Raw genomic sequence first — 56,360 nt, 5'->3', positions numbered from 1 at the left:
TACCCCAAAACGACCCATTTGGTGGCTTTTCAGGGCGATTCCCCAGAGAGAAATCAAGGAAACAGGTATGGCTCCGCAGTTTATTTACGTCATGAAGGGGTTGCGCAAGGTGGTTCCACCTTCGCGCATCATCCTTGACGACATCTGGCTCTCGTTTTATCCCGGCGCGAAGATCGGCGTGCTTGGCCCCAACGGTGCCGGCAAGTCGTCGCTGCTGCGCATCATGGCCGGGGTGGATACCGAGTTTCAGGGTGAGGCGTGGGCCCACAAGGGGACGCGGGTGGGCTACCTGCCGCAGGAGCCCGAGCTGGACGCGTCGCTGGACGTACGCGGCAACGTGGAGCTGGCGGTGAAGGCGCAGCGTGACGCGCTGAACGAGTTCAACGAGATCTCGATGAAGTTCGCCGAGCCCGACGCCGACTTCGACGCGCTGATGGACCGGCAGGGGAAGTTGCAGGAGTACATCGACCAGCACGACCTCTGGAATCTCGACAACAAGATCGACGTGGCGATGGACGCGCTGCGGTTGCCACCGGGCGACTGGTCGGTGACGACCCTGTCCGGTGGCGAGAAGCGCCGGGTGGCGCTGTGCAAGATCCTGCTGGAAGAGCCGGACATGCTGCTGCTCGACGAGCCCACCAACCACCTTGACGCGGAGAGCGTGGCGTGGCTGGAGCACTATCTCGAGAAGTTTGCGGGCACGGTGGTGGCGATCACCCACGACCGCTACTTCCTGGACAACGTGGCCAAGTGGATTCTCGAGCTGGATCGTGGCAAGGGGGTGCCGTACGAGGGGAACTACAGCGGCTGGCTGGAGCAGAAGCAGGCGCGTCTCGCGCTCGAGGAGAAGCACGCGAGTGCCCGGCAGAAGACGCTGCAGAAGGAGCTCGAGTGGGTGCGTATGTCGCCGCGGGCGCGGCAGGCCAAGAACAAGGCGCGTCTGCAGGCGTACGAGGAGCTGGCGAGCGAGGCGCAGAACGATCGCGTGATGAGCAACGAGATCGTGATTCCGCCGGCGCCGCGCCTGGGCAATGACGTGGTGCGGGCAAAGGGGCTGCGCAAGGCGTACGGCGACAAGCTGCTCTTCGACAACCTCAACTTCGACCTGCCGCGCGCCGGCATCGTGGGGATCATCGGTCCCAACGGCGCGGGCAAGACGACGCTCTTCCGCATGATCAACGGCCTCGAGACGCCGGATGCGGGCGAACTGTTCGTGGGGCCCACGGTGCAGATCTCGTATCAGGACCAGCAGCGCACGCTGGAGGGGAAGCGCACGCTGTGGGAGGAGATCTCGGGGGGGCGGGAAACGATTCCCGCGGGGAAGCGCGAGCTGAATTCCCGCGCGTACGCGGCGAGCTTCAACTTCAAGGGTGCCGACCAGCAGAAGCTGGTGGCCAACCTGAGTGGTGGTGAGCGCAACCGGTTGCACCTGGCGAAGACGGTGATGCAGGGAGGCAACCTGCTGCTGCTTGACGAACCCACGAACGATCTCGACGTGGATACGCTGCGGGCGCTGGAAGACGCGGTGCTGGATTTCAGCGGGTGCGCGGTGATCATCTCCCACGATCGCTGGTTCCTGGACCGCGTGGCCACGCACATTCTCGCCTTCGAGGGGGACTCGGAGGTGGTGTGGTTCGAGGGCAACTATCAGGCGTACATCGAGGACCTGAAGAAGCGGAAGGGTCCCGATGCCGACCAGCCGCACCGCATCAAGTACAAGAAGCTGGTGCGGTGACCATGGCGCTTGACACGAGCCTGGAAGCGGAGGCGGTGCAGTTGGCCGCCATCCGCGCTCGCTCCCCCGAGGCGCGACTGCGTGACGCGTTGGAGTTGAGTGAGCTCGTGCACGCGGCGGCGCTGTCGCGCCTCAAGGCGCGCTATCCGGATCGGTCGATGGTGGAATTGGCGCTGATGTCATCGAGTGTGCCGGCGGGCGGAGATGGCGGCTGATGAGTGTCACGGGACTGCTCGACGAGATCGTGAACGCACTGACGGCGGCGGGCGTCCCATGCATGCTGACGGGATCGTTCGCCGCCGCGGTCCATGGTGCCGGGCGCGCCACGATGGACATCGATCTCGTGATTGAGCCAACCGCGGCCTCGCTGGAGCGGTTTGTCGCGGGCGTACTTGCGTCGGGACGGTATGTGTCGCCAGAGGCGGCGCGCGAGGCGCTCGCGCTCCGCACGATGTTCAACGTCGTGGATGTCGAATCGGGGTGGAAGATCGACCTGATCATCCGCAAGGACCGACCGTTCAGCGAAGCGGAGTTTGCGCGGCGCACCGAATGCGTGCTGGGGGCGACGCGACTGCCCGTGGCGACAGTCGAGGACCTTGTGCTGGCGAAACTCGAGTGGGCACGGATGGGCGCGTCGGCCAGGCAGCTTGAGGACGTTCGCGCGCTGATGCGCCTCGCGGGTCCGTCCTTTGATCGAGCGTACGCCGAGCAGTGGGTTTCGGCCCTCGGCGTCGGTGCACAGTGGCGCGCCGTCGGTTCACGAGACGCGGAGTAGTCCGAGGGGAACTACGGCGCGTACCTCGCGGACCTGAAGAAGCGGAAGGGGCCGGACGCGGACCAGCCGCATCGGATCAAGTACAAGAAGCTGGTGCGGTAGGACCGCGGACATCCGGCCAATCCGATTGATCAGAGGCGATCGGAGCGGTCGGACCATCGGACATCGGATTTCGGAGGTCGGATGGGTGTCCGAAATCGGAGTTCGGAAACGGCGTTCGGCGGTCGGCAGTCGGACTCGCGGTGCGGGTAACATCGGCCGCACACCCCTCCGACCTCCGAATTCGGGACGCGGTTTCCGATCTCGGACCTCCGGCATTGATCCGACTTCCGACCTCCGACCAATCTGATCGATCCGATCAATCCGCCCATCGGACATCGGAGGTCGGATGGGTGTCCGAAATCGGAGTTCGGAAACCGCGTTCGGCGGTCGGAGCCTTGCCGAGCACTTCAGGCACGGTTTCGGGGCGGCCGAGCGTCCCACACGAGGCCACGCGAGGCCGAACTCCCGGGGAGCGTACCGCTCAGTTGGGGAGCCCGAAATTGTCGTAGCCGAGCATCGCATCGGCCGGGCGCGGGTCAAGCACGGGGATCTCGCGCATGAAAGGCCTGAATCTCGGCACGCCGGGTCGCGACGGAGGGCAGGGGCGGTTCGGCGGCGGAGCCGCCGCAGGCCGTGGCTGGGGCCTGCGGCGCGCGGTCGTCCGCCTCGTCGATAGATGCGCCGGTGTTGGTCGTGGCCAGATCGTACGCCATAGGGCGCCGTCAGGACGCGCAAAGACCCCATTGCTCCACGTCCGCCCGTGACGAGGCGCGAAGGCCATTGCCAACGGACCGTCGACCGAGGCGTACAGCGAGCAGACGGCACGCGAGGCGGGGACTGACAGGCATTTCCGCTACGGCACCGCATGGTGCGCGCGACGTGGTCGGCTGTTTTCGACCAGCACGAGCCGCGATGCCGGCGTGGTGGCCCCGCTCAGGCTTGCGTTTGTTGGTGGTGCGGCCGACGAACGGCGACGCTCTTCGCGCGCTCGGGCGGGCGCGAACGCTACGACTCCGCTGTCGTGTGGGCGGGGCTCAAAGAGCCGGTCGTGGGACGCCGTCGCCTCCGGCGGCCACCCCCCCTAGACCCGTCCGGCGCTGATCAGCTCGTGTGCATCCTGTGTGGGCCCGGTGTCGCGGACCTCGACGTCATCGGAGCCGCCATGCTCGAAGCGCTGGTAGACCTCGAGCACCCGTGGCAGGGCTCGGCGGAAGGCGGCCACGACATGGGGATCAAACTGCGCTCCCGCCTCCGCCTCCACCTTCGCGAGCGCCTGCTCCACCGGCCAGGCCTCCTTGTAGGCCCGCTTCGAGGTCAGCGCATCGAACACGTCGGCGACGGAAACGATGCGGGCGGCGAGCGGGATGGCGTTCCCGGCGAGCCCCAGCGGATAGCCGGTGCCATCAAAGCGCTCGTGATGCCCTTCGGCGATCTCGATCGCCATGCGGAAGATGCTGTAGCCGAGGCCATTTACCTGTGCCTCGCACAGCCGCAGTACCTCGGCACCGATGCTCGGGTGGCGCTGCATCTCCAGCCGCTCGGCTACACTGAGCCGCCCGGCTTTGCGCAGAATGGCATCGCCCAAGCCCACCTTACCGATGTCGTGCATCGGGGCGAACTGGTGAATCGACCGGATAAAGGCGGCCGAAATCCGACCCTGGTACGGTCCGGCGCGCCCGAGCTCCTCGGCGATGAGGGCGGCGTACAGGGCCATCCGCGCCAGGTGATCACCGGTGTCCGGATCGCGACTCTCGGCAAGCTTGGCGAGCCCCTGAACGGCCGAGACGACAAGCCCTTCCATTAACGCGGTCTTGCCGAGGGCATGGTTGAGCTGCCCGGCCACGTTCCGGACGAGGTCGATATGTTCGGACGCGTACACCCCACGGACACGCGAGGCGAAGACCAGCAGTGCAACGCCGCCACTCCCCTTGGTGGGCAGCAGCATCGCCGACTCGAAGCCCGCGCGCCGGAGCATCCCGAGGCAGGCATCCGACGGGTTGTCTCGGTGATCGGCGCCGAGATCGTTGACGGTGCGCAGGGCACCGGCCTGCAATGGTACCCCGAAGTGCGGGAACGACATGCCCTCGCGCAAGGGCGTGGCGTCTCCGCCATACTGCCGTTCGAGGACGAGTCGCTCGCCGTCGGGCGTCACGAAGAAGAGCCCCACCCAATCCAGCGGCAGAAAGCACCGGAACTCCTCGGTCACGAAGCGCAGCGTCTCGTCGAGCGTATTGCCTTGGGCGATGCGATCGGTCAGCCGGAACAGGGCGTTGAGTCGGACCGACAGTTGGTTGAACGCCGTCGTCATCTGGCCGATCTCACTGCCACCCTGCACCGGGACCTGGTGGCCAAGGTCTCCCCGCGCCACGCGCGAGAAGCCGTCCATGGTCTGGCGCAACGGTCTGACCAACCGACGGTAGAGCAGCACGATGAGCGCCACCATGATCACGGCGGCAACTGCCATGACCAGCTGATTGAACAGCCGGATGGTGGCGAGCTTCTGCTCCATCATGTCCTGAAACGCGCGAGCCAGCAGCGCGGACGACGTGGACAGCTCGTCACCGAACTGGGCGACGTACTCCGCACCGTGGGTGACGTCGCGCGCTCCGTTCGCGGCGCCCAGCCGCCGATTCAGGGCATGACGGAAGGCCTGCCAATTCTCAGCGGTCCGCTGCAGTTGTGAGCGGGAGCGCGCGTCCCAGACGCAGACGATCGCGTCGTACCGGCCAGTCAGCTCGGGCTCGAATCGGCGCGCGACAAAGGCGGTGATGATCTTGTCGTACAACGCCATGTGTCGCCGCAACCCGTCGTAGTACACCTGATGCTCAGCACCGCGGTCCGCCGTGGAATCGGACGACACCTGCAGGAACGTGCGGGCGTCATTGACCATGGCCGCACTGGTCACGCGGAGCTGTCCGGACAGGTTCAGAATTTCGTAGTCATGTCGGCGCAGGTTCAGCGCATAGAAGCCGTACCCCGCACTCCCGGCAAGCGTCATGAACAGTACGCCGAGGGAGAGCGTCACCTGAAACCGGATGGTTCGTGCCCAGGGGGGGGCGATGACGCGACGACGGGTCACTGCATTTCGGGGAAGAGGCCTGCCGGCATGGCGCGGCTATCGCCGCGCGTACGTCGGGGCGCGTCACACCCGAGCGCGTGTGCGACACCGGTGAATGACGGTCGAGGGCAGGCGCGGGCAACATGCCGTGCGCCGCCGCGTCGTCGACCTCCCCGTGCTACAATTGTGCGGCTCCCACTCTCCTTCCCCCGTCCGGTGAGGTTTCCCGATGTCCCGCGTTCTTGCTGCTGCCGCCGGCCTGTTGTTGACGCCGTCGCTGGCTTCCGCCCAGGCCACCGCCGCCCAGGGGGCCGCCGATCCGCGCATCACCGCGCTGGTGGCCAGTGTGTCCCCGGAGCGGCTCCAGGCCACGGCCACCAAGCTGGCCAGCTTCGGGACGCGCTCCACCCTGTCCGATACCATCTCCACCACGCGCGGTATCGGTGCGGCCCGCCGGTGGATTTTCGACGAGTTCAAGCGGGCGAGCCCCAAGCTGCAGGTGGCCTTCGACCGGCACATGCTCACCCGGCAGGGGCGCATCACCCGTGAGGTCGAGCTGGTGAATGTGGTGGCCATTCTGCCCGGCAAGAGCGACCGCCGCATCTACATCTCGGGGCACTACGACTCGGTGAACCCGCGCGGGAACGCGCCCAACAACCCGGGCGCCGGCGCCGGGGCGCGCACCGGTGCCGCCGCGGGGGCGGCGGGCGGGGACGCGCAGATGCGGGCCGAGATGGATCACAACGCCGATGCCCCCGGCGCCAACGACGACGGCAGCGGTACGGCGCTCACCATGGAGCTGGCGCGTGCCTTCGCCACCAGCGGGCTCGAGTTCGATGCCACGCTGGTCTTCGTCACGTGGGCGGGCGAGGAGCAGGGGCTCATTGGCGCCATGGTGCACGCACAGAATCTCGCGGCCGCCAAGAGCACGGTCACCGCGAACTTCAACAACGATATCGTGGGGAGCAGCCTCGGGGGCAACGGCATCATCGACGCGGAGAGTGTGCGCATCTACTCACTGGGTCCGGAAGACTCGATGAACCGCTCGCTGGCGCGTTACATCGCGCGCGTGGCCGGCGTGTATGTGCCCTCGCACACCATCCGCCTCATGGCGCGGGAAGACCGCTTCGGGCGCGGCAGCGATCACTCGTCGTTCACGGCCTTCGATTTCCCCGCGGTGGTGTTCCGCGAAGCCAACGAGAACTACCAGCGGCAGCACAACACCGAGGACAAGCCCGAGGGGATGGACTTCCGGTACCTCGCGCAGAACACGCGCGTGAACGCGGCGGCGGCCGCGTCGCTCGCGCTCGCGCCGCCGGCGCCCAAGGTGACGACCGGTGGCGGTACGCCCACCATCAGCCGCGGCACCACCGGCTATGACGCCGCGCTGCAATGGGAAGCGTCGCCTGGGGCGGCGGGCTATCGCGTGTACTGGCGCAACACCTGGAGCAATGACTGGGAGCGCTCACAGTACGTGGGGAACGTCACGCGCTTCATGCTCCCCAACGTGTCGATCGACGACTGGGTGTTCGGCGTGGCGGCGGTGAACGCGGACGGTCACGAGAGCCTCGTGAGCGCCTACGTGTCGCCCAATCGCCGCATGCAGGAAGTGCAGGTGAAGAAGTAGGGGCCTACCCTCGCGCCGCCATCGTGCGTAACGCCGCGGCCAGCGTGTCCAGCTGCGCGGGCGTGTTGAAGAGCGTGGGGGTCACGCGCACGCAATCGCCGTTGGCGAGGCCGGTGCGCTGGAAGGTGAAGATGCCGAATTCGTCGAGCAGGGTCTTGGCCACGGCTTCGTTGGCGGCGCGGGTGCCGCGCCCGTGCAGGCGAAAGCCCGTGATGGCGCCCACGAGTGCGGGATCATCGGGGGTGAGAATGTGCACGCCCGGCACGTCGCGCACGGCTCGCACCCAGCGGTCGCGCAGATAGCGCAGACGGGCGGCCTTCTGCGGCATGCCCAGGGACTGCTGAAAGGCGATCGCATCGGGGATCGTCATGACCGTGGCGAAGCTGGTGGTGCCCGTGTGCAGCCGGCTCTCGATGCGCGTCATGGGAAACGCCTCGTCGGCGTGCATGCGGTCGATGGCGTCGAGGTGTCCCTCGCGGATGTACATGGCGCCCGCGCCCACCGGCGCGCCGATCCACTTGTGCAGGTTGAGCCCCACGAAGTCGGCGCCGAGCGCGTTCACGGTGAGTGGCACCTGCCCGAAGGAGTGCGCGGCATCCACCACCACGTCGGCGCCGCGCGCCTTGGCGAGCGTGGTGATCTCCTGCACGGGGATGATGAGCCCCGTCTTGTTGTTGCAGTGCGTGAGCAGCAGCAGCTTGGTGCGCGGGTGTGCGTCGAGCGCGCGGGTGTACGCGGCGAGGATGTTCTCACGCGTCGCGGGCTCCGGAATGGCGAGCCTGGCCACCGTGGCGCCGCGCGCGGCAGCCAGCGCGTTCATGGCCCACTGCATGGCGTTGTAGTCCAGATCGGCGTACATGACCGTGTCACCCGCCTTCACGCCCTTGTACTGCGTGATGAGCGCCTGCAGCGCTTCGGTGGCGCCGCGCGACAGGACGATCTCGGTGGGCTTGGCGCCCACGAACTGCGCCACGGCGTCGCGCGCCTGCTGCAGGAAGGGAATGAAGGCGCGGCGTGCGAAATACGAACTCTCGCGGTTCACCCGATCCACATGCCGGTGATGCGCGGCGAGCACCGGCGCGGCCATGATGCCGAAGTAGCCCGCCTCGAGGTTGATGACGGCGTCGGTAACGGGATACTGGGCGGCGACCTTGCCCCAATAGGCCTCGTCCTGCGCCACCTGGTCGAGCGGGCCGGGGTGCGGCGCGAGCGGCGGGGCGTCGGGCGTGTCAGGCGTCTCGCCGAGGGCCGCGGCCGATGCCGCCGCCGCCGACACGGGGGAGTGCACGACGACGGCCGCGGCACCGGCGGCGGCGGCCCGTTTCACGAACTCGCGACGAGGCTGAGTCATGCCGGACGCTACGGGCGTGGAGGGGCGGTGACAAGCGGCTGGCCGTTCAGGGTGATGCCTTGTCATCAGTATTGTGATGCGTTAGCATCACGCTATGCGCACAACCGTCGACATCGACGACTCGCTCCTTCAGCGACTCCGCGACGACGCCCATCGGCTGGGCATTCCGTTTCGGACCATGCTGCATCGGGTGCTGCATCGTGGCCTGGAGGCTGCGGCGGAGCCCGAGGAGGTGACCTATCGCACCCCGTCCGTGAAACTTGGGCAGGTTCGCGAGGGGGTGAATCTCGTCAAGGCGCTTCACCTGTCCGCTGCGCTCGAAGACGACGAACGGGCCCGCAAGCTGCTCGATGGGCGGTAACGCGTGATCGTCCCCGATGTGAACCTGCTGGTGTACGCGGTCCACGCGGAGAGTCCCGAGCACCGGCGCGCGCAACGGTTGCTCGATGACCTCATGACCGGGGACGAACCGGTCGGGCTGCCGTGGGTGGTCATCCTGGGGTTCCTGCGCATCACCACCCACGCGCGCATCATGCAATCGCCGTGGTCTATCGAGGCGGCGTCCGGTCTCGTCGAGCAGTGGCTCGCGCAACGTGTGGTGACCGTTATTCATCCCACCGACCGTCACTGGAGTGTGCTCCGTGGTATGCTCGATGCCGCTGGGCGTGGTGCCAACCTCACAACCGATGCCCACCTGGCCGCCATGTGTATCGAGCGGGGAGCGACCTTGCACTCGGCCGATAACGACTTCGCTCGCTTTCGCACGCTCGACTGGGTGAATCCACTGGCGCTTTGAGAAACGCGAAGGGCGCCCCGATCGAGGGCGCCCTTCGTCCTTCTCCTGAACCGTGCGGTCTGAGCCGTGGGCGACTACTTGGTCGCTGCCGCGAGTCGGCGGATTTCGCCAGCCATGGCCCGCACCCGGGCGCCGTCCTTGGCGCCGGCCACGTCCCGGTCCACCTGGGTGGCGAGCGTACGCAGCGCGGCCGCGCGCGCGGCGCCCGTCTGCTGCTCGGCGGCCGTGAGCGCCGCATCGATGGCCGTCGTGCGCGCGGCCGCGAGCCCCTGGCCACGCACCAGCTGGTCGAGATACGAGCGTACCACCACGAAGGCAGCCGGCCACACCATCTTCGGCTGGCTCTGCGGGTTGTACTCCTTGAAGGTCACCAACTTGGCGGCCGCGATCTCGTTGGCGGTGAGCTCGGCGCTGGGCGTGAGCTCGAGGATGTCGAGGCCACGATCCATCTCCGACGAGAAGACGAGACCGTTCCAGTAGTACGCGCCCCACGAGCCGCCAATGACGTTGCCGTTGCCGCGCACATTGCGGTTCATGCCGGCCGAGGCGGCCGAGGGCACGTCTACCGGGCGCGGCGGATCGATGGAGCCACGGTCGAAGTAGCCCACTTCGAACGCCTTGTCGGGATCGGTGAAGTCCATGATGCTCACGCCGCCCTGATACCACCCCTGGATGTACAGGTCACGCCCCGGCACGGGAATGATGCCGCCATTGTGGGACACGCAGTTCTCCTCGGCCGACTGCGCCGCGGGCAGCTTGAAGTAGGCGCGCTGCGACTGCTTCTTCTTGGCATCGAGCGTGATGACGGTATTGCCGCCCAACTCGATCATGCTGGACGCCTGGCACATGGGGCTCGTGCCGCCGCCCCACTCGTCGGTCTGAATGATCTTCTTGCCGTCGTTGCTGAAGGCCGCGGTATGTCGCCCCTGGAAGTTGTTGGTGTCGGAGAGGGCGTCGATGCGGAACGGCTTCTCGGGGTTCGAGATGTCCACCATGATGGAGTGGGTGGAGCAGGACGCCGCCAGCAGGTTCATGGCCGGGTACGCCGTGACGTCATGGCAGTTGCGCGGGCCGTCGGGCATATCCTCGGCGGGCGCCTGACGCTGCCGGCCGGCGAAGCGCGGATCGACCGGGGCACAGAACTGCTTGCACTCCCCCGCGCCGCCCAGCCCGGTGAAGATGCGGGCGCCGGGAATGACCCGGGCGTTCTCGGGGCGATCGAGCTCCACCTTGATGATGTCCAGCTGGTAGAGCGAATTGCTGACATCGGCCGGGTCGTTGCCGTTCTTGCACCCCGCCAGCTCGGTCTCCGGACGGGCCCCCTGCTGCCCCGACACATAGAGGTAGATGACGTTCTTGTCCTTCGGGTGCGGCACGAGCGTATGGGTGTGCGAACCTTTGCACGTCTGCACGTTCTTCACGAGCTTCGGCGCCTTGGGGTCGCTGACGTCGAAGATGCGCACCCCGGCCATGTGATCCTTGGGGTCCTTCACGCCACCGTCGGCGCAGTCGTTGCGGTTGCCCGCGCCCTCGGCCGACAGGAAGAGCAGGTTGCCGTAGATGGTGGGATCACCCTGTGAGGTGATGCACCGGACCACCGACAGGAGCGCCGGCTTCGCGGGATTCTTGATGTCCCAGATGGTGAAGCCGGCGAAGTTGGCCTGAATGACGAGGTTGTCGCGGAACGCCAGATCCGAATTGACGAACGTGAGACCGCGCACGGTATCGAACTGCGCCGGCTTCGGCGTGGTCGACAGCAGGCGCATGTTCTTTTCGGCGATCCCGGCGTCGAAGCGGCCGGGCTTGAGAGTGGTACGAGGGTCCTTGGCGGACGGATAGGTCTGCGCCGAAAGGAGCGTCGGCACGACAAGGGTTGCCGCCAGCAACATCAGGCCACGCTGAAACCGCATGGAGTCACACTCCGGTGGTGGGGAAGGAGGGGGGGAGAAGCGGTCTACTTGGGAGGGAGCTGCGCGAGCAGTCGGCGCATGATGCCGATCTCGGCACTCTGCGACGTGACCACGTCGTTGGCGAAGATGTTGGCGTCCACCTCCTGACCGGCGCCCGGGGACTTGAAGAGTTCATCCACCATCTTGATGGCGCCGGCGTGGTGCTTGATCATGCCCACCAGATAGAGGCGGTCGAACTCGACGCCGCGGGCCGCCGCGAGCGCCGTCATCTCTTCGTCGGAGAGCATGCCGTCCATGCGCATGCCGCGCCACGACGAGGTGTCGGGAGCGAACTGGTCGTAGCGGCGCAGCCAGTCCTGCATGATGAGGATTTCGGGGATCTGCGACTGGTCGATCTTGCGCGAGAGCTTGAGCACCTGTGGGTTGGCGCCATTGGTCTCGGCCAGGCGCGACATGACAATGGCCTGGGCGTGGTGGGCGATCATCCCCTGCATGAACTCCACATCGGCCTTCGTGTAGAGTGCCCCCTTGGGGATGACGATCTCCGGCCCCATGCGGTGCATGCTGTGATCCATGCTGTGCTGGGCCGATACCGGGGAGGCAAAACCGGTCGCGACGAGGAGCGCGACCAGCGAGGAGATGCGACGGGCCGTCATGAGGGCTCCGGAAGTGTGCCGACTGCACATCGGCGGGCGAATGATTGGGCGGTTCCGAGAGAATACGGCGCTGGAAGCGCCAGCGTTAGGTCATGGCCTCGTGCAGGAGCGAGTGGAAGTGATGCACCCCCGTCTCGTGTTCGGCGCTGTACCGCCCGCGATCGTACACCCGTGAGCGCAGGTTCCGCTGCACGACCTCGCAGATGGCGATGTCTTCGTCCTGCACTTCGGTGCTGAAGGCCATGAGCTTCACCCAGGCGGGGTCGGTCGCGGCGTCGGCCGGCGGATTCACGGCGTACCAGTCGAAGACCACGCGGCAGCGGTCTGGGCCGAGCGGGATCACCACGTTGGTCTGCATCTGCCCCAGATACACGTTGAGCATGGTGTTGGGAAAGAGCCACGCGTACACCGCCTCCGGCACGTCGGTGGTGCGTGGATCGTACTGCCGGTCGGTGTGTGCGCCGTGCACGGGACGCAGCGGCGCGTGCTGCAGTGAGTACCAGCGGTGCGGCTCCACCCGGTAGCGATCCATGTCGAGCTCCTTGTTGAGCCCCGGATGGACGACCGGTACGTGGTACCCCTCGAGGTAGTTGTCCACGTACACCTTCCAGTTGCACGCCATCTCCCAGCTGCGCGACGTGACGAAGCGCATGTGTTCGCAGTGAAATGGGGCCACACGTGCCGGCAGATCCTCGAGTACCTCGTCGAGGGGCGGCGCCTTGCCGTCGAGATTGACGAACACCAGCGGTCCCCACGTGGTGACGGCCACCGGCACCAGATGCATCTCCTCCGGTCGGAACTGCGCCGTGCCCTCCATGCCGGGCGTTCGCTGCAGGGCGCCGTCGAGGCCATAGGTCCAGCCGTGGTACCGGCACTGCAGCGTCTGTCGCTTGCCGCAGCCCGTGGCCACCGGACCCGCGCGGTGCAGGCAGACGTTGTAGAAGGCGCGTATCTGTTGGCCGTCCCGTACGACCACGATGCTGTTGGTGCCCACGTCGGCGGTGAAGTACTGCCCCGACTCCGCCACCTGATCGGCGCGGCCAACCAGCTGCCAGCTGTGCGCGAAGACGCGCTCCATCTCCAGTTCCAGATACACCGGGTCGTGGTAGAGTCGTGCCGGGAGCGTCGCGGCGCGGGCGATGTTCGGGTCGAACGGGAAGGCGAGCGGCATCTTCCAAGCTTGCGGTCTTGCGGGGAGGTGGCAAGTTGGGCGATGCCTGCACGCGTTCGCCTCCGGCTGCCACACCCCTTGCTCCTGCTGCTGGCCGGCGTGGTGGCCGCCGCGTTGTGCACGTGGCTCCTGCCGGCTGGCGCGTTCACGCGCCGCGCCGATGCCGCGAGCGGGCGCGAGCTGGTGGTGCCGGGCACCTTCACCGCCATGGCCGCAACGCCCGTTGGGGCCTTCCAGACGATCATGGCGGTGCCGCGCGGGATGGCGGCCGGTGCCGATGTGCTCATCACCATCCTGTTCGTGGGGGCGGCCTTCGCCATGCTGGAGCGCACCGGCGCCCTCGGACGCCTGGTGCAGGTCGTGGTGGAGCGGAGCCGCCGTCCGCACCTCGTGCTCGTGGGGGTCACGCTGGCCTTTGCCACATTCGGCGCCCTCGAGAACATGCAGGAAGAGATCGTGGCGCTCATCCCCACGCTGCTGGTGCTCTCGCGCGGCCTTGGCTTCGGTCCTCTCACCGCGCTGTCCGTGAGCGTGGGCGGCGCCGCGGTGGGGTCGGCCTTCGGCCCCACGAATCCCTTCCAAACGGGGATCGCGCTGCGTTTCGCGGAGCTGCCGCCCTTCAGTCAGCCCGTGTTGCGGACCGTGGTGTTCGTGCTGGCGGTTGCCGTGTGGTGCGTCTGGGTGGTGTACAGCGCCGGGCGCGAAGCGCGTGAAGTGGCACAGGCCGCCGCGTCCGGCAGTTCGGAATCGCCATCGGCATCAGCCACCGCCACGGTGGCCGGTGCGGGCGCGCGGGTCGAGCGACGCGATGTGCTCCTGCTGCTGCTGGCCGTCGCGCCCTTTGCGCCCTACGTGTACGGCGTGTTGCAATGGGACTGGGGCTTTCACGAACTGTCGGCGCTGTTCCTCACGGCTGGCTTTGCCATTGGTCTGACGGCTGGCCTCTCGCTGGCCGATTGCACGGAGGAGCTCATCGCCGGCATGAAAGCCATGCTGCCGGCCACCATCTATGTGGGCACGGCGCGCGCGATCGGGTTGGTGCTGGCCGACGGGAACGTGCTCGACACCATCATCCACGGGCTGTCGCTGCCGCTGCAGGTGGCTCCGCCCGTGGTGGCGCCGCTGCTCATGATTCCCGTGCAGGCGCTCATGCACGTCGTGGTCCCGTCGGTGAGCGGGCAGGCCACGCTCACCATGCCCATCATGGCGCCGCTGGCCGAGTTGGTAGGGGCGGGACGCGACGCGGCGGTCCTGGCGTTTCAGACGGGGGCCGGCCTCGCCGACGCGGTCGTGCCGACCAACGGTGCGGTGCTGGCCATGCTGGCCGCCGCCGGGGTGAGCGTGGCGCGATGGTGGCGCTTCGCCGGTCCCGGGCTGCTGCTGGTGGCCCTGGTGGGCGCCGCCGCGGTGTGGGTGGCGGCGTAGCGCCTCAGGGGCAGGCTCGCGACGGGGCTCCGCCGCGCGACCCCGTCGTCAGCCCTCCGCAACCCAACGGAGGAGTCGTTCGCGGAGTCGCACGGCGAGGGGCGCTCGCAACGCGTTCAGGAGGGCACCGCGTTCCCGGGGTTCCTGGTACCACAGGCCGAAGAGCGCGGCGATCGTGGGCCACTGCCGATCGCCGTATTCCACGTGCCCGACCAGTCCGGCGGCCAGGGCGCCTGAGTGCACGACCCGGGCGTAGGCACCCGGACGCGCGGCCTGCCGGAACTGGCGCACGAACTCTCCTCGACCCAGCCGCGTCGCCAGTGTGCTGCACGGGATGCGGGGGGCCGTGAGCTCGAGGACGACGTCACCAAGGCGCAGGCGGTCGCCGACGCGCGGTGCCTCCCACCAGCGGTCGAGGGTCAGGTTCTCGCCGAAGAGCCCGGGGGGACAGGCGTGTCCAAGCTGGTCGCTCCACCACGCGTAGTCGGCGAGGCTGTACAGGTACACCGCCTGATCGGCGCCCCCGTGGTGCGTGCGGTTGCCAATGGCATCGCCTACCAGCCCCATGGCATCGCACAGCACCAGACCACCGACGGGATGCTTGCCGATCCCCGTTCTGGTGCGTGAACCGGCAGCGAGCCGCTCGAGGGCGCCAACATTTACCGAGAGCAGGCGAACGCTGGATGGTGCAGAAGACGAATCCATGGGGCGGAAAGCTAAGGACCCACGTCAGTGTTTCCCGCCGGTCCCGTCGGGGAAGTGCCCGCTGACGCAGGCGCCGGCAGGACACAGCGTCCAGTATCCCCATTCCGATACCGGAGACATCATGTCGCAGCTTCTTCCCGACCTCAGCCTCGTGGGCACCCGCTTCGACCACGAGGTGGATCATCAGGCGCAGCAGCAGCCGCTGCCGAAGGTCGTTCCGGTCACGGACACGGATCTGCGGCACCTGCCGGCGCCCGTCGCGCGCTACCTGCGCCGCGCCGGCGTGGTGGGGCGGCCCCGCGTACACAACTTCGTCGTGGACATGGATGCCGAACTCAATCGTGCCCCGGGGGCAGAGTGGATGCACACCCCAGTGCTGCAGGTAAGCTTCGTCGACCATCCATCGCGCCTGTTCCTGTTGCGCACGCGCATGCATGGGTTACCGGTGAGCGGGCTGCATCAGTACGATGATCGCGGCGCCTCCATGGACATCCGCCTGCTGGGATTGCTGCACGTGGCGGATGCCAGGGGCGACGCGTTCGCCCGTGCCGAGACGGTGACCGTACTGAACGATTTCTGCATCATGGCGCCAGCCGTGCTGATCGACGAGCGCTTCACCTGGGGGCCCATCGACGATCGGCAGTGCGGCGTGACCTTCCGCAACGGGGAGCGGGTGGTACACGCGCAGCTGTTCTTCGACGAGCACGGTGATCTCGTGGACTTCAGCAGCGCCGATCGACAGGTGCGTCCGGACGACGGCGAACGCTGGAGCACACCGCTGCGCCAGTATCATGAGTTCGGTGTTGCCCGGCTGGCCAGTGAAGGGGACGCGATCTGGCACTTCGCGAACAAGCCGTCGTGGACGTACGGACGTTTCTCGATTCGTCGCGTACGCTACAACGTGCCGCCGGACGAACTGCCGCGCGCCGAGCAGCTGGAGCGCTGACCTGACGCGGAGCGGTACGGGAGGCGGGCGCCCTCCCGTGACCGCCCGATTATCTTCCGCGCCATGTCCATTGCTCCGTCGTCCCTGCGGGTCGCGATCGTCGGATCGGGCCCGGCCGGTTTCTATGCTGCCGAGTCGCTGCAGAAGGCGGCGCCCGGTATCGCGATCGACCTGATCGATCGGTTGCCCACGCCGTTCGGTCTTGTGCGCGGTGGCGTTGCCCCCGATCACCCCAAGATCAAGTCGGTCACCCGCGTCTTCGAGCGCATCGCCACCCAGCCCGGCTTCCGGTATCTGGGGCATGTGCGGGCCGGCGAGGATGTCACGGTGGACGAGCTGCGCGCCCGCTACCACGCGCTCCTCCTCTGCTACGGGGCGGAGACGGATCGCCTGCTGGGCATTCCCGGCGAGTCGCTGGCGGGAAGCCATGCGGCCACCGAGTTCGTGGCGTGGTACAACGGGCACCCCGACTATGCCGGGGCCACCTTCGACCTGACGCAGCGCGAGGTGGCGGTGGTAGGCATCGGGAACGTGGCCATGGACGTGGCGCGCATTCTGGCCAAGCCGCCGCAGCTGCTTGCCGCGACCGACCTGGCCGATCATGCCTTACAGGCGCTGGCGACGTCGCAGGTGCAGACCATTCACATCGTGGCGCGGCGGGGGCCGGTACAGGCGGCATGCACCACCCCGGAGCTGCGTGAGCTAGGCGAACTCGACGGGGTGGATGTGGTCGTGGATCCGCGCGACCTCGAGCTCGACGCCGCGAGCGAGGCGGAGCTGGCGGCCATGGAAGACCGCAATCCGGCGAAGAACCTCGACGTGCTGCGTGAATGGGCAGCGCGTCCTCTCACTGGCGCACCGCGGCGCGTGGTGATGCACTTCAACGCCTCACCCGTGGCACTGCATGGCACCACCCGCGTGGAACGCCTGACGATCGTGCGCAACCGACTCGAAGCGGACGGACGTGGCGGCGTGCGGGCAGTGGCGACCGACGAAACGTACGACCTGCCGGTGGGGCTGGTCTTCCGCTCGGTGGGGTACCGTGGCAAGGCGCTGCCGGGGGTGCCGTTCGACGACCGGGCCGGTGTGGTGCCGAACCTGAACGGGCATGTGGTGGAGGGCGCGGGGAGTCAGGCCGTCGTGCCCGGGCTTTATGTGGCGGGGTGGATCAAGCGTGGGCCGCAGGGGATCATCGGCACCAACAAGCTGTGCGCCGCCGACACGGTGACGCAGCTGCTGGCCGACGTGGCCGCCGGGGAGATCCCGGCGGTGCGCGATGATCTGCCGTCAATCGACGCGCTGCTCGCCGAGCGTGGCGTGTGCGTTACCAGCTGGGCCGACTGGCAGACGCTCGACAAGGCGGAGCAGGCGCGCGGGGCGGCGGCGGGGCGCCCGCGCGTGAAGCTGACGAACGTCGCGGAGATGCTGGAGATCGTCGCCGCGCATCGCTGAGCGGCGTGTTGCCGCGTTTCAGGCACGCGCGAGGTGCCGCGCGTGCTCGCGCACATCGGCGGGCCAGGCGGCCATGAGGGCGTCCATGCGATCGAGGTCACCGGCAAACAGCGCGCGGGTGACCTCCTCGTAGGCGGGAAGATGGCCGGCCATGGCGTGCAGGAAGTGATAGGCCGCCTCCCGCGCCTTGCGCGTGTGCTCGTCGGCCGCGCCCGCCTTGCGGGCGTGCTCGACGAGTTTGCGCAGCGTGACCGACGCCCCCCCCGGTTGCGCGGCCAACCACTCCCACTGGTGCGGCAGCAGCGTGACTTCCCGGGGGACGACGCCAAGTCGCGGGCGCCCCGGACCACGGGGCGCTGCCGGGGCCGACTCGGGTGCCGCGTAGCGCGCGGCAACCTCCGCCGACGAGCCCCGTGTGTCGATGTCCACCTGCCGACCGGTCGCGTCCTCGAAGAGCAGCAGCCACTTGGACCCGCCGCGGCTTGCCTCGAGCAGGGCCACGGCCATATCGGGAAGCGAACCGGCCGCGAGCCGTCGGTGCCCGTCGAAAAGGGTATGAGACATATTGAGCGTGGTGGTTTTGTCCGGGTATAAAAGAAATATACCCGGATCAATTATCGCCGCAAGGTGCCGCGGCGCATTTTGGCACCTCTGGTGTCGCTCCGGGGGTGGCTGGCGGCGTTCTGCGATGTTCATTCCCACATGCTCTGGAGACAGCCCCTTCGGCCACACCGGCGCCGCCCGGCGCTACTGCTCGCCATCGTTGTCGCCGCCACCAGTGCGGCCTGCACCCCCCGCACGGCGCCGGCCCCGGCCCAAGCTCCCCCGTCATCGTTGCCGGTGGCCGCCGCGCGTGATCTCACGGCGCGCGTGGCGATCATGTCCGCGTTCGATGCCGAATGGCAGGCGTTGCGCGCCGCCACGACGATCACCCGCACCGAGGTGGTGAACAATCGCACCTATCACTTCGGGCGCTTGCGCGGGCAGGACGTGGTGCTTCTGCTGAGCGGCTTCAGCATGGTGAATGCCGCCATGACGACACAGGCGCTGCTCGACCGGGTGCCCGTGCGCGCCATCGTGTTCAGTGGCATTGCCGGCGGTGTGAACCCCGGGCTCAACGTGGGTGATGTGACCGTGCCGGCGCAGTGGGGGAACTACCAGGAGCAGGTCTTCGCGCGCGAAACGCCGCAGGGGTTCGCGCCGTCGCGTCGGACGACCGACTTCGGTGGCTACGGGATGATGTTTCCGCAGGGCACCTCGGTCACCGTGCGTCATGCGCCGCCGGATTCGCTGGAGCGGCGTTTCTGGTTTCCGGTGGACTCGCAGGCGCTCGGTATTGCGCGCACGATTGCCGGCCGCTTCACCCTCAAGCGTTGCGTGCAGGCCGATCGGTGTCTCGAGCACACGCCCAAACTGGTGGTGGGTGGTAACGGGGTGAGCGGACCCACGTTCGTGGACAACGCCGCGTATCGCGAGTGGGTCTGGCGCACCTTCCGCGCCGATGCGCTCGACATGGAGTCATCGGCCGTGGCGTTGGTGGCCCATGAGAACCAGGTGCCGTTCATTGCGTTCCGCTCACTCTCGGACCTTGCCGGTGGCACCGAGGCGCCGAACGAGGCGCGCATCTTCGGCCGTCTGGCCGCCGAGAACTCGGCGGCGGTGGTCATGGCCTTCCTCGATGCGCTGCCGCGCGACGCCTTCGCCGGACCGCGCGATCGGTGAAGCAGTACTTCGGCTTCGCGACGCACGGTACCACGTGGCGCACCGAGATCATGGCCGGTGTGGCCACGTTTCTCACGATGGCGTACATCATCGTGGTGAACCCGGCCATCCTCGAGGCCGCCGGCCTGCCGCGTGAGGCGTCGATCACCGCCACCATCCTGTCGGCGGCGTTCGGCACGCTGATCATGGGCGTGTATGCGCGGCGGCCCTTCGCCATTGCGCCGTACATGGGCGAGAACGCCTTCATCGTGTTCACGGTGGTGAAGGGGCTGGGCTTCCCCTGGCAGACGGCGCTCGGCGCAATCTTTCTGGCCGGTGTGCTCTTCACTGCGCTTACGCTACTGGGTGTGCGCAGCTGGCTTGCCGCCGGTATTCCGGCGAGTCTCAAGCACAGCTTCACCGTGGGGATCGGGCTGTTCCTCACCTTCATCGGCCTGAACGCCATGGGGGTGGTGCAGCTGGGTGTCCCGGGCTCGCCGGTGGCGCTGGGCGCGCTCAACCGCGCCACCACGCTGGTCGCCATCGGCGGGTTCTTTGCCACCGCCGTGCTGCTCGCCCGCAAGCATCGCCGTGCGCTGCTGCTGGGCATCATCATCACGTCGGTCCTTTCCTTCGGCGCGGGGATCACGCCGCTTCCGTTGGGGGTGGCGAGTGCGCCCCCGTCGCTGGCGCCGCTGTTCGGTCAGCTGGACATTGCGGGCGCGCTCACGCTCAAGGCGCTGCCGGTGGTGGTGATCGTTTTCGTGATGGCGTTCGTGGATACCATTGGCACGCTCATCGGGCTCGGCGCCCGGGCGGGGCTGCTCGACGCGTCGGGCAATCTCCCCGAGATGGAAAAGCCCATGCTCGCCGACGCCGTGGTGAATATTGCGGCGCCGGTGTTCGGGACCACCACCTGCGGCGCGTTCGTGGAGTCGGCGGTGGGGATCGAGGCGGGTGGCCGCACCGGTGTCACGGCCATCGTGGTGGCGCTGCTATTTCTTGCGTCGCTGTTCTTCGCGCCGCTGTTCACCGCCATTCCCGCGCACGCCACCGGCGTGGCCATCGTCTCCATGGGCGTGCTCATGCTGGGGGCCATGGCAACGCTGGATTTCTCCGACTACACCGAGTGGGTGCCAGCCTTCCTCACGATCGTGCTCATGGCCTTCACGTACAACATCGGCGTGGGCATGACTGCCGGTCTGCTGGCGTACCCCGTCCTCAAGGTGGGCACCGGGCGGGCGAAGGAGGTGCCGGCCGCCATGTGGTGGCTGGCGGCCATGTCACTGCTCTTCTACGCCGTCTACCCGTACCACTGAGCGGCACCGCCCGCGAGGCGTTGCATGGCGGCCAGCCCCTCATCGCCGATGTCGAGGCTGTGGGCGTTCACGTAGAGGGCGATGTGCCGTGCGCACACCTCGGGGGACATCTCCTGGGCGTGCGCGCGCACATAGTCGCGGCTCGCCTCGGGATGATCGAAGGCGTACTGCACCGAATCGCGAATGGCGCGCTCGAGGTCGACGCGCAGCGTGGCGTCCAGCTCACTGCGTGCGCAGATCCCCGCCAGCGGTACCGGCAGCCCCGTGGCGCGTTCCCACCAGTCGCCCAGGTCGATCACCTGCACCAGACCATGTTCGGCGTAGGTGAAGCGACTCTCGTGAATGATGAGGCCCGCATCCACCTCGCCGTTGGCCACCGCTCGCAGGATGCGATCGTAGCGCAGCTCGACGACCTCGGTCAGCTCGGGGGCGGCGAGGCGCAACAGGCGATAGGCTGTGGTCTCGCGGCCCGGTATGGCAAGCCGGCCGCGAGCGGCCTGGGCGAGCGACTGCGCCTCGCGTGCCACCACGAGCGGCCCCACGCCCATACCAAGAGCGGCTCCGCTGCGGAGCAGCGTGTAGCGGGCGCCTGCCGCCGCGAAGGCGCCGACACTCAGCTTGGTGAGATCGAAGGCCCCGTCATGGGCGCGCCGGTTGAGCTCCTCGATGTCGAGCAGCACCGGCCTGATGCGCGCCGGCGCGCGCACCAGCCCGTGCACGAGGGCGTGAAAGGCGAACGTGTCGTTGGGGCAGGGCGAGAAGCCGAAGGTCAGTTCACGCATGCGGCGGCCGCGTGTCCTGCCGCGTGTGTTGCCGGTGGTGTTGCAGCGCGGTCACCAGGAGCGGGGTGACCTCCACGATCGCGGCGAGGGCGACGCCGAAATGCCAGCGCGCCCGATCGGCCTCCTCGATGTCATTCGAGATGGCACGCACCTCGATGGCGGGTACTCCGGCGAGCTGCGCGGCCCGCAGGACGGCAAAGCCTTCCATCGCCTCGACGTCGCAGTCGCTGGTGCCCCCGACGCGGCCGCTCGTGCCAATGCCCGTGCATCGGGCGTGCGGGAGCTGGTCCCGGACGCACTGCAGCAGCGCCGCCGACGGGGTGAGGTCGCGCGGCGCCCACTCCGCCGGGATGTCCCCCAGGTCGCAGTAGCGCGATCGCTCACCCACCACGAGCGTGCCGGGGGGGCAGGCCCAACGCCGCCGGGCGCCGGCAATGCCCACGTGCAGCAGCGCCTCGGGGCGATGCTCGGCGATGGCGCGCGCGGTGCGCACGGCGGCTTCCACCGGCCCCACGCCGCAAGCCACACCAATCCAATCGCCGGGCGGCGCCAGTTCCTGACTGGTGGCGGCAACCACGAGGATGCGAGCGGGCAAAGTCATGCGGGAAGTGTAAGCGGATCGGCGCGGCGCGTCGGTCCTCAGCGCGGCAGGTGGCCGCCCCACGCGGCCGGGTCGACGTCGGCCATCGACTGCGACAAGGCCCACGCGTGTCCGGCGGGATCGCGCACCACGGCCTGCCGTTCGCCATCGGCGCCGGTCAAGGGAGCGGCGATCGGTGCGAAGCCCAGTTCCCTGGCGCGATGCCAGGCGGCGTCCACATCGGGGACGCGCACCACCAGCGTGGCCGGGGGACGTCCGCCACTGGCCGGCGCTTGGTTTGCGTCCCAGGCCGCCACGACCACGGCCCCGTTGCCCAAGGTGAGCTGCACACGCTCACCGGGAAGGCGCAGCCGTTCGCTACACCCGAGGACCTCCACCAGCCACCGCACGGCGGCGTCGAGATCGGGGTAGCTGCGGGTGGGGATGAAGGTGCTGTCCGGCACCGAACGATTGACCGGCAGGCCACCAAAACGCTGACGCACCTCTGCCCACGCCGCGGGAGTGACGTGGCGCAGGCGTTCGGCCTGCGCCGCGAGCATGCCTGACCACGCGCTGGCGTGCTGGTCGCAGGATTCGGTGGTCGCGAACCCCTCGTGTCGCAACGTACAGCGGGTCACGGCCGCATCGACTGCCTCCAGCGCGACCGTGACCAGCGTTTCCACGCCGCCGGTCCCCGAGGGACCGCTCACCCACGTGAACTGAACGCTGGAGGGCGGGGTGAGGGTGCGGAAGCGCCCGTAGTGCGGATACCGCCGGTCCGGGGCGCCGGCCGCCCCCGGCACGACCACGTCGAACGCAAAGGCCGCACCAACACGGCGCGTCAGGTGCACGGAGTCGGGGCTCGCGAGCCAGAGCCCCCAGCCGCAGGTCCACGCGTCGTAGGCGAGCGTGACATCAATGGGCAGTTCGACCGTGCAGGAGAGCGCATGCATGCTGGATGATATCGCGCGTGCCGCACCCCGTGGAGTGCGCTGTTGCCACGTCGCCGACCCCGCTAGTATGGAGCCATGGCAATGAATGAGTATCAGGCACGGGTGGACCGCTGGATCAGCCAGTTCGAGGAAGGCTATTTCCACCCTCTCACCAACCTCGCGCGACTTACCGAGGAAGTGGGCGAGTTTGCGCGCGAAGTGAATCACCGGTTTGGCCAGAAGCCGAAGAAGCCCGGGGAGGCCGACGCCGATCTCGCCATGGAGATGGCCGACATTCTGTTCGTGCTGATCTGCATGGCGAACCGCGAGGGGATCGATCTCGATGCCGCCTTCGATCGCATGATGATCAAGGTCGAAACCCGCGACGCCAATCGGTGGACGCGGAAACCCACCGCGCCGTGAGCCGTACGGCACTCCGCCTCTATTCTGCACAGCGCCCCGCCGCCCTCCCGCCCATGCCATCCAGACTCTCTCCTCTTCGTTTCGCGCCGCGGGTTGTGCGGCACCTGCTCGCCGCGACCGCCGTGGTCTCGCTGGCCTCCTGTGGCGACAGCAGTACCGCGCCTGCAGAGTCCGCCCTCTTCGGGACCGTGGTGGTGTTCGGCGCCAGCCTCGACGATACCGGCAATGCCTGCAACGCGCTGCCCACGTCGTGCCCGCCCTTCCCGTACGCCAACGCCCGTTTTTCCAACGGGCCCCTGTGGGTGGAGCAGATGGCGGAACGGCTGAACGCCCGCGTGGCTCCGGCGCGTGGCGGCGGGACCAACTACGCCTTCGCGGCAGCGCGCACCGGGCCCATTGCCGGCGTGAACAACGCAGCGCCGAACATGATTCAGCAGGTGGATCTCTATCTCCAGGCGGGAAGCACGACCGGTCGTGACGTCGCGCTGCATGTCGTGAACGCGGCCACGGTGGGCAACGACATCACCGACGCGCTGACCCTGGGGCGCACCAACCCGCAGGCGCCGGCGGCCGTGATTGCGGGGGCCGTTGCCAACATTGCCGGCATCGTGGGCAAGCTGTACACGGGCGGCGCCCGGCATATCCTGCTGCTCAACAGCACCGATATTGGTCGCACCCCGCAGGCCACGGCGCTGGGGGCCCTGGCGGCGTCCACGGCAACCGCGCTGTCGACGCAATTCAACAGCGCGCTCAGCGCCCAGATCGTGTCACTGCGCGCGGCGTCGCCGGGGCTGACCATCTATCTGGTCGACCTCGGAGCGTTCACGGCGCAGGTGTTCGCCAATCCCTCATCGTTCGGCTTCACGAACGTCACCGCACCCTGTGTGTCGCTGTCACCGCCCTCGTTGTGCGGAACGCCGGGGAGCTTCTTCTTCTGGGACGCGTTCCACCCGACCGAAGCCACGGGGCGTCTGGTAGCGCAGCGGGCCCTCACCGCGCTGGGGCGCTGAGCGCGCGCCAGCCCCGCGCGGGTCATCGCTGCGGTGACAGCGTGGCGCGAAAGAGCAGGGAATCGCCGGTCATTTGGAGCAGCATGGCGCCGCGGATGGGATCACCGGAGCTGTCGAATCGATAGCTGGCGAAGGCCCCGTCGAAGGGGGCACCGGTGCGCAGTGCCGTGGCGAGGGCCATGCCGCTCCTGACGCGCGCGCGTTCCGCCGCGCGGGCAATGAGCCGAATGGCGTCGTAGGTCGCGGCGCCGGTGGCGCGTGGACGCTCACCCAGATACCGCCGGTTCCAGCGGTCACGAAAAGTGCGGACGCCTTCGCGATCGCTGCGGCCGTCCCAGTTGCCCACGATGATGCTGCCGTCGATGTCCTGTCGCCCCCGCAGCGCGATGGCATCCCAGGCGTCGCTGCCGAGAAACGGCCCGCGAAAGCCGGCCGCACGGAAGAGGCGCACTTGCGAGGAATCGCGCACCGAAAAATTGGGGAGCAGCACGGCGTCGGGGGCCTCCTGCATGAGTCGCCGGATCTGCATGCCCTGATCACCAACGTCATCGCCGTTGTAGGTCGCCACGCCCGCCATGCGACCGCCGCGGGCCGTGAAGGTGCGCCCGTACCTCTCGACGACGCCGCGGCTGTACTCACTCGCAGCATCGAAGAGCGCGGCCGTGCGGCGCAGCCCCAGCGAGTCGAAGGCGTACCGGGCCAGCACGTCGCCCTGGTCGGCGTCGAGAAAGGTGAGCCGCATGACGTACGAACGTTCGGCGGTGACCTGCGGACTGGAGGCCATGGGAGCCACAAGCGGGACCTGTGACGCCTCGGCCACCGCGCCGGCGGCAATGGCGAGCGGGCTGAACTGCGGGCCCACGAGCACATCGATCGAGTCGAGGTTGATGAGTGCGCGCGCCGCCGCGGCCGCCGCATCCGGCCGGTTGGCCGTTTCCCGCTCGATGAGGATGAGGCGATGGGAGACGCCATCGATGAGGGCGCCGCCCGTGGCATTGAGCTCGTCGATGGCCATGCGGGCCGCAAGGCGCGCCGGCATGCCCGATGCATTGCGAGCCGGTCCTTCGAAGACGCCAATGAGGCCGATGCGCAGGACCGGCGGTGGTGGCGGCGAGGCACACGAGGCGAGCAGTGACGCCACCATCATGGCGCACAGAAGGCGTGCCAGGGTCATGGGGGCACGTTAGGACGCGCACCCGAGGGGCGCAACGCGCCGTGAGCGGCGAGACGGTCCATGTCGCATGTTGTGCCATGCCCGTTTCTCGTATTCCTGATTCGCGAACGCTGCGGTTGCGAGCGTGCGCATGCTGACGGTCTGGGCCTACGGCATGGTGATCGCCTTCATGACGCTCATCATGACGCGCCGACTCTCTCCACTCACGGCGCTCATTCTGGTGCCCACCGTCGTGGGGGTGCTGGCCGGGTTCACCGGGGAGTTGGGGGCCATGATGGTGCAGGGGATCACCCGGCTGGCGCCCACCGGCGTGATGCTGCTGTTCGCCATTCTCTACTTCGCGGTCATGATCGACGCGGGGCTGTTTGCCCCGTTCGTGCGCCGGCTGGTGTCGCTGGTGCACGGCGATCCGGTGCGGGTGGCTGTTGGCACGGCGGTCCTGGCGCTGCTGGTCTCGCTCGATGGTGATGGCTCCACGACGTACATGATCACCACGGCCGCCATGCTGCCGCTGTATCGCGCGCTCGGTATGCACCCGTTGGTTCTGGCGTGCGTGACGATGCTGGCGTCGGGGGTGATGAACATCCTGCCGTGGGGCGGCCCCACGGCACGCGCGGCCAGCGCTCTGGGTGTTGATGTGGACGACGTCTTCGTGCCCATGGTGCCAGTCATGGCGGTGGGGATCGCCTGGACGATCTTCGTGGCGTACCGGTTGGGGCTGGGTGAACGCCGACGTCTGGAGGCCTGTGCTGCCAGCGCGGCGGCCAGCGCGGCGGCCAGCGCGACGTCAGCGCCGACCGGCCGCGACGTGGCGACGGGTACGTGGGCGGGCGGCACCGATGATGAGGCGCGCTTCATGCGCCCCGACCGCCTGTATGTGAATGCCATGCTGACGCTCGGGCTGCTGGTGGCGCTCATGGCCGGCGTTCTGCCGCTCCCCGTGCTGTTCATGCTGGCCTATGCGGCCGCCGTGCTCCTCAACTATCCCGCGCTCGACGACCAGAAGGCGCTGCTGGCGCGCCATGCCGGCAATGCGCTCGCCGTGGTGGGGCTGATCTTCGCCGCCGGCGTGTTCACCGGCATTCTCTCGGGTACGAAGATGGTGGATGCCATGGCGAACAGCGTGGTCACGTTGGTGCCGCCCGCGTTGGGGCCGTATCTGGCCGTCGTCACGGGCGTGCTGAGCATCCCCTTCACCTTCTTCATCTCCAACGACGCGTTCTACTTCGGCGTGCTCCCCATTCTCGCAAAGGCGGGCGAGGCGTACGGTCTGACCGCCGCGGAAATGGCACGCGCCTCGCTCGTTGGCCAGCCCGTGCACCTGCTGAGCCCCCTCGTGCCGTCCACCTTCCTGCTGGCGGGGCTGTGTGGGGTGGAGTTTGGCGAGCATCAGCGCTTCACACTGCGGTGGGCGCTGCTGTCGGCGCTGGTGCTGCTGCTGGGTGGTGTCATGCTGCTGGTGATTCCGCTGGTGGGGACGCGCTGAGGTCGCCGTCGCTACGGGTTGGGCGGCAGCATGGCGAGGCGCTCCAGCAGGACGTCCGTCTCGCCACGCGAGTCATCCGAGTCGCTCTGTACCGTGATGGCGATGACCCGCAAGGCCGAGAGCGGGATGCCGGGGTAGGCGCGCTGGACGTCGGCCGCGAAGTCACGCTCCACGGAGACCCAGCGCCCCTCGGCGTCGGGGCCGCCGATGTTGATGAGCCGGGCTTCCGGCAGTACCGAGAACCCGATCCGCCGACGTGAGGCGCCGCCTTCCACCAGGGAGTCGGCAGCCGGCGTGGCTCCGGTGGCGTCGCGTCCGGCCCAGGTGTAACCGAACAGCAGTCGCCGACCGTTGCCGCCAGGGCGCTCGTCGCGCAGTACATACCACAGCTTCAACGTCGCGTCGTTGCGCCCGCGGCCACCCTTGTCCGGCGCGACGCCCGTTACCGCGCGATCCACGCGCACCCGCAGCGACAGGCGTGGAAACGCCGCCGGGGCAAAGCGAAAGGCCACCGTGGTCATCTTCATCGCGCTGCGCCTGGTGCGCAGTCGGCAGGCCCGCCCGCTCTCGGAGTCCGCCGTGGTGATGGAGAAGCCGTTGGTGGCACTGCCTTCGCTGCCGCCGTTTCCCGCATCGTAGACGAACTCGTACTCCTCCCGAAATCTCGTCATGTCGTCGTGGTCACAGCGCATGTCGATGCCCAGGGGGAGCAACGCACCCGTGGCCTCCACGGCGGGGCCCCCGGTCAGCGCCTCGAGCTGATTCATGCGAAAGGTACGGGCGGTGTGCCACTCGGAACGACCGGAGGGGAGACGCTGTGGAGCGCGGCGCGCTTCGGCTGCAGGCCGTACCGGTGCGGCAACGGCGGTGGGTATGCGCGCGGCCGTGATGCGACGCCATGCGCTGTCGGCCCCCGGTGCCAACGCGCCAAGCTCATTGAGCGTGAGCACGATGCTTTCCAGGACGCTCTCCTGCGGAAAGGCGGACGCGCTGCGCGCCGCGATGTGGTCACCCCGGAGGTCGCCGAGGTGCACCGATGGCAGCCCCTCGGGCACTCGCGCGGCGCTGCGCGCCACGACGCCGTCGTTCTCCTCGGCAAAGCGCCCGATGCGCTTGGTGAGCTTCATCCACGGGTGTGCCTCGCGCATGTCGGCGTGCAGCGCGAGCGTGTATACCGGGACCTGCGTCACCACACCGCGCCCTTCGCTGCCCCAGAAGACGGCGCGTGTGGCGGGCCACAGCGACGCGACGGCGCGGCTGGTGTCGCAGATGGCGGCGCGTGGGCGCGCAATGACCGTGCGCAGCAGGGCATCCGGCAGGTCTGCCCGCTCGGCCACCGGGGTGCCGCCATGCGGCGTGGCGATCGTCACCACCGCCGCCACCTGACGTTCGGCAAAATGGGGGTCACGGGCGAGGGCGTGCAGGGCGTCGAGGCCGCCCTTGGAGTAGCCCACCAGCAGGTAACGTGGCCGGGCATACCCGCGGGCGAGACGGCGCTCGGTGTCGTCGCGTAGCTGCTGCAGCAGGGTGTTGGCATTGTCGCTGGTGCTGCATCGGCCATCGGTGAAGGCCGTGATGGTACGCATCCCCAGCTGCTCCCGCACGCTGCGTACGCCGCGTCGCCAGATCTCGTCGTCGAACAGTTCGCCGAAGATCCCTGGCACGTACACCAGGGCCACATCGGGGACGGGCGCATCGTACAGTGTGGCGACCGCGGGCTGCTCCACCTGTCGCAGCAGTTCACGCTCCTTGAAGACCTCCCCGAAAAGACGCGCTGGGAGCGTACTGTCGAGTGCCAGCGGGGCGATGCCGCGGTGCAGGCGGGGGCGCAGCTCGTGGTGCCACTGCCGCGCGAAGGCCACGTCGCGCGGGTCGGTGATGGAGTCGGACTCCGGCGCCGTGAGTACGGCGTCGAGGTAGTACGGCAGCGTCCACGCGGCCATGGTAGCGCGACGCAGCGCGTCACCGGCCCCTGCGGTCGCGATGTTTGGGGCTGACCCGCGTGGTGCTGCGCGTGCGGCGGGGGCACGCCACACGTCGCGGAGTGCGGCCAACGGCGCCAACTCCGGAATGCCGCGCAGCCGCGCTTCGGTGCGCTCCAGCAGGCGGGTGAGGCTGTCGCTGTTCAGCGAAGTCGGGAGCGGGTCGAAGAGCGCAAGCAGGGTGTCGACATGACCGGTGACGCCGTCCACGACGCGGGTCTGTCGCAGCGCCGTGCGCGTGCGATCGACGGCCCGTCGGCGCGCCGCCTGCGCGGTTGCGGTTGGGCGCACGGCGGCGGCCAGCGCGCGCGCGGTTTCCTGATCGAAGTATTCCGCCGAGAGCGTGATGGGCCTGACCCGGCGCAGGAATACGGCATCGGGGCTGTCGTCGTCACGACCGGTGGCGATTTGCCGCGGCGCCGAGGCGAGACTGTCGGCCACGGCCCCGGCGTCGTGCGGCGCGTGGGCCAGCGCCCGGTGAAAGAGCTGGTGCTCGGAGAGGCCGGCCACCTGCAGCACTTCGTGGCTTCGCATGTAGGCGGGCACCACGGTGTGCGTGCTGGCGACGAGTCCGAGCGTGGAGCGGGCACTCAGGGCACCGTGCGTGCGTACCATCTGCACGAATCGCCCCAGCGATCCGGCCCAGCAGTAGCCATCGCGCAGGTTCACCACGACATCGGGGGCGTTCTCCACCTGCTTGTCGGCGCTGCGGATGAGCCGAAACGGCGCGTCGGGGTACGGCCCCGCCATGGTGGCGGCACGCATAACCGCGTCGGGTACCCAGCGCGCCGCGCCGTCCTGCGAGACAAGTGAATCGGGGATGGCGAGGGGATTCCCGGTCACGCGCCGGTACTGCACGGCGCCGTCGCTCCGCCAGTGCAGTTGGGCCTCGCCGCGGTCGGCGCTGCTGATGACCACGAAGCGGTCATCGGCACCCACCTCGAGCCAGGTGATCAGCTCCACTCCCGGCAGGCGCAGCGCGGCGTTGGCGAAGGCGCGGCGGCGTTGCAGGTCGGCGAAATAGACATTGACCATGCTGGCCAGCGCCAGCGTGACGACGCTCACCTCGTTGGCGCGCGTGAGGCGCCCCGTATCTCGTTGCACGAGCCCAACGCGGCGCAGCGCCGCATCGAGCGACACGGGGGTCAGCCGGCGCTCCGGCTGTCCTTCGCGAAAGGCTCCCGCGTTGCCGTGGTCGGAGACGATGAACTGCCGCACCGCCGTGTCACCCCGCGCCGCCAGCGAATCGCTCACGCGCGTCATCATGGCGTCGAGCCGCGTGAGATAGCGGTGCAGGCCACCGAGGTGGGTATGCGCGATGGCGTCGGCGCCCCCAAGAAACACCACGTGATGGTCACCCGTGAAACGCTCCAGTACATCGCGCTCGGCGTCGGCGAGCTCCCGATCGGCCAGCCGATCTCCCTCGAAGTACATGAGGGGCTCGGTGATGGGATCGAAGAACCAGTCGAAGGCGCGCATGTAGTTGAACGGGCTCGCCTGTCGCGCAAAGACCTGACGCGGGTCGTCGCTCACCTGCATGGCGTCGAGGTCGAACCAGCTCGCTTCGACGGAGCGGAGCGTGCCGCGGGTGCCGAACACCCGGTTCGCGCCCATCACCTCGGTCCAGGCCGGATGACTCATGGACGGGTAGGGCGCCACGTGTCGGCCGGCGTGCGGGAAGGCGCGAAAGAGCCCACGGCGCCGCGCTTCCGTGAACGCGTCGTAACTCAGTCCGTCGACGGCCCACAGGAGCGTGCGCACGCTCGTGTGGGCCGCGCCGTGCGCCGCGGCCGGCACCGACGGTGGCGTGGGCTGCGCCGCGACCGGGGTGCCGGCCAGTACTGCCGGAAGGAGAAGGCCGAGGACGAGGCGCCGGCCGTGCTCCATGGCGTTCAGGGAACGATCTTGGCGGGCGGCACCACCTTCACGCCGTCGGCGAAGGTGGCGGTCAGCAGATAGAGCAGCTTGGTGCTGGGGAGTGCGGTCGAGGCCAGTGCGTATTCGGTGAGCTGATGCGCGCCGTTGGCCTTCGAGCCACCGATGGCAATGGAGGGGATCTTGCGCACGACCCCCGGGTTGGCGTCGGTGGCGCCGGTGGCCACCGCTTCCATGGCCCCGGGCATGCCGGTACTGATGCCGAGTGCCCGGTTGATGTCGATGGCGGTCTGCACGAGCGGGTGCGCACGAGCGCCGGCCAGTTGCTTCTCGGTGCCACCCGCCTGGTTCTTCTGCTCGATCTCGACACGCAACCCGACCTTGTACTCGTTCGCCACCTCCTGCGTGACACGCGTGATGGTGCGATCGAGGGAGTCGAGCAGGACCGGGTCGCTGCTGCGCAGGTCGACCGTGAAGTAGAGTTCCTGCGGGACGGCGTTGAAGATGTTGCCGCCATGGATCTGCCCGATGTTCATCACGGCGCCATCGGGGAGGGCGGGGAACTGCAGCTGGTACAGCCGATCAATGGCGGCCGCGACGGCGCGCACGGGTGTCGGCCGGCCGCGCGACGCGAGCGTGTGCGCGCCAGGACCGGTGAACACGTACTTGGTCCAGTAGATGCCCAGCGCGCCGTAGGCCACGCTGCCGAACGCGCCGTCAGGCACGATGAGCAGGTCGGGGCGGGGGTTGGTGCGCAGCCAGTACTCGGCGCCCTTGAGCCCCAGCTCCTCCTGCGTGGTGCCAATGAAGACGATGTCGCCCTTGCTCGTGAACTTCGTGGCATTCATGGTGCGCAGCGTGGCCAGCATGTTGCCCACGGAGGCGGTGTTGTCACCCACGCCGGGCGCAAAGAGCGTATCGCCGCTGCGTCGGACCTTCTTGGGGGGGTCATTGGGGAAGACCACGTCCATGTGCGCCATGATGACGATGGTCGGGCCGCCCCCCGTTCCCTTGCGGACAGCCACGACGTTGCCGATGGAGTCGACGGTGGGCTTGAGTCCTTCCTTTTCGAACGCCGCCTTCACGTAGGCGCCGCGCGCCTGCTCCTGCCCCGACTTGCCGGGCATCTCGGTGAGGCGCACCCACTCCTCGAGCTGTTGCGGAAAGTTCTTTTCGAGCATGGCCATGGCCGACTTCACATCGGGGCGCTCGAGCAACTTGGGATCCCAGCTGGTGGGGTACTGGGAGGGCTGCTGCGCCGCGAGCGGGGCGGCGGCGAACACGAGCGCGGTGAGCGCGGTGGTGAAGTGTCGCATGCGAGAGAATGAAGTGAGAAAAACTCATCACCCGAAACACAAACTCACACCTCGAAACTGATCGGTTCCGGGCTGTAGGTTCGGGTTTCGAGTTGTGGGTACGTTGCGGCGTTACGCCAGAATCGGCAGACCCTTGGCGATCTTGTCCTTCCACACCGACGGTCCGGTTTCGTGCACGTTGTCGCCGGTGGCGTCCACCGCCACGGTCACCGGCATATCCTGCACGTCGAACTCGTAGATCGCTTCCATGCCCAGGTCGGCGAACGCCACGACGCGTGACGAGCGGATGGCCTTGGAGACCAGATAGGCCGCACCACCCACCGCCATCAGATAGGCCGCCTTGTGCTTGCGGATGGCCTCGAGCCCGGCCGGTCCACGCTCGGCCTTGCCCACCATGGCAATGAGTCCGGTCTTGGCCAGCATCATCTCCGTGAACTTGTCCATGCGGGTGGCCGTGGTGGGGCCAGCCGGGCCCACGGCCTCCTCGCGCACCGGGTCCACCGGGCCCACGTAGTAGATCACGCGATTCGTGAAATCGACGCCGTCGGGGAGTCCCTCCCCACTCGCAAACAGATCGGCAATACGCTTGTGTGCCGCGTCGCGGCCGGTGAGCATCTTGCCGTTGAGCAGCAGCCGGTCGCCCGCCTTCCACGTGGCGACGATCTCCGGCGTGAGCGTGTCGAGATCCACGCGCTTGGCGTTCACATCGGGGCGCCACGTGATGTCGGGCCAGTCGCTCAGCTTGGGCACCGGCAGCTGCGCCACCCCGCTGCCATCCAGCCAGAAGTGCGCGTGGCGGGTGGCGGCGCAGTTGGGGATCATGGCGATGGGCTTGGACGCGGCGTGCGTGGGATAATCCCAGATCTTCACGTCGAGCACCGTGCTGAGCCCACCGAGTCCCTGCGCCCCGATGCCGAGCGCATTGATCTTGTCGTGCAGCTCGATGCGCAGCTCCTCGATCTTGTTCTGCGGCCCCCGCTGCTTGAGCTGCGCCATGTCGATGTGCTCCATGAGCGACTCCTTCGCCATGAGCATGGCCTTCTCGGCGCTGCCGCCAATGCCGATGCCCAGCATGCCCGGGGGGCACCAGCCGGCACCCATGAGCGGCACGGTCTTGAGCACCCAGTCCACGATGCTGTCGCTGGGGTTGAGCATGGCGAACTTGCTCTTGTTCTCCGAGCCGCCGCCCTTGGCGCCCAGCTTTACCTCGACCTGGTCGCCGGGGACGAGTTCCACGTGCACCACGGCCGGGGTATTGTCGCGCGTGTTCTTCCGACCGAAGGCTGGGTCAGCCACGATGCTCGCCCGCAGGATGTTCTCGGGGAGGAGGTACGCGCGGCGGACCCCTTCGTCGACCATTTCCTGGATGGACAGGGTCGCGTTCCAGCGTACGTCCATGCCCACCTTGAGGAAGACCACCACGCTGCCCGTGTCCTGGCAGATGGGACGGTGTCCCTCCGCGCACATGCGCGAGTTGGTGAGGATCTGCGCGATGGCGTCCCTGGCCGCCGGGCTCTGTTCCTTTTCGTACGCGTCCGCCAGCGCGTGGATGTAGTCCAGCGGGTGATAGTACGAGATGTGCTGGAGCGCGTCCGCGATGGACTGAATGAAGTCGGTTTGGGTGATGGTGGTCATGCCCTAAATAAAGCAGGGAGCGGGGAGCGGGGAGCAGGTTGCTGGCGAAGAAACCCCGAATGACATGAAACTCGGGAGCGCCCTACGATTCTTCGGATGACGCTCTCCCACTATCACGTGGACCCGGTCACGGGCTTCGTGCCGCCGGTCCCGCTGCCGTCGCGCTTGCCGGGTGCGTTCGCCCGGTGGGACGCCTTGGTGCCCGACCTGTCGGCGCTGATTCGCTCTCGGCGCCTGCGTGGCGTGCTGCGCGCGCTTCCGGTGCTCGATGTCGCCCCTCTGGTCTCCGTGGGCGATCGCGAGCGCGCGCTCCTGCTGCTTACGCACTTCGCCAACGCGTTCGTGTGGGGTGGTGCTGAGCGCGACCTGCGCCTCCCGGCGTCCGTGGCGGTCCCACTGTGCACACTTGCGGCCCAGATGGGACGTCAGCCCATCGCCCACTACGCCACCACCACGCTCACCAACTGGCGACTGGTGGATCCGACGCAACCGCTGTCGGTGGACAACGCGCGGACCATCATCCGTTTCCTCGGCGGGGTGGACGAAGACTGGTTCTTCGTCGCGAGCATGGGGGTGGAGTTGGCTGGCGCTCCGCTGTTGCCCGTCGTGGCCAACGCGGTACGCTACTCGCGCGGGGGGAGCGACCGCGAGCTCGCGGAGTCACTCGAGGCGTTCGCCGAGGGCATGGGCGCCGTGCACGCGGCGCTCGAGCAGGTGCGCACGTGGTGTGACCCGTCCACGTACTACCTGCGCGTCCGCCCCTTCGTGACTGGATGGCCTCAGCCCGGTGTGGTCTATGAGGGCGTCTCCGAGGAGCCGCAGCGTCTCATCGGCGGCAGTGCGGCGCAGAGTGCGCTGCTGCAGCTGTTCGACGCCATGCTCGGCGTGCACCACGCCGATCATCCCGCCGGTGCGTATCTGCGTACCGTGCGTGGCTTCATGCCCCCCCCGCATCGGGCGTTCGTGGAAGACACCGAGCGCAACACCCGTGTGCGCGAGCGGGCAAAGGATGGCAGCGTTGCCCTGCAGGGGGCGTACAACGACGCCCTCGCGCGAATCGCGGCCTTCCGTGACGCGCATATGCGACTGGCCCACGACTATATCGTGGCGCCATCGGCATCGGGGCGCGACAATGTCGGCACCGGCGGCACCGCTCTCGACACATTCCTGGGCGGAGCACGCCGCTCCACGACGGACGCACGGGTCTGATCTGGTGCCCGTCCGCATTTCTCTCCGTCCACCGCCAGCCTCTCGCTTCGCATGACCCTCAGCGCCGTTTCGCCATCCACGGACATCGCCGCCCGCGACGCGGCGGATGCGTTGGCCTCGTATCGCGAGCAGTTCATGTTGCCCGACGGTGTGATCTATCTCGATGGCAACTCGCTGGGTGCGCTCCCCAGGGTCACGCCGGCGCGAGTGGCGCAGGTGATGCACGACGAATGGGGCACGGGACTCATCCGCAGCTGGAACAGCGCCGACTGGATCGGCGCGCCGCAGCGGGTTGGGGCGAAGATCGCGCGCCTGGTTGGAGCCGAGGCGCATGAAGTGGTCGTGGCCGACTCCACGTCGGTGAATCTGTACAAGCTCATCGTGGCCGCGTTGGGCGCGCAGCGTGGCCGGCATGTCGTGCTGTCGGAGCCCGGCAACTTCCCCACGGATCTGTACATGGTGGAAACGGCCATCGCGACGCTGGGGACGGGCCACCGGCTCGAGCTCGCGCCGCGCGAGGAGATCGTCTCGCGCATCACCGAGGACACGGCGCTGGTGATGCTCACGCACGTGCACTACAAGACGGCCGACATGTTCGACATGGCAGCGATCACGGCGGCCGCGCAGGCGAAGGGGGCCCTGGTGCTCTGGGACCTGAGCCATTCAGCGGGTGCCGTGCCGTTGGCGCTCAATGCGTGCCGTGCCGATATGGCCGTGGGGTGCGGCTACAAGTTCCTCAACGGCGGGCCTGGCGCGCCGGCGTTTCTCTTCGTGGCCGACCGGCACCACGCAGCGCTGCGTTCGCCCCTTGGCGGGTGGATGGGGCATGCGCGCCCGTTCGCGTTCGTGGACGAATACGAACCGGCACCGGGGATTGCGCGCTTCCTCTGTGGCACCCCACCCATTCTCGCCGTGGCGGCCCTCGAAAGCGGGGTGGATCTCCACCTGAGCGTGGATATGCAGCAGGTCGCCGCCAAGTCGCGCGCGTTGTGCGAGCTGTTCATCGATCTGGTCGATGCACGATGTGCGTCGTATGGGGTGACGCTGGTCGGGCCGCGGCGTGGAGCACCGCGGGGCAGCCACGTATCGTTCCGTCACCCCGACGGCTACGCGATCATGCAGGCCCTCATCGCGCGAGGGGTAATTGGCGATTTCCGCGCCCCCGACATCATGCGCTTCGGCATCACGCCGCTCTATCTGCGATTCGCCGACATCGCGGCTGCGGTCGATGTCCTGGAAGACGTGCTGCGCACCGAGGCGTGGCGCGCGCCCGAGCATCAGGTGCGTCACGCGGTGACCTGAGCCGGTGCGCGGATGATGAGCGGGATCCCCACGCTGCTCGGCGCACCGTACGACGCGAGTTCGTCGTATCTGCGGGGGCCGTCGCAGGCGCCGCCGCGCATTCGTGAAGCGCTGTACTCGCCCTCCAGCAACCTTTCCACGGAGAGTGGCCGGTCGCTGGCGGAAACCACGTGGTGGCACGATGCGGGGGATCTGTCGTTGTCGTCCTCGGTCACCGCGCGGGCCGACATCGAGGCGGGGGTCGCGACCGTGCTCAGAGCGGATGGGAGGCCCCTGGTGTTGGGGGGCGATCACTCGGTCACCTATCCGGTGGTGCGCGCGGTCGCGGCCGCGGGTGGCCCCTTCACCCTGCTGCACTTCGACGCGCACGCCGACCTGTACGACGAGCTCGACGGCGATCGTTTCTCCCACGCCTGTCCCTTCGCCCGCATCATGGAGGAGGGGCTGGTAACGCGACTCGTGCAGGTGGGGATCCGCACGCTCACGGCGCATCAGCGCGAACAGGCCGCGCGGTTCGGGGTGGAGGTGATCGACATGCGGGCGGTGGCCGCCGGCGTGCGTCCGCAGGTGAGCGGGCCGGTGTACGTCTCCCTCGATCTCGATGTGCTCGACCCGGCCTTCGCACCGGGCGTCTCGCATTGGGAGCCCGGCGGGCTCTCCACGCGGGAGTTGCTGACCATGCTGCAGGCCATGGACGGCGATGTCGTGGCGGCCGACCTCGTGGAATACAACCCGCTGCGGGACCCCACCGGCATGACCGGCATGGTGGCGGCCAAGGTGCTGAAGGAGTTGCTGGACGCGATGACCCGCTGAACGGCCGCGGGGCCGTTCGCGGTTGCGGTCAATTACTTGAGGTTTCAAGTAAATGATCGTACCGTAGGGCATGCGCATCGTGTGTATTGGCGGAGGGCCGGCCGGGCTCTACTTCGCCCTGCTGATGAAGAAGCTGAACCCCGCCCACCACATCACGGTGGTGGAGCGCAACAAGCCGTACGACACCTTCGGGTGGGGGGTGGTGTTTTCCGACGCCACCATGGAGAACATGCGGCGGTGGGACGCGCCCACCTGTGACGAGATCGAGCAGTCGTTCAGCCATTGGGACGACATCGAACTCCGATTCAAGGGCCGCCGGATTCGCTCGGGTGGGCACGGCTTCGTGGGCATTGGCCGCAAGAAGCTGCTGAACATTCTGCAGGCGCGGTGCGAGGCGCTTGGCGTGGAGTTGCATTTCGAGGCCGAGGTGGAGTCGGATCTCTCGTATCCCGATGCCGACCTCATCATCGCCGCCGACGGTATCAATTCGCGCATCCGCAGCGCGTACGCCGATGTGTTCCAGCCGGATATCGTCACGCGCCCCAACCGCTTCATCTGGCTCGGGACGCACAAGCTGTTCGAGGCGTTCACGTTCGATTTCCAGCGCACCGAACACGGGTGGTTCCAGGCGCACATCTACAAGTTCGACGCCACCACCACCACGTTCATCGTGGAATGCCCGGAGTCGGTGTGGCGTGCGCATGGTCTCGACGCCGCCGATCAGGACACCTCGGTGAAGTTCTGCGAGCAGCTGTTCGCCGAATCGCTGGAGGGCGAGCGCCTCATGACGAATGCGCGCCATCTGCGCGGGTCGGCGTGGCTCAACTTCCAGCGGGTCGTGTGCAATCAGTGGTGGGTGCGCAATGCCAATGGCAGTCACGTGGTGCTCATGGGCGATGCCGTGCACACGGCGCACTTCGCCATCGGGTCGGGCACCAAGCTCGCGCTCGAAGATGCCATCGAACTGGTGCGACAGTTCCAGCTGCGCGGCGATACGCCGGCCCGCATTCCCGAGGTGCTGGCGCACTTCCAGGAGCTGCGCCGGGTGGAAACGCTGCGTATCCAGAACGCCGCGTGGAACGCCATGGAATGGTTCGAGGTATGCGGAACCCGCTACTGCGATCAGCTGGAGCCCGAGCAGTTCATGTACTCCATGCTCACCCGCAGCCAGCGCATCAGTCACGAAAATCTCCGTCTGCGCGACAAGGGCTGGCTCGAGGGGTACGAGCAGTGGCTCGCAGCGCGCGCCCTGGCGGCGGCCGGCGGAGTGGATGGCGACGGAGCGCCCACGCCACCCATGTTCACGCCGTATCGGGTGCGCTCGGTGACGCTCAGGAACCGCGTGGTCGTGTCGCCCATGGCGCAGTACTCCGCCGTGGACGGCATTGCCGGCGACTATCACCTCGTGCACCTCGGGGCTCGCGCCATGGGCGGGGCGGGTATGGTCTTCGCTGAAATGACCTGTCCGAGTCCCGAGGCGCGCATCACGCCGGGGTGTCCGGGGCTCTGGAACGACGAGCAGATGCATGCGTGGCAGCGCATCGTGCAGTGGGTGCATGAGCACACCGACGCGCGTATTGCCATGCAGCTGGGGCACAGCGGCGCCAAGGGCTCCACGCGGCGGGCATGGGACGGGATCGATCTCCCGCTTCCCGACGACGGCGCCGAGGCCAATTGGCCGCTCGTGAGCGCGTCGTCGCAGCAGTACCTCCCGGGGGTGAGCCAGCAGGCGCGCGCGATCACCCGCGAGGAAATGGCCGTGGTGCGCGACCAGTTCGTGGCGGCCACGCGTCGTGCGGCGACGGCCGGCTTCGACTGGCTGGAGCTGCATTGCGCGCACGGCTACCTGCTCTCGAGCTTCATCTCGCCGCTCACCAACCAGCGCACCGATGAGTACGGCGGCACTCTCGAAAACCGTTTGCGCTTCCCGCTGGAAGTGTTCACAGCCGTACGCGCCGAGTGGCCCGCGCATCTGCCCATGTCGGTGCGCATTTCGGCACACGATTGGGTGGAGGGTGGCATCACCCCGGCAGACGCCGTGGAAATCGCGCGCGCCTTCAAGGCCGCAGGCGCCGATCTCATCGACTGCTCCTCGGGGCAGGTGAGCAAGCGCGAACGTCCCACGTACGGCCGCATGTATCAGACGCCGTTCGCCGATCGCATTCGCCAGGAGGCTGGCATCGCCACGATCGCCGTGGGTGCCATCAGCGAGGCCGATCATGTGAACTCCATCATTGCGGCCGGACGCGCAGACCTGTGTGCCGTGGCGCGGCCGCATCTCGCCAATCCGGCGTGGACGCTCACCGAAGCGGCCCGCATTGGCTACACGGCAATCGCGTGGCCCCAGCCGTACCGCTCGGCGAAGGCGCAGCTCGAGGCCGGTTTTGCCAGAGAGAAGGCGCAGCAGGCCCCGCCGCCCGCTGGCGGATTCCCCGTGACGCCAGCCTCGCCACCGGGGCAGGCATGACCACGTCCACGAACAGACCCGCGACGCCGCACGCGGTGGTCACGGGCGCGGCCGGGGGTATCGGAGCGGCCATTGCGCGGCAGCTGTCGGCCGACGGGTACACCGTTACGCTGCTCGGACGCACCACGGCTTCGTTGCATGACCTGGCCGGGAGCATCGGTGCCGACTGTCGGGTGGCGGTGTGCGATGTCGCCGACAGTGAGGCGGTGAGGGAGACGTTTGCCGAGCTCCCCCCGGTGCACGTGCTCGTGAACAACGCCGGGCAGGCCGAGAGTGCGCCGGTGTCGCGTACCACCGACGAGCTGTGGGAACGCATGCTGGCGGTCAACCTGAGCGGCACCTTCTTCTGTACCCGCGCTGTCATCGATGGCATGCGTCACGCCGGATGGGGGCGCGTGGTGAACGTCGCCAGCACCGCCGGACAGCGCGGCTATGCCTATGTCGCGGCGTACACCGCGGCCAAGCACGGCGTCGTGGGATTCACCCGATCCCTCGCGCTCGAGGTGGCATCGGCAGGCGTGACCGTGAACGCGGTGTGCCCCGGCTATACCGATACCGACATGCTCGCCCGCAGCGTGGCCAATATCGTGGAGAAGACCGGCCGCAGTGAGGCAGACGCCCGGGCGCAGCTGGCCGCCCTCAATCCGCAGCGCCGTTTCATCACGCCGCACGACGTGGCCGCCGCCGTGTCGTGGCTGTGCTCGGACGGCGCCGCATCGATTACCGGTCAGGCGATCTCCGTGAGTGGCGGCGAGGTCATGTAGCACATGGTACCACGCAAACGATTCGCCCACGTCCACGTCGTGGACGAGGAGCAGCTGGGCCAGGAGGCGCGGGTCCAGTCGTCCGATCACTCGGCCGTGCGGCTCTGGCTGCGACTCCTCTCGTGCAGTACGCAGATCGAGCAGGAGATTCGCGCGCGTCTTCGTGAGCGGTTCGGCATCACGCTGCCTCGCTTCGACTACCTCGCCCAGCTCGAGCGGCATCCGCAGGGGCTACGTCTCAATGCGCTCTCGCGCAATCTCATGGTGACGGGTGGCAACGTCACGTTGCTCACGGAACAGCTGGTGGGTGACGGTTGGGTGGAGCGCATCACGGATCCCTCCGATCGGCGGTCGACACTCGTGTCGCTCACGCCGCAGGGGCGCACGCAGTTCCTGCGCATGGCCGCCGAGCACGAGGAGTGGCTGGTGGAACTGTTCGCCGGTTTCGATGGCGCACGCTGCGACATGCTGTACGAACAACTCGGCCGTTTGCGCGCCCATCTGTCGCCGCGCGCCACGTCGACTCTTCCGCGCAAGGAGCGCGCCTCATGACTGCACTGCCGCCGGGGTTCGATGCCGGCACCCGCGTTTCCATGGCGGCGCATGCGCCGACCCACTTCCACTGGGAGGTCGCTGCGGGTGTCGCCACGGTGACGCTGAACCGCCCCGAACGAAAAAACCCGCTCACCTTCGAGAGCTACGCGGAGTTGCGCGAGACGTTCCGCGCGCTCCGTTCCGCCAATGATGTGCACGCCGTGGTCCTCACTGGTGCCGGTGGCAACTTCTGTTCGGGTGGTGACGTGCACGAGATCATCGCGCCGCTCGTGGCCATGGAGGCGCCCGATCTGCTGCGTTTCACCCGCATGACCGGCGATCTCGTCCTCGCCATGCGCGCCTGCCCGCAGCCCATCGTGGCCGCGGTCGACGGAGTATGTGCCGGCGCCGGTGCCATCATGGCGATGGCGTCGGATCTGCGCATCGGTACGGCCCGCGCCAAGACGGCCTTCCTCTTCAATCGGGTGGGGCTGGCTGGCTGCGACATGGGCGCGTGTGCCATGCTGCCGCGCATCATCGGGCAGGGGCGCGCGAGCGAGCTGCTCTTCACCGGGCGCAGCATGTCCGGGGAGGAGGGGGAACGGTGGGGATTCTTCAATCGGTTGGCGAGTCCCGACGCACTGCTGAACGAGGCGATCGTCACCGCCACGGCGCTCACACGCGGCCCCACCTTCGCGAATGGGCTCACCAAGACCATGCTGCATCAGGAGTGGGGCATGACCATCGAGCAGGCCATCGAAGCCGAGGCGCAGGCGCAGGCCCTGTGCATGCTCACGCAGGACTTCCGTGCGGCGTACCACGCCTTCGTCGCGAAGGAGCAACCCGTGTTCACCGGACGATGAACGTGCCGCACCGCGAACATCTCGACTGGCCGTTCTTTGCACCAGCGCACGCCGATCTGGCCGCGCGCTTGGACGAATGGGCCGCCACCCACGTGGCACACGTGCATACCGGCGACGCCGATGCCGACTGCCGGACGCTCGTGCGCCTGCTCGGTGCGCACGGCTGGCTTTCCCACGCGGTGGCGGGGATGGCGCACGGTGGGGCCACCGACGTCATCGATACCCGTGCCCTCTGTCTGCTCCGTGAAACGCTGGCCCGGTACAACGGCCTCGCCGACTTCGCCTTCGCGATGCAGGGGCTCGGCTCTGGGGCCATCAGTCTCGATGGCTCGGCCGGGCAGCGGGAGCGCTACCTGCCGCGGGTCGCGCGCGGTGAGGCCATTGCGGCCTTCGCGCTCTCGGAGCCCGACTCCGGGTCCGACGTCGCGGCCCTGCAGTGCCGGGCCACCCTGGAGGGCGATACGTACGTGCTGCACGGCGAGAAGACCTGGATCTCCAACGGGGGCATCGCCGACTTCTACGTCGTGTTCGCGCGCACGGGCGAAGCGGCCGGTGCGCGTGGCATCTCGGCGTTCATCGTCGATGCCGACACGCCGGGGCTCACGATCGCGGAGCGCATCGAGGTCATTGCGCCGCACCCGCTGGCTCGGCTCCACTTCGCCGACTGTCGTGTGCCGGTGTCGCAGCGTCTGGGTGAGGCCGGAAGCGGATTCAAGTTGGCCATGCGCACCCTCGACGTGTTTCGCACCTCGGTGGCAGCGGCCGCGCTGGGCTTTGCCCGGCGAGCGCTGCAGGAAGCACTCGAGCGCGTGACCACGCGCCGCATGTTCGGCGGGGTCCTTGCCGATTTCCAGCTCACGCAGGCGAAGCTTGCCGATATGGCCATGCACGTGGACAGCGCGGCGCTGCTCACCTATCGGGCGGCGTGGCAGCGTGACCAGGGGCGTACCGTGACCAGCGAAGCGGCCATGGCCAAGTACGTTGCCACCGAGGGGGCACAGCACGTCATCGACGCCGCGGTGCAGCTGTGGGGCGGCATGGGCGTCGTGCAGGACATGCCGGTCGAACGACTGTATCGGGAAATACGCGCCCTGCGCATCTACGAAGGGGCGAGTGAAGTGCAGCAGCTCATCATCGCCCGTGAGCTACTCAAGTCGTACGCCGCGATGTCGTCGGCCACCACCGCCTGACCACCATGCCCAGCGCGCACGTCGATACCTTCGCTCGCGACTCGCTGCCGCCGCTCGAGACGCAGCCGGAATATCTGTTCGAACTGCCGTCGCTCCAGTTTCCCGCGCAGCTCAACTGCGCCACGGCGTTGCTCGACGATGCCGTGTACGAACGCGGGTGGGGTGACCGGAGCTGTCTGCGCACGTACACCGTGCAGTGGAGCTATCGCGACCTGCTCGATCGTGCCGACCGTATCGCGCACGTGCTCACTCGGGACATGGGCGTCGTTCCCGGCAATCGCGTTCTGTTGCGGGCGCCGAACAATCCCATGCTGGTGGCGTGCTGGTTCGCGGTCATGAAGGTGGGGGCGATTGCGGTCACCACCATGCCCATGCTGCGCGCTGGCGAGTTGGCGACCATCGTGCGCATCAGTCGCGCAACGCATGCCCTGTGTGACGCCACGTTGGCCGCCGAGTTGCACGAGGCGGCCCGCATGGAGCCGACCCTGCACACGGTACGCTGCTTCAACGAGGCTGGGCCGAACGGGCTCGAGCAGGCAATGGCTCGTTACGTTGGCCGCTACGCGAACGTGGATACCGCGAGCGACGATACCTGTCTGCTCGGCTTCACCTCGGGCACGACCGGTGTGCCCAAGGCCACCATGCACTTCCATCGTGACATTCTGGCGATCTGCCGCTGCTGGCCGCCACACGTGCTGCGACCCACGGCCGACGATGTATTCATCGGCAGCCCACCGCTGGCGTTCACCTTCGGCCTGGGTGGTCTGGTCCTCTTCCCCATGTCGGTGGGGGCAAGTACCGTGCTGCTCGAGAAGGCCGCGCCGGCGCAGTTGTACGAGGGCCTGCGTGATTTCGGGGCCACGATACTGTTCACGGCGCCAACCTCGTACCGCGCGTTGGCTGCCCTGGGGCATGATCTGCGGGCGCTGCCGCTCCGCAAGTGCGTGTCGGCCGGTGAAGCGTTGCCGGCGGCCACCCGTACACTCTGGCGCGAAGCGACCGGCATTGAGCTGATCGACGGGATCGGTGCCACGGAGCTCCTGCACATCTTCATCAGTGCCGATGAGGCAGCGGCCCGACCGGGGGCTACCGGCAAGCCGGTGCCCGGCTATCGAGCCGAAGTCGTGGATGACAACGGGGTGCCGGTACCCACCGGCGTGGTTGGGCACCTGCGCGTGAAGGGGCCCACCGGATGCCGGTATCTCAATGATCCGCGCCAGCGCACATATGTGCGCGACGGATGGAACTACACCGGTGATGCGTACGCCTGTGATGCGGACGGCTACTTCCATTATCACGCCCGAACCGACGACCTCATCATCTCGTCGGGATACAACATCTCCGGTCCCGAAGTGGAGGCGTGTCTGCTGCAGCATCAGGACGTCGCGGAGTGTGGGGTGTACGGGATCCCCGACGACGAGCGCGGCAACGTGGTGAAGGCGTGGGTCGTGCTCCGTGACGGCATACCGCGCACGGCGCATACGGTTCGCACCCTGCAGGAGTACGTCAAGCAGCACATCGCGCCGTACAAGTATCCGCGTGCCGTGGCGTTCGTGGCGCAGTTGCCGCGTACGGCCACGGGCAAGCTGCAACGCTTCAGGCTTCCCGAGTGCGATACGCTGCCGCTGGAGATCGCGCCGTGACGCCCAGGACGTTCGAGCGCCCCGTGCGCGTGCCGTTCAGTGCCTGTGACCCCGCGGGCATCATGTTCTTTCCCCAGGTGTTCCTGCTCTTCCAGGACCACGTGGAGCGCTGGATCACCGACGCCCTCGGCATCCCCTACGCCGAGCTGCTCGGCCCGCGCCGTGTGGGATTGCCATCGGTGCGCTGGGAAACCGACTTTCGCGCCATCAGCCGTATGGGCGATGACATCATGGTGCACCTCAGCGTGGAACGCGTTGGCGAGAAGTCGTTGACGCTGCAGTTCGCCATCGTCGGCCCCGATGGGGTGCGGGTGGAGGCTCGGCAGGTCATCGTGTGCACGAGTCTCGATACGCATCGGTCCATGCCCTTCCCCGATGATCTGCGTGCCGCCATCACCCGTTTTCAGGAGTCATCGGTATGAGCGACGCCTTGCTGCCGGAAGGATGGACGCGACCACGCGGCTACGCCAACGGCGTGGCCGCCACCGGCCGACAGATCTTCGTGGCGGGGATGATCGGCTGGGATGCGCAGGAGCGGTTTCACAGCGACGATTTCGCCGAGCAGGCCACGCAGGCGTTGCGGAATGTGGTGGCGGTGCTCCGCGCTGGCGGTGCCGGTCCCGAACACATCGTGCGCATGACCTGGTACGTGGTCGATCGCGCCGAATATCAGGCCGCGTTGCCACGGGTTGGCGCCGCGTTCCGCGAACTTGTCGGGCACTATACCATCGCGATGACGGCAGTGCAGGTGTGCGCGCTCATGGAACCGCGGGCGCGGGTTGAGATCGAGGTCACCGCTGTGGTGCCGGAGGCCTGATGTCGGAGACCGCGGGAGCAGCTGCCTTGCCCGTCCGGTGGGCCGTGGCCGATGGCCTCCTCGAGGTCACCATCGACCATCCGCCGGTGAATGCGTTGAGTCACGCCGTGCGCGTGGGGCTCATGCACGCCGCGGAGTTGCTCGACAGCACGGCTTCACTGCAGGCCATGATCCTGCGCAGCACGGGCCCGGTGTTCATCGGCGGAGCGGACATCCGTGAGTTCGGCGGTCCTCGTTTGGAGCCGCTGCTCACCGCGGTGTGCGACCGTCTGGAGCAGTGCCAGAAGCCGGTCGTGGCGGCCCTGCAGGGCGCCGCGCTTGGGGGCGGCTTGGAGGTCGCCCTCGCGGCGCACGTCCGCGTGGCGGCCCCGGGGGTGGAGGTGGCCTTTCCCGAGGTGCTGCTGGGGTTGTTGCCGGGGGCGGGCGGTACGCAGCGCGCGCCGCGCCTCTGTGGCGCAGCGCGCGCACTCGCGCTCATGCTGACGGGCACGCGACTCGGCGCGACGGCCGCGCAGGAGGCGGGGCTGCTGGATGTGCTCCACGACGACCCGGTGAGCCACGCGCGGGTCGTGGCGTTGCAGCTCATCGAGAGTGGTGCGCCGCTGCCGCGCGCGCGTGACGGCGGAGCGCTATGCGATCGCGACGCGCAGAGGACGGCGATTGCCACCGCGGCGGCGCAGCTGCCCGACGAGGACGCATATCGGCTGGCGCGGGAGCAGATCATCCGGTGCGTACGGGCGGCGGTGGAGCAGCCGTATGCCGCCGGGGCCGCGGTCGAGGCCGAGGCGTTTCACACCTGTCTGGGCAGTCCGCAGCGTGAACAGCTCGTGAACGAGTTCTTTGCTCAGCGGGCGGCGCGCAAGGCGGTGGCGCGGACGGCGGCGGACAGGTAACGTCGCGTTGTCACGCCGGTGCGATGTGCCGGAGTGCGATCTGCGACAACGCAGTCACCCCGCTCTGCTTCATCGTCAGCTCGAACTCCTTGTGCATGATCGCGAGCACGGCTTCCACCCCTTCCTGGCCGAACGCGCCCAGCCCCCAGATGTACGGGCGACCGATGCCGGCCGCGGTGGCGCCGAGCGCCAGCGCCTTGAACACATCGGTGCCGCGGCGGAAGCCGCCGTCGCAGATCACCGGGATGCGGCCGCCGGTGCCCTTGAGCACCTCCGGCAGCGACACGATGGTGGCGCGACGCGAGTTCTCGGCGCGCCCACCGTGGTTCGACACGAACAGGCCATCCACTCCATGTTCGATGGCGAGTGCCGCGTCCTCCTCGGTGACGATGCCCTTGAGCAGCACCTTCATGCCGGTGGATTGCTTGAGGCGATCGACGAACTCCCAGGTGGGCGTGCCCTTCTCGAGCTGCGGCGGCAGCTTCTCGTAGCCCACGAGATTGGGCTTGCGACGATTATCGCGATCGTCCACACGCCCGCTCACGCCGGGAAGTGGCGCGCCGCCCAGATGGCACTTGATGCAGTCGCGCGTGTCGCGGCGCGCCTCGCGGATCATCGTTTCCCGATTGCTGCCGCCGAGCAGATCCACGGTGAACGCGATGGCCGGCGCGCCGGCCCGTTCCACCCGCTTCACCATCTGCTTGGTGATGGACCAGTCCGACTGGTGATACAGCTGGAACCACACCGGGCCGCCGCGGGCCGCAATGGTGTCCTCGATACTCGTCGTGGCGACGGTGGAGAGCACCATCAGGTGATCGCGCGCCCTGGCCGCTTTCGCGGTGGCCACTTCCCCGTCCTTGTGGAATCCCTTCTGACTGCCAAGCGGATTCACCACGATGGGTGACGCGTAGCGCGAGCCGAAGATGGACAGGTGGGTATCCACCTTGCTCACGTCGATCAGTCGCCTCGGCTTGAGCACCCAGCGGTCGAAGCCGGCGCGGTTGGCGGCGATGGTCGCGTCGTCGTCCGTGCCGGTCATCAGGTAGCCCCAGTGCGCGACCGGGATGTTCTGCTTCGCCACGGGTTCGAAGTCGAACACGTTGAGCGCGTCGGCGGCTTTCGCGATGAGCGGCGGTTGCGCCTGGTGCAGGACGGGGTGTGTGCCATACCGCGCCAGTTCATCGGCCGCGTGCAGCAGGGTGTCGCCCCGCCGGTGTGGACTCTGTGAGGCCAGCCAATCGGCATCGAGGCCGGCGGCGGCGAGCAGCGGGCTGCCGGCGAGAAACGCCAGAAACTGGCGGCGGGAATTCGGGTCGAGAGCCATGGTCGTGAATGGGTAGCCTGTGGAGCGGCTTGTCCAGTCACCAGCACCCGCGGACCGACCAGATCCGAACGGTTGGCCGGAGCGCGGCGTATTTTGGGAGTCCTCGACTCCCTCCTCCCTCCGCGCCTCATGCCGTCGTTTCCCAGCCGCGTCGCCCGTGCGGCGAGCCTCGCGCTTGCCGTGTGCCTTGCCCCCCACCAGCTGGGCGCTCAGCCCACCCCGCCCGCTGGCGGGATGAAGCTGGATGCCGTCGTGGCCGACTCGTTTGCCCGCGCGGCGCGCGCCAAGCCGCGTCCCACGGTGAACATCATCAAGCTGGACGGGGAGGCGCCCGAGATCGACGGCAAGCTCACCGAGGGGCTCTGGCAGCGCGGCACCCCGGTCACCGAGTTCGTACAGCGTGAGCTCAACGAAGGGGTGCCCGCATCGGAACGCACCGAAGTGCGCTTTGCGAGTGACGGCAAGAACCTGTACATCGGTGCGCGCCTCTACGACCGGGAACCGTCACTCATCATCCCCGGCGAGAAGATCCGCGACGTCACGCTGGCCAACAGTGATTACGTGGCGTTCATCTTCGACACCTATCACGACCACCAGAACGGGTTCGTGTTCGGGACCACGCCGGCCGGCATCGAGTACGACGGGCAGGTGATTCGCGAAGGGGAAGGGGGCGGCGCCAATGTGCCCGGGCAGAACCGCATGCAGGGCGGCGCCATGGGCGGCTTCAACGTGAACTGGGACGCCAGCTGGACGGTGGCCACCAACATCGACTCGTTGGGGTGGACGGCGGAGTTCCGCATCCCCTTCTCCACCATCCGCTACCAGTCAGCGGATGGGGAGCAGACGTGGGGGCTCAACGTGTCGCGCATGATCCGCCGCAAGAACGAGGAGCTGTACTGGGCGTTCATTCCGCGGCAGTTCAACCTGTACCGCCTCTCGCTGGCCGGAAACCTGGCGCAGCTGCAGCCGCCGGTGCGCCGCATCCAGACGGTCACGCCGTACGTGCTCAGCTCGAGCCAGCAGAACTGGACCCGCGGGGTCAAGTCCTCCACCACGCCCACGGAAATCGGCGGCGAAATCAAGTACGGCGTCACGCCCGCACTCACGCTCGACCTCACCGTGAACACGGACTTCGCGCAGGTGGAGGTGGATGACCAGCGCGTGAACCTTACCCGGTTCCCCATCTTCTTCCCCGAAAAGCGCCCGTTTTTCCTCGAGAACGCCGGTGTGTTCTCGGCGGGTACGCCGCAGGCCGTGGACCTCTTCTTCACGCGCCGCATCGGCATTTCCGACAATGGCACGCCGCAACCCATTCTCGGTGGTGGCCGGTTGTCGGGGCGCGTGGGGAGCACCACGGTGGGGCTGCTGCAGATGGTGACGGACTCTCCTGAGCAGGGTTCGCCCGGTCAGTCGTTCTCGGTGGCGCGTGCCGTGCGCGAAGTGGGGGCGCGGTCGCGTTTCGGTGTCATGGCGGTGCAGCGTCTCTCCACCGAAGATGCGGGCGATGTGAACCGCACCTTTGCCATCGACGGGCGTCTTGGTGTGGGACAGAAGTGGACGAGCGATCTCTGGGCGGCGAAGACGACCACGCCCGGTCGAACGGGCGACGACTTCGCCTACAGCGGGCGCGTGGCGTTCGCCACCAACGTGTTCAACGCCAACGCGCGTGTGGCACAGATCGGCGAGGACTTCAACCCCGAGGTGGGCTTCATGAGCCGGCCCGCGGGGTATCGCACCTTCGACGCCACGGCCATGTACCTCGTGCGCAAGCCCGAGTGGGGGTGGTTCCGCCAGTGGAATCCGCATGTGAGCTATCGCGGCTTCTACGACATTGAAGACGGGTTCCGCCAGACGGGCTACTGGCACATCGACGTGACCGAAATCGAGTTCGCCAACAGCTCGCGCTTCGGTCCGGAGTGGAACATCTCGCAGGAGGGGATCCGGGTGCCCTTCGAGATTGCGCCGGGCGTGGTTCTGCAGCCGGGCCAGTATCAGTGGGGTACGCTCGGCTTCGACTACACCACCGACCCCAGCGAGAACATCACGGCCACGGGCCGCTTCGACTTCGGGCAATTCTGGACGGGGACGCGCAACGGCGGTAGCGGCACGCTCACCGTGCGCCGCGGCGCGACGTTCTCAGGGTCGCTCACCATCGATCACAACGACGTGCGGCTGCCAGAGGGGAACTTCAAGCGCACGCTGCAGGCGGTGCGGCTCAACTATTTCTTCACGCCGCGCATCTTCGTGCAGACGCTCACGCAGTACAACAACCAGCAGCGGATCTGGTCGGCCAACGTACGCTTCGGCTGGCTCAACACCGCGGGAACCGGGCTGTTCGTGGTGCTCAACGATGGACGTGAAGCCACCGGGTTCTTCGACTGGGTACGCCCGCAGCAGCGCAGCCTGTTCGTGAAGTTCACGCGGCAGTTCGGGACGGGCGGCTGAGCTTGGGAGACGCGGAGGAGGGGAGGCGCAGAGGCCGCTGGCCGTTCCGCGGCGGCGCTCGCACGCGGCACTCGCACGCGGCACTCGCACGCGGCGATCGTTCAGCGCGATCCGAGAGACAGCCGGGCCTGGAGGCCGGCATAGCGCTGCCGGCCAATGGCGGCGAAGCCTTCGAGGCCGATACCGACATGGCGCCCAAGGCGACGCTCGGCGGATCCCGTCGCCACCAGGCCCAGCGTGGTCAGAGTGCCACCATCCCGGTTCGCGCGCGTGTCATCCAGGCACCCGCTGTAGAAGCAGGCGTTCGCGGCAAACTGTCGGGTGACCTGCTCCCGGTGAACCAGCGTGGGCCCCATCGCGACGCTGAGCTGCGAGCGCGGCCGCCGGCGCGCCACGCCGGCGTACACGGCGACCACGTGCGCGGCCCAGTTGTCGGTGAGGGGCTCCACCACGAACTGGTAGCGCCCGCCCGCGATGAGTCGGCCACGCAGCACCTCGAGTCCGACGGCCAGCGACGGGCCACCCCCCTCCTGGGCCGGCTCGACCGCAGGCTCACGTGCCGATCCCCGCGTGTACGTGAACGCCGGGAGATGCATGATGGTGAAGCCGATACCGCCGACAATGGCCGCCCTGGTCGGTGGTTGGGGACCGCCCGACGCTTGCGCCATGATGGCGTGGGGGACAGCGAGCAGCAGCGTGAACACGCGAACGCCGACGATACGCAGTGGACTCATGCCGTCATGATCCGATGGACGCCTCGACATGGCCAGCGGAGAATCCCTTGGCCACCGTGCGGGTTTCGCCGTCATCTCTCCGCTGCCATGCCTCCCGTGGCGCAGGCATATTGCACCCATGCGAGATCACGCCGCCGACATCCGGGCCCTGCGCAAGCAGTCCAACGCTGCCATCGCGTCACTCGACGCGCACTACGTGACCAGCTTCATGAGCGAGTCCGTGGAGGTGGCCGCGGCGGGGGGCAGTGTACTCAAGGGGCGCGCGGCCAATTTCGATGCGTGGGATGCGCAAATGCGGGCACCCGGCTTTGGCGGCTACGTGCGCACGCCGGAACAGGTCACGGTCGATCTGGCCGCTGGTGTTGCCCACGAAGTGGGACACTGGGTAGGACGCTGGCGCCAGAAGGGGCGCGCCCACGAGCAGACGGGGCGCTACACGGCCGAGTGGTCGCTGGGGGCGATGGGGTGGGAGATCGTGCGCGAAACCTTTATCGCGGACGCCGGCTGACCATGTCGGGGGCGCGCCGCAGGGCGCGCCCAGCTCGGGTGCCGGTGACGGCGCCATCACGTACGGCGAGCGCGCCGTTCACGACCACGTGCACGATCCCCGTCGAGGGCGCCGTGGGGTTGGCAAAGGTCGCGTGATCCACGACCGTGGTGCTGTCGAAGACCACGAGGTCGGCGTGCATGCCTTCGGCCACGCGCCCACGGTCCGGCAGCCCCATGAGCGATGCCGGCAGCCACGTCATCTTGCGCACGGCCGCTGTCCAGCTGAGCACACGCTGTTCGCGCACGTAGCGGCCGAGGACACGCGGGAAGGTGCCGAAGTAGCGGGGGTGAGACACGCCGGCCGGCAGAGCCGCGTCACAGTCGCAGGCAATCGCGACGTCGGGGTCGGCGATGAGCCGTACGAGGTCGGCTTCGGCGCCGAACCCCAGGATGGCGCTGGGCATGCGCGTCTCGAGCACGCGCACCACGGCTTCACCGGCGGAGGCAATACGCTCGCGATCCATGACCTGCTGCAGCGTGGTGCCGTCGTCATTCAACAGGATGCCGGCCGCACCGGTGAAGCGTGCCGCGATGGCTTCGTCGGCCTCCCGCATGATGCGGGCGCGCAGCGTGGAATCGCGGAAGCGCTCGCGCATGGCGGTCACGCCACCGTCCTGCGCCCACCCCGGAATGATCAGCGCCGCCAGCATCGTTTGTCCCGACAGGTACGGATATACGTCGGCGGCCACCCAACGCCCGGCGCGGGTTTCCGTGCGCATGGTGTCGAGCATGCGCGCCGCCCGCCCCTGTTCACGCCCCTGCAGCTTCATGTGCGTGAACACGGGAACCATACCCGTGGCAAAACCGATGGCCATGGTCTCCTGCATCCCCACGATCGAGCTGAATCCGCTCTCCGGGGTGATACGATCGTGGTTGGTGAAGAAGGTGCCACGTGATTGCGCTACGGACACGACGCGAACGACCTCATCGCGCGTGGCGAAGTACGCCGGCTTGTAATCCAGTCCGGCCGAGATGCCGAAGCCGCCGGCGCCGAGTCCCGCCACCACGAGCCGCTGCATGCGTTCGATCTGCGCGTCGGTCGGGCGCACGTCACGCAGCCCCACGACGGTGCTCCAGATGCTGTTGAACGGCACGCTGATGGCCACATTGAGCGCCGGTGTGTTGTTCTGAATGCTGGTGAGTTGGGTCTCGAGGTCCACCGCCCCGCCACCGTCGGCGTTGAGCAGCACGGTGGTGACCCCCTGCGTCAGCAGGTTCGCGGCACTGCCGAGGGCGCGCACGTCGGCGTGGCTGTGCACGTTGATGAAGCCGGGGGCCACCATGCGCCCTTGCACATCGAGCACGGCGCGCGCGGGCGTGCGTCCGAGCGCGCCCACCCGCACGATGCGGTCGCCGCGGATGGCCACATCGGCGCGTTGCGGCGAGGCACCGGTGCCGTCCACCACCGTACCCCCGCGCAGCACGAGATCATAGGGCGCCTCCTGCGCCTGCACCGCGGTGGGGCGCAGGCTCGAGGCCGCGAACGCCATGAGCAGCGCGAACACCACAGGACGAGCAGGCGAAGCAATGCGGACGGTGTGCATGGCGGTGCTCGCGATCAGGGGATGCGGAGATAGGTGGCGAAGGTCACGCCGGTCGTGCGCCCCTCGGCGTCCTCGCGCATGTACATGACGCCGATCGTGTTGTGATCGGGCGACAGTACGTTGGTGAGGCGTTGCGTGACGCGCCCGTTGTTCTTGTTCACGATCTCGTTCACCAGCGGCGAGAGGGCGCGCACGGCGGCGTGCGTTTGCGAGGCGTTGCCGGTCACCGGCATGTCGCGTCCGTCGAAGTCGGTGGTGTACCACCAGCGCGTGGTGTCACCCTTGGTGTTCACCGCCTGAATGGTGACGCGCATCCCGCCCGCGCCGTGGGGCTCGTAGGTCATGATGTTGCTGGTCGGCGCCGGCGCGTCACTCTTGAGCAACCAGCGACCGAAGCGAGGATTGCCCGACTGCGCCGTCGCTGCGGACGCGGCGCCAAGCCACAGCAGGGTACCGATGAGCCAGGAGCCTGCACGCATAGACACACTCGCGGGGAAGGGAACGGCGAATGTAGCACCGCGTCGACGCTGTCGCTGACGTGCGGGGCGGGGTCTTGGTCGGGGTCGGGGTCGGGGTCACCGCGCCCTCACCGAGCTCACCGAGGTGGTCGAGGGTAAGGAGAACAGCCTGCATGCCGGCGTACCCTTGCGGTGACTGAACCCATCGGGCAGCGGGCTGTGCACTGAATACCAGGGAGAACTGCCGAATGCGGCTGTGCTTTGTTGCGGTTCTCCATGGCCTCCACCGCCTCGGTGCGCTCTGTGATGGCGCGTCGCGCTCGTCTCTCGAGCCACCAGCGAGATGGTTGCGGCCGGCGCGTCAGCTACGCGAGGCTCGCAGCGGCTTGACCAGCAGCGTGAGAAGCAGCCCCACGCCCAGGAGGACGGCCAGCAGCTGCAGCGGTTGATCGTAGATGGCCACGCGCGACATGCCGGGGGCGAGTGCGGCACGGGCACGCTCGGACAGCTCGGTAATGATGACGGGGCCGAGTACGGCGGCCACGCTCCAGGCGGTGAGCAGGGCGCCGTGAATGGCGCCCACGTTCGCGGTGCCGAACAGGTCGGCAAGAAACGCCGGAATGGTGGCGAAGCCTCCGCCGTACATGGTGAACACGGTGAGCAGGCAGACGAGGAAGGGCCACCACGACCCGGTACGTGCGAGTTGCGGGATGATGAGAAAGAGCCCCAGCTGCGCGCCGAAGAAGACGAGGTAGGTGTTGCGGCGCCCGATGCGGTCGGAGATGGTGCTCCAGAAGAGGCGCCCGCCGGCATTGAAGACGCTGATCATGGCCACGACGGCGGCAGCCTGCGCCGGCGTGCGGCCGAAGAGGTCCTGCATCATGGGGCTCGCCTGCGCGAGAATGCCGATGCCCGCCGTCACGTTGATGCAGAGCATGCCCCAGAGCAGCGCGAACTGTGGGGTGCGCAGCGCTTCGCGCCGGGTCAGGCTCGCCGCGACAGCGGGCGGGTGCGTAGCTGCCGCGAACGCGCCAGTCACCGAGGCTGCGCCCGGTCCGGCTGCATCGGGCATGGGAGCGGGGCGCAGCAGCTGGGCCCCCGCGAGCATGACGAGCAGGTACACGCCCCCGAGTATGAACAGCGTGTTGGCCACGCCGACGCGCTCGATGAGGAAGGCATTGGCGTACCCGGCCACGAAGGCCCCGCCGCCAAAGCCCATGATGGCGAACCCCGTGGCCATACCACGCCGGTCGGGGAACCACTTCACCAGCGTACTCACGGGGGCGATGTACCCAATGCCGCAGCCCATGCCGCACAGGATGCCAAGCCCCAGGAAAAGCAGCAGCGGCTGCTGCAGATGCAGCCCGACGGCGCCCACGGCAAGTCCGGAGGCGAAGCAGAGGGCCGCCAGTCGCGCCGCAATTCGGGCGCCGCGGCGCTCGACCCACGGACCCCAGGTGGCGGCGCTCAGCCCCAGCAGCACGAGCGCGCTGGTGAACGTGGTGTACGGCGGGCTCGCCCACCACGGCAGCGAGGGCATGGCCGCGGTGATGGGGCGATTGAGCGTGCTCCAGGCGTAGACGGAGCCGATGCCGAGGTGCACCAGCACGGCCCCAAGCGGAATGGTCCAACGGCGGGGAGGCGGGGTTGGCGGCATATGGCATGGTGAACGAACCAGCCCGACGTTCCGTTGCCGTGCCTGTCGACGACTAGCTTTCAGGGATGCGTGCCATCCTTACCACCGCCCTCGGCGCTCTGCTGCTCACCGGCGTCGCCGCAGAGGCACAGGGGCAGGCGTCGCCATCGCCGACGCTTCCCCGCGCGGCGCTCGATTCCATTGCCCGCCGCATCGTCACGGCCGCGCGATACGCCACGCTGGCCACCGTGGACGGCGCCGGACGCCCGCAGCTGCGCACCATCCAGCCGAGACACCCTGACAGCACCTGGTCGGTGTGGTTCGCCACCAACCCGCGTACCCGCAAGGTGCAGCAGGTGGAGCGCCGCGGGGCCGTGGCGCTCCACTACTTCGATCCGGCCACGCAGAGCTACGTGGCCGTGACGGGCACGGCTCGTGTGGTGCGCGATCGCGCCACGCAGGATGCGCACTGGGATGACGCCTGGACCGCCTTCTACCCGGACCGCGAAAAAGGCGTGGTGCTCATCGTGGTGGAGGCCGCGCGTGTGGAGGTGGTGAGCCCCAAACTGGGAGTGGAGAGTGACGCGGTCACCTGGCGCCCGCAGTCGTTCACGGTGCGTGCGTCCGCCGTGCGCCCGGCGCGGAGGCGGCCGTGAACAGCGGCTGGTACGGCGGTGGCCTGTTCCCCTTCGGCTGGGAGCACTATCTGGCGGGTGGCCTGCTCATTGGGAGCGGCGTGGCGCTGCTGTTCGTGCTCGCGGGCCTCATTGGCGGCATGAGTTCGGTGTACTCCTCCACCTGGTCGTACATCGTCTCGCGCCCGTTCTTCCGGCAGCCGTCGCTCGTTTCCAGCCGTGGCTGGCGGTTGGCCTACGCCCTCGGCCTCGTGTTTGGCGCACTGCTCTGGTTTCTGTGGTCGGGGCAGAGCACGCGCGTGGCGGTGAGCATTCCCACCTGGCAGCTGTTCGTGGGTGGGCTGCTCGTCGGCTACGGGGCGCGGCTGTCACAGGGGTGCACGTCGGGACATGGCATCTGCGGGCTCGCCTCGCTCTCGCGCCCCTCGCTGGTGGCGGTGCTCACCTTCATGGCCACGGCGTTCCTCACCGCCAACGTCGTGGCCCGGCTGGGCGGGGCGTGAATATGGCCTCCACGATCATTCCCACCGCGACGCGCGACGGCGCTCCGATCACCAAGGCGTCGCCGCGCGCGGTGCAGGCGGCCGCGCTCGCTGCTGGTGTGCTGTTCGGGTTCGGTCTCGCGCTCTCCACGATGATTCGCCCCGAGATCGTTCTCGGCTTCTTGCGCTTCACC

Annotated in this window: 50 protein-coding genes (1 of these 50 only partly in view); 31 read left to right on the top strand and 19 right to left on the bottom strand. The window is 68.1% G+C overall.

All coding sequences use genetic code 11. The annotated features are described in order from the left end of the window. The first annotated feature begins 67 nt into the window (after nucleotides 1–67). The 3 genes from ettA to O9271_RS12515 are packed head-to-tail and all read left to right on the top strand — an operon-like array spanning nucleotide 68 to nucleotide 2,510. Complete coding sequence (gene ettA / locus O9271_RS12525) at nucleotides 68–1,735, top strand: energy-dependent translational throttle protein EttA (protein ID WP_298270184.1); 1,668 nt, start codon at nucleotides 68–70, stop codon at nucleotides 1,733–1,735. A 2-nt stretch (nucleotides 1,736–1,737) separates the two neighbouring features. Next, nucleotides 1,738–1,950, top strand: coding sequence for a hypothetical protein (locus O9271_RS12520; protein WP_298270182.1), 213 nt, complete (start codon nucleotides 1,738–1,740; stop codon nucleotides 1,948–1,950). Beyond that, entirely contained in the window at nucleotides 1,950–2,510 is a 561-nt protein-coding gene (locus tag O9271_RS12515; RefSeq protein WP_298270180.1) for a hypothetical protein, read from the top strand. Before O9271_RS12520 ends, O9271_RS12515 begins: the two co-directional genes overlap by 1 nt. A gap of 1,123 nt (nucleotides 2,511–3,633) precedes the next feature. Here the strand turns inward: O9271_RS12515 and O9271_RS12510 are convergent. Beyond that, entirely contained in the window at nucleotides 3,634–5,631 is a 1,998-nt protein-coding gene (locus O9271_RS12510; protein WP_298270178.1) for an HD domain-containing phosphohydrolase, read from the bottom strand. Between the two features lie 208 nt (nucleotides 5,632–5,839). Between O9271_RS12510 and O9271_RS12505 the strand changes: the two genes are divergently transcribed. Then, the gene (locus O9271_RS12505; RefSeq protein ID WP_298270176.1) at nucleotides 5,840–7,237 is read left to right on the top strand and encodes a M20/M25/M40 family metallo-hydrolase; all 1,398 of its coding nucleotides are present in this window, start codon (nucleotides 5,840–5,842) and stop codon (nucleotides 7,235–7,237) included. Between the two features lie 4 nt (nucleotides 7,238–7,241). Here the strand turns inward: O9271_RS12505 and O9271_RS12500 are convergent, their stop codons facing one another. Next, nucleotides 7,242–8,588, bottom strand: coding sequence for an aminotransferase class V-fold PLP-dependent enzyme (locus O9271_RS12500; protein ID WP_298270174.1), 1,347 nt, complete (start codon nucleotides 8,586–8,588; stop codon nucleotides 7,242–7,244). 94 nt (nucleotides 8,589–8,682) lie between these two features. On the opposite strand from O9271_RS12500, the gene O9271_RS12495 reads away from it, so the two are divergent. Beyond that, nucleotides 8,683–8,949: a hypothetical protein gene (locus tag O9271_RS12495; RefSeq protein WP_298270172.1), complete on the top strand. Its 267-nt coding sequence runs from the start codon at nucleotides 8,683–8,685 to the stop codon at nucleotides 8,947–8,949. Nucleotides 8,950–8,952: 3 nt separating this feature from the next. Continuing rightward, nucleotides 8,953–9,384, top strand: a complete 432-nt coding sequence (locus tag O9271_RS12490; protein ID WP_298270169.1) for a type II toxin-antitoxin system VapC family toxin — start codon at nucleotides 8,953–8,955, stop codon at nucleotides 9,382–9,384. Between the two features lie 74 nt (nucleotides 9,385–9,458). On the opposite strand, the gene O9271_RS12485 is transcribed toward O9271_RS12490, so the two are convergent. The 3 genes from O9271_RS12485 to O9271_RS12475 all read right to left on the bottom strand — a co-directional run bounded on the left by O9271_RS12485 (nucleotide 9,459) and on the right by O9271_RS12475 (nucleotide 13,121). Continuing rightward, entirely contained in the window at nucleotides 9,459–11,294 is a 1,836-nt protein-coding gene (locus tag O9271_RS12485) for a hypothetical protein (RefSeq protein ID WP_298270167.1), read from the bottom strand. Nucleotides 11,295–11,338: 44 nt separating this feature from the next. After that, nucleotides 11,339–11,950: a DUF305 domain-containing protein gene (locus tag O9271_RS12480; RefSeq protein ID WP_298270164.1), complete on the bottom strand. Its 612-nt coding sequence runs from the start codon at nucleotides 11,948–11,950 to the stop codon at nucleotides 11,339–11,341. An 85-nt stretch (nucleotides 11,951–12,035) separates the two neighbouring features. Next, nucleotides 12,036–13,121 (bottom strand): aromatic ring-hydroxylating dioxygenase subunit alpha, encoded by a 1,086-nt coding sequence (locus tag O9271_RS12475; protein WP_298270161.1) that lies wholly within the window; start codon nucleotides 13,119–13,121, stop codon nucleotides 12,036–12,038. Nucleotides 13,122–13,163: 42 nt separating this feature from the next. On the opposite strand from O9271_RS12475, the gene O9271_RS12470 reads away from it, so the two are divergent. After that, nucleotides 13,164–14,546 (top strand): Na+/H+ antiporter NhaC family protein, encoded by a 1,383-nt coding sequence (locus O9271_RS12470; protein ID WP_298270158.1) that lies wholly within the window; start codon nucleotides 13,164–13,166, stop codon nucleotides 14,544–14,546. Nucleotides 14,547–14,594: 48 nt separating this feature from the next. Here the strand turns inward: O9271_RS12470 and O9271_RS12465 are convergent, their stop codons facing one another. Next, the gene (locus O9271_RS12465; protein ID WP_298270156.1) at nucleotides 14,595–15,251 is read right to left on the bottom strand and encodes an MOSC domain-containing protein; all 657 of its coding nucleotides are present in this window, start codon (nucleotides 15,249–15,251) and stop codon (nucleotides 14,595–14,597) included. 121 nt (nucleotides 15,252–15,372) lie between these two features. Here O9271_RS12465 and O9271_RS12460 point away from each other — a divergent pair, with 121 nt between their 5' ends. Together O9271_RS12460 and O9271_RS12455 are read left to right on the top strand one after the other, a co-directional pair. Further along, complete coding sequence (locus tag O9271_RS12460) at nucleotides 15,373–16,197, top strand: DUF6544 family protein (protein WP_298270154.1); 825 nt, start codon at nucleotides 15,373–15,375, stop codon at nucleotides 16,195–16,197. Between the two features lie 63 nt (nucleotides 16,198–16,260). After that, on the top strand, nucleotides 16,261–17,649 hold the full coding sequence (locus O9271_RS12455; protein WP_298270152.1) for an FAD-dependent oxidoreductase: 1,389 nt from the start codon (nucleotides 16,261–16,263) through the stop codon (nucleotides 17,647–17,649). An 18-nt stretch (nucleotides 17,650–17,667) separates the two neighbouring features. Here the strand turns inward: O9271_RS12455 and O9271_RS12450 are convergent, their stop codons facing one another. Then, entirely contained in the window at nucleotides 17,668–18,213 is a 546-nt protein-coding gene (locus O9271_RS12450; protein ID WP_298270150.1) for a DUF2239 family protein, read from the bottom strand. Nucleotides 18,214–18,351: 138 nt separating this feature from the next. On the opposite strand from O9271_RS12450, the gene O9271_RS12445 reads away from it, so the two are divergent. After that, nucleotides 18,352–19,371, top strand: coding sequence for a 5'-methylthioadenosine/S-adenosylhomocysteine nucleosidase (locus tag O9271_RS12445; RefSeq protein ID WP_298270148.1), 1,020 nt, complete (start codon nucleotides 18,352–18,354; stop codon nucleotides 19,369–19,371). Then, nucleotides 19,368–20,669, top strand: a complete 1,302-nt coding sequence (locus O9271_RS12440) for an NCS2 family permease (protein ID WP_298270145.1) — start codon at nucleotides 19,368–19,370, stop codon at nucleotides 20,667–20,669. The genes O9271_RS12445 and O9271_RS12440 overlap by 4 nt, the downstream gene beginning before the upstream one ends. Here the strand turns inward: O9271_RS12440 and O9271_RS12435 are convergent. From O9271_RS12435 to O9271_RS12425, 3 genes are read right to left on the bottom strand one after another with little or no spacing between them, the layout of a single operon-like run. Further along, nucleotides 20,654–21,451, bottom strand: a complete 798-nt coding sequence (locus tag O9271_RS12435) for a 1,4-dihydroxy-6-naphthoate synthase (protein ID WP_298270143.1) — start codon at nucleotides 21,449–21,451, stop codon at nucleotides 20,654–20,656. The genes O9271_RS12440 and O9271_RS12435 overlap by 16 nt on opposite strands. Then, on the bottom strand, nucleotides 21,444–22,052 hold the full coding sequence (locus tag O9271_RS12430) for a hypothetical protein (protein WP_298270141.1): 609 nt from the start codon (nucleotides 22,050–22,052) through the stop codon (nucleotides 21,444–21,446). Before O9271_RS12430 ends, O9271_RS12435 begins: the two co-directional genes overlap by 8 nt. Nucleotides 22,053–22,090: 38 nt before the next feature. Continuing rightward, the gene (locus O9271_RS12425) at nucleotides 22,091–22,984 is read right to left on the bottom strand and encodes a VOC family protein (RefSeq protein ID WP_298270139.1); all 894 of its coding nucleotides are present in this window, start codon (nucleotides 22,982–22,984) and stop codon (nucleotides 22,091–22,093) included. A gap of 75 nt (nucleotides 22,985–23,059) precedes the next feature. Here O9271_RS12425 and O9271_RS12420 point away from each other — a divergent pair, with 75 nt between their 5' ends. Together O9271_RS12420 and O9271_RS12415 are read left to right on the top strand one after the other, a co-directional pair. Continuing rightward, nucleotides 23,060–23,386: a nucleotide pyrophosphohydrolase gene (locus O9271_RS12420; protein WP_298270138.1), complete on the top strand. Its 327-nt coding sequence runs from the start codon at nucleotides 23,060–23,062 to the stop codon at nucleotides 23,384–23,386. A 53-nt stretch (nucleotides 23,387–23,439) separates the two neighbouring features. Beyond that, nucleotides 23,440–24,396, top strand: a complete 957-nt coding sequence (locus O9271_RS12415; protein WP_298270136.1) for an SGNH/GDSL hydrolase family protein — start codon at nucleotides 23,440–23,442, stop codon at nucleotides 24,394–24,396. A 22-nt stretch (nucleotides 24,397–24,418) separates the two neighbouring features. Here the strand turns inward: O9271_RS12415 and O9271_RS12410 are convergent, their stop codons facing one another. Next, on the bottom strand, nucleotides 24,419–25,570 hold the full coding sequence (locus tag O9271_RS12410) for an ABC transporter substrate-binding protein (protein ID WP_298270133.1): 1,152 nt from the start codon (nucleotides 25,568–25,570) through the stop codon (nucleotides 24,419–24,421). A 130-nt stretch (nucleotides 25,571–25,700) separates the two neighbouring features. On the opposite strand from O9271_RS12410, the gene O9271_RS12405 reads away from it, so the two are divergent. Beyond that, complete coding sequence (locus O9271_RS12405; RefSeq protein WP_298270131.1) at nucleotides 25,701–27,056, top strand: citrate:proton symporter; 1,356 nt, start codon at nucleotides 25,701–25,703, stop codon at nucleotides 27,054–27,056. Nucleotides 27,057–27,067: 11 nt separating this feature from the next. Here O9271_RS12405 and O9271_RS12400 read toward each other — a convergent pair whose 3' ends face one another. From O9271_RS12400 to O9271_RS12390, 3 genes are all read right to left on the bottom strand, one after another. Continuing rightward, on the bottom strand, nucleotides 27,068–30,925 hold the full coding sequence (locus tag O9271_RS12400) for a DUF3047 domain-containing protein (RefSeq protein ID WP_298270129.1): 3,858 nt from the start codon (nucleotides 30,923–30,925) through the stop codon (nucleotides 27,068–27,070). 5 nt (nucleotides 30,926–30,930) lie between these two features. Further along, nucleotides 30,931–32,229, bottom strand: coding sequence for a M20/M25/M40 family metallo-hydrolase (locus O9271_RS12395; protein ID WP_298270126.1), 1,299 nt, complete (start codon nucleotides 32,227–32,229; stop codon nucleotides 30,931–30,933). Between the two features lie 111 nt (nucleotides 32,230–32,340). Further along, entirely contained in the window at nucleotides 32,341–33,864 is a 1,524-nt protein-coding gene (locus O9271_RS12390; protein ID WP_298270124.1) for a fumarate hydratase, read from the bottom strand. Between the two features lie 96 nt (nucleotides 33,865–33,960). Between O9271_RS12390 and O9271_RS12385 the strand changes: the two genes are divergently transcribed. From O9271_RS12385 to O9271_RS12330, 12 genes are all read left to right on the top strand, one after another. Further along, nucleotides 33,961–35,073, top strand: a complete 1,113-nt coding sequence (locus O9271_RS12385) for a hypothetical protein (RefSeq protein ID WP_298270121.1) — start codon at nucleotides 33,961–33,963, stop codon at nucleotides 35,071–35,073. Nucleotides 35,074–35,124: 51 nt separating this feature from the next. Continuing rightward, on the top strand, nucleotides 35,125–36,375 hold the full coding sequence (kynU, locus tag O9271_RS12380; RefSeq protein ID WP_298270118.1) for a kynureninase: 1,251 nt from the start codon (nucleotides 35,125–35,127) through the stop codon (nucleotides 36,373–36,375). Nucleotides 36,376–36,387: 12 nt separating this feature from the next. Then, a complete protein-coding gene (gene speB / locus O9271_RS12375; RefSeq protein WP_298270115.1) occupies nucleotides 36,388–37,188 on the top strand; it encodes an agmatinase in 801 nt (266 codons plus the stop codon). Between the two features lie 70 nt (nucleotides 37,189–37,258). After that, nucleotides 37,259–39,655: a bifunctional salicylyl-CoA 5-hydroxylase/oxidoreductase gene (locus O9271_RS12370; RefSeq protein ID WP_298270112.1), complete on the top strand. Its 2,397-nt coding sequence runs from the start codon at nucleotides 37,259–37,261 to the stop codon at nucleotides 39,653–39,655. Beyond that, entirely contained in the window at nucleotides 39,652–40,419 is a 768-nt protein-coding gene (locus O9271_RS12365; protein WP_298270110.1) for an SDR family NAD(P)-dependent oxidoreductase, read from the top strand. Before O9271_RS12370 ends, O9271_RS12365 begins: the two co-directional genes overlap by 4 nt. Nucleotides 40,420–40,422: 3 nt before the next feature. Beyond that, nucleotides 40,423–40,971, top strand: a complete 549-nt coding sequence (locus O9271_RS12360) for a MarR family transcriptional regulator (RefSeq protein WP_298270107.1) — start codon at nucleotides 40,423–40,425, stop codon at nucleotides 40,969–40,971. 41 nt (nucleotides 40,972–41,012) lie between these two features. Then, the gene (locus O9271_RS12355; RefSeq protein WP_343213907.1) at nucleotides 41,013–41,816 is read left to right on the top strand and encodes an enoyl-CoA hydratase family protein; all 804 of its coding nucleotides are present in this window, start codon (nucleotides 41,013–41,015) and stop codon (nucleotides 41,814–41,816) included. Next, nucleotides 41,813–43,006 carry an acyl-CoA dehydrogenase family protein gene (locus tag O9271_RS12350; RefSeq protein ID WP_298270101.1) on the top strand — a complete coding sequence of 398 codons (1,194 nt, stop codon included), beginning with the start codon at nucleotides 41,813–41,815 and terminating at the stop codon, nucleotides 43,004–43,006. Before O9271_RS12355 ends, O9271_RS12350 begins: the two co-directional genes overlap by 4 nt. A 5-nt stretch (nucleotides 43,007–43,011) precedes the next feature. Next, the gene (locus O9271_RS12345) at nucleotides 43,012–44,649 is read left to right on the top strand and encodes an AMP-binding protein (RefSeq protein WP_298270098.1); all 1,638 of its coding nucleotides are present in this window, start codon (nucleotides 43,012–43,014) and stop codon (nucleotides 44,647–44,649) included. Further along, nucleotides 44,646–45,071 (top strand): thioesterase family protein, encoded by a 426-nt coding sequence (locus O9271_RS12340; RefSeq protein ID WP_298270095.1) that lies wholly within the window; start codon nucleotides 44,646–44,648, stop codon nucleotides 45,069–45,071. The genes O9271_RS12345 and O9271_RS12340 overlap by 4 nt, the downstream gene beginning before the upstream one ends. Then, complete coding sequence (locus O9271_RS12335) at nucleotides 45,068–45,466, top strand: RidA family protein (RefSeq protein WP_298270092.1); 399 nt, start codon at nucleotides 45,068–45,070, stop codon at nucleotides 45,464–45,466. Before O9271_RS12340 ends, O9271_RS12335 begins: the two co-directional genes overlap by 4 nt. Further along, nucleotides 45,466–46,359 carry an enoyl-CoA hydratase/isomerase family protein gene (locus O9271_RS12330; protein WP_298270090.1) on the top strand — a complete coding sequence of 298 codons (894 nt, stop codon included), beginning with the start codon at nucleotides 45,466–45,468 and terminating at the stop codon, nucleotides 46,357–46,359. Before O9271_RS12335 ends, O9271_RS12330 begins: the two co-directional genes overlap by 1 nt. A gap of 10 nt (nucleotides 46,360–46,369) precedes the next feature. On the opposite strand, the gene O9271_RS12325 is transcribed toward O9271_RS12330, so the two are convergent. Further along, nucleotides 46,370–47,683 (bottom strand): alpha-hydroxy acid oxidase, encoded by a 1,314-nt coding sequence (locus O9271_RS12325; RefSeq protein ID WP_298270087.1) that lies wholly within the window; start codon nucleotides 47,681–47,683, stop codon nucleotides 46,370–46,372. Between the two features lie 129 nt (nucleotides 47,684–47,812). Here O9271_RS12325 and O9271_RS12320 point away from each other — a divergent pair, with 129 nt between their 5' ends. Continuing rightward, nucleotides 47,813–50,128 (top strand): DUF5916 domain-containing protein, encoded by a 2,316-nt coding sequence (locus O9271_RS12320; RefSeq protein WP_298270085.1) that lies wholly within the window; start codon nucleotides 47,813–47,815, stop codon nucleotides 50,126–50,128. A 101-nt stretch (nucleotides 50,129–50,229) separates the two neighbouring features. On the opposite strand, the gene O9271_RS12315 is transcribed toward O9271_RS12320, so the two are convergent. After that, nucleotides 50,230–50,862 (bottom strand): hypothetical protein, encoded by a 633-nt coding sequence (locus O9271_RS12315; RefSeq protein ID WP_298270083.1) that lies wholly within the window; start codon nucleotides 50,860–50,862, stop codon nucleotides 50,230–50,232. A gap of 118 nt (nucleotides 50,863–50,980) precedes the next feature. Between O9271_RS12315 and O9271_RS12310 the strand changes: the two genes are divergently transcribed. Continuing rightward, nucleotides 50,981–51,370, top strand: coding sequence for a DUF4440 domain-containing protein (locus O9271_RS12310; protein ID WP_298270081.1), 390 nt, complete (start codon nucleotides 50,981–50,983; stop codon nucleotides 51,368–51,370). Here the strand turns inward: O9271_RS12310 and O9271_RS12305 are convergent. From O9271_RS12305 to O9271_RS12295, 3 genes are all read right to left on the bottom strand, one after another. Then, nucleotides 51,351–52,955, bottom strand: coding sequence for an amidohydrolase family protein (locus O9271_RS12305; protein ID WP_298270079.1), 1,605 nt, complete (start codon nucleotides 52,953–52,955; stop codon nucleotides 51,351–51,353). The two genes, O9271_RS12310 and O9271_RS12305, sit on opposite strands and share 20 nt — an antisense overlap. Nucleotides 52,956–52,969: 14 nt before the next feature. Further along, nucleotides 52,970–53,434 (bottom strand): hypothetical protein, encoded by a 465-nt coding sequence (locus O9271_RS12300; protein ID WP_298270076.1) that lies wholly within the window; start codon nucleotides 53,432–53,434, stop codon nucleotides 52,970–52,972. Nucleotides 53,435–53,774: 340 nt separating this feature from the next. Beyond that, nucleotides 53,775–55,022 (bottom strand): OFA family MFS transporter, encoded by a 1,248-nt coding sequence (locus O9271_RS12295; RefSeq protein ID WP_298270073.1) that lies wholly within the window; start codon nucleotides 55,020–55,022, stop codon nucleotides 53,775–53,777. A 113-nt stretch (nucleotides 55,023–55,135) separates the two neighbouring features. On the opposite strand from O9271_RS12295, the gene O9271_RS12290 reads away from it, so the two are divergent. The 3 genes in view from O9271_RS12290 to O9271_RS12280 are tightly spaced (at most 2 nt apart) and all read left to right on the top strand, a layout consistent with a single transcriptional unit that may run on beyond the window. Beyond that, entirely contained in the window at nucleotides 55,136–55,705 is a 570-nt protein-coding gene (locus O9271_RS12290; protein ID WP_298270069.1) for a pyridoxamine 5'-phosphate oxidase family protein, read from the top strand. Continuing rightward, entirely contained in the window at nucleotides 55,702–56,187 is a 486-nt protein-coding gene (locus O9271_RS12285; RefSeq protein WP_298270066.1) for a YeeE/YedE thiosulfate transporter family protein, read from the top strand. Before O9271_RS12290 ends, O9271_RS12285 begins: the two co-directional genes overlap by 4 nt. Nucleotides 56,188–56,189: 2 nt before the next feature. After that, nucleotides 56,190–56,360, top strand: the start of a protein-coding gene (locus O9271_RS12280; protein WP_298270064.1) for a DUF6691 family protein. The gene runs 297 nt beyond the window's last position; only the first 171 of its 468 coding nucleotides appear in the window; the start codon lies at nucleotides 56,190–56,192; its stop codon lies beyond the right edge, outside the window.

Origin of the sequence: Gemmatimonas sp. (assembly GCF_027531815.1) — a bacterium.
In the GTDB taxonomy this organism is placed as follows: domain Bacteria; phylum Gemmatimonadota; class Gemmatimonadetes; order Gemmatimonadales; family Gemmatimonadaceae; genus Gemmatimonas.
This window is presented reverse-complemented; position numbering and strand designations above follow the sequence as displayed.

Bases quoted from the DNA above. Each gene is read 5' to 3' on its own strand.
- ettA (WP_298270184.1), top strand. From the start codon at position 68: ATGGCTCCGCAGTTTATTTACGTCATGAAGGGGTTGCGCAAGGTGGTT.
- O9271_RS12520 (WP_298270182.1), top strand. From the start codon at position 1,738: ATGGCGCTTGACACGAGCCTGGAAGCGGAGGCGGTGCAGTTGGCCGCC.
- O9271_RS12515 (WP_298270180.1), top strand. From the start codon at position 1,950: ATGAGTGTCACGGGACTGCTCGACGAGATCGTGAACGCACTGACGGCG.
- O9271_RS12505 (WP_298270176.1), top strand. From the start codon at position 5,840: ATGTCCCGCGTTCTTGCTGCTGCCGCCGGCCTGTTGTTGACGCCGTCG.
- O9271_RS12500 (WP_298270174.1), bottom strand. From the start codon at position 8,588: ATGACTCAGCCTCGTCGCGAGTTCGTGAAACGGGCCGCCGCCGCCGGT.
- O9271_RS12495 (WP_298270172.1), top strand. From the start codon at position 8,683: ATGCGCACAACCGTCGACATCGACGACTCGCTCCTTCAGCGACTCCGC.
- O9271_RS12485 (WP_298270167.1), bottom strand. From the start codon at position 11,294: ATGCGGTTTCAGCGTGGCCTGATGTTGCTGGCGGCAACCCTTGTCGTG.
- O9271_RS12480 (WP_298270164.1), bottom strand. From the start codon at position 11,950: ATGACGGCCCGTCGCATCTCCTCGCTGGTCGCGCTCCTCGTCGCGACC.
- O9271_RS12475 (WP_298270161.1), bottom strand. From the start codon at position 13,121: ATGCCGCTCGCCTTCCCGTTCGACCCGAACATCGCCCGCGCCGCGACG.
- O9271_RS12470 (WP_298270158.1), top strand. From the start codon at position 13,164: ATGCCTGCACGCGTTCGCCTCCGGCTGCCACACCCCTTGCTCCTGCTG.
- O9271_RS12465 (WP_298270156.1), bottom strand. From the start codon at position 15,251: ATGGATTCGTCTTCTGCACCATCCAGCGTTCGCCTGCTCTCGGTAAAT.
- O9271_RS12460 (WP_298270154.1), top strand. From the start codon at position 15,373: ATGTCGCAGCTTCTTCCCGACCTCAGCCTCGTGGGCACCCGCTTCGAC.
- O9271_RS12455 (WP_298270152.1), top strand. From the start codon at position 16,261: ATGTCCATTGCTCCGTCGTCCCTGCGGGTCGCGATCGTCGGATCGGGC.
- O9271_RS12450 (WP_298270150.1), bottom strand. From the start codon at position 18,213: ATGTCTCATACCCTTTTCGACGGGCACCGACGGCTCGCGGCCGGTTCG.
- O9271_RS12445 (WP_298270148.1), top strand. From the start codon at position 18,352: ATGCTCTGGAGACAGCCCCTTCGGCCACACCGGCGCCGCCCGGCGCTA.
- O9271_RS12435 (WP_298270143.1), bottom strand. From the start codon at position 21,451: ATGCGTGAACTGACCTTCGGCTTCTCGCCCTGCCCCAACGACACGTTC.
- O9271_RS12430 (WP_298270141.1), bottom strand. From the start codon at position 22,052: ATGACTTTGCCCGCTCGCATCCTCGTGGTTGCCGCCACCAGTCAGGAA.
- O9271_RS12425 (WP_298270139.1), bottom strand. From the start codon at position 22,984: ATGCATGCGCTCTCCTGCACGGTCGAACTGCCCATTGATGTCACGCTC.
- O9271_RS12420 (WP_298270138.1), top strand. From the start codon at position 23,060: ATGGCAATGAATGAGTATCAGGCACGGGTGGACCGCTGGATCAGCCAG.
- O9271_RS12415 (WP_298270136.1), top strand. From the start codon at position 23,440: ATGCCATCCAGACTCTCTCCTCTTCGTTTCGCGCCGCGGGTTGTGCGG.
- O9271_RS12410 (WP_298270133.1), bottom strand. From the start codon at position 25,570: ATGACCCTGGCACGCCTTCTGTGCGCCATGATGGTGGCGTCACTGCTC.
- O9271_RS12405 (WP_298270131.1), top strand. From the start codon at position 25,701: ATGCTGACGGTCTGGGCCTACGGCATGGTGATCGCCTTCATGACGCTC.
- O9271_RS12400 (WP_298270129.1), bottom strand. From the start codon at position 30,925: ATGGAGCACGGCCGGCGCCTCGTCCTCGGCCTTCTCCTTCCGGCAGTA.
- O9271_RS12395 (WP_298270126.1), bottom strand. From the start codon at position 32,229: ATGCGACACTTCACCACCGCGCTCACCGCGCTCGTGTTCGCCGCCGCC.
- O9271_RS12390 (WP_298270124.1), bottom strand. From the start codon at position 33,864: ATGACCACCATCACCCAAACCGACTTCATTCAGTCCATCGCGGACGCG.
- O9271_RS12385 (WP_298270121.1), top strand. From the start codon at position 33,961: ATGACGCTCTCCCACTATCACGTGGACCCGGTCACGGGCTTCGTGCCG.
- kynU (WP_298270118.1), top strand. From the start codon at position 35,125: ATGACCCTCAGCGCCGTTTCGCCATCCACGGACATCGCCGCCCGCGAC.
- speB (WP_298270115.1), top strand. From the start codon at position 36,388: ATGATGAGCGGGATCCCCACGCTGCTCGGCGCACCGTACGACGCGAGT.
- O9271_RS12370 (WP_298270112.1), top strand. From the start codon at position 37,259: ATGCGCATCGTGTGTATTGGCGGAGGGCCGGCCGGGCTCTACTTCGCC.
- O9271_RS12365 (WP_298270110.1), top strand. From the start codon at position 39,652: ATGACCACGTCCACGAACAGACCCGCGACGCCGCACGCGGTGGTCACG.
- O9271_RS12360 (WP_298270107.1), top strand. From the start codon at position 40,423: ATGGTACCACGCAAACGATTCGCCCACGTCCACGTCGTGGACGAGGAG.
- O9271_RS12355 (WP_343213907.1), top strand. From the start codon at position 41,013: ATGGCGGCGCATGCGCCGACCCACTTCCACTGGGAGGTCGCTGCGGGT.
- O9271_RS12350 (WP_298270101.1), top strand. From the start codon at position 41,813: ATGAACGTGCCGCACCGCGAACATCTCGACTGGCCGTTCTTTGCACCA.
- O9271_RS12345 (WP_298270098.1), top strand. From the start codon at position 43,012: ATGCCCAGCGCGCACGTCGATACCTTCGCTCGCGACTCGCTGCCGCCG.
- O9271_RS12335 (WP_298270092.1), top strand. From the start codon at position 45,068: ATGAGCGACGCCTTGCTGCCGGAAGGATGGACGCGACCACGCGGCTAC.
- O9271_RS12330 (WP_298270090.1), top strand. From the start codon at position 45,466: ATGTCGGAGACCGCGGGAGCAGCTGCCTTGCCCGTCCGGTGGGCCGTG.
- O9271_RS12325 (WP_298270087.1), bottom strand. From the start codon at position 47,683: ATGGCTCTCGACCCGAATTCCCGCCGCCAGTTTCTGGCGTTTCTCGCC.
- O9271_RS12320 (WP_298270085.1), top strand. From the start codon at position 47,813: ATGCCGTCGTTTCCCAGCCGCGTCGCCCGTGCGGCGAGCCTCGCGCTT.
- O9271_RS12315 (WP_298270083.1), bottom strand. From the start codon at position 50,862: ATGAGTCCACTGCGTATCGTCGGCGTTCGCGTGTTCACGCTGCTGCTC.
- O9271_RS12310 (WP_298270081.1), top strand. From the start codon at position 50,981: ATGCGAGATCACGCCGCCGACATCCGGGCCCTGCGCAAGCAGTCCAAC.
- O9271_RS12305 (WP_298270079.1), bottom strand. From the start codon at position 52,955: ATGCACACCGTCCGCATTGCTTCGCCTGCTCGTCCTGTGGTGTTCGCG.
- O9271_RS12300 (WP_298270076.1), bottom strand. From the start codon at position 53,434: ATGCGTGCAGGCTCCTGGCTCATCGGTACCCTGCTGTGGCTTGGCGCC.
- O9271_RS12290 (WP_298270069.1), top strand. From the start codon at position 55,136: ATGCGTGCCATCCTTACCACCGCCCTCGGCGCTCTGCTGCTCACCGGC.